At 49.0% G+C, this 57671-nt stretch carries 46 protein-coding genes and 3 pseudogenes (1 of these 49 running past the window's edge); 13 read left to right on the forward strand and 36 right to left on the reverse strand.

The window, feature by feature from the left end; all coding sequences use genetic code 11:
- Positions 1-300: pseudogene (locus ACFPYJ_RS31505) on the reverse strand (group II intron reverse transcriptase/maturase); the annotation flags it as partial.
- 263 nt (positions 301-563) lie between these two features.
- Positions 564-779 carry a small, acid-soluble spore protein, alpha/beta type gene (locus ACFPYJ_RS31510; RefSeq protein WP_379192266.1) on the reverse strand — a complete coding sequence of 72 codons (216 nt, stop codon included), beginning with the start codon at positions 777-779 and terminating at the stop codon, positions 564-566.
- Positions 780-1022: 243 nt separating this feature from the next.
- Between ACFPYJ_RS31510 and ACFPYJ_RS31515 the strand changes: the two genes are divergently transcribed.
- From ACFPYJ_RS31515 to ACFPYJ_RS31530, 4 genes are all read left to right on the forward strand, one after another.
- On the forward strand, positions 1023-1535 hold the full coding sequence (locus tag ACFPYJ_RS31515; protein WP_379192268.1) for a CBO0543 family protein: 513 nt from the start codon (positions 1023-1025) through the stop codon (positions 1533-1535).
- A 44-nt stretch (positions 1536-1579) separates the two neighbouring features.
- Entirely contained in the window at positions 1580-2107 is a 528-nt protein-coding gene (locus ACFPYJ_RS31520; RefSeq protein WP_379192270.1) for a hypothetical protein, read from the forward strand.
- A gap of 444 nt (positions 2108-2551) precedes the next feature.
- Positions 2552-4243, forward strand: coding sequence for a ribonuclease J (locus ACFPYJ_RS31525; protein WP_379192462.1), 1692 nt, complete (start codon positions 2552-2554; stop codon positions 4241-4243).
- A 199-nt stretch (positions 4244-4442) separates the two neighbouring features.
- The gene (locus ACFPYJ_RS31530; protein ID WP_379192272.1) at positions 4443-5825 is read left to right on the forward strand and encodes a glycosyltransferase; all 1383 of its coding nucleotides are present in this window, start codon (positions 4443-4445) and stop codon (positions 5823-5825) included.
- Positions 5826-6010: 185 nt separating this feature from the next.
- Here the strand turns inward: ACFPYJ_RS31530 and ACFPYJ_RS31535 are convergent, their stop codons facing one another.
- The 9 genes and pseudogenes from ACFPYJ_RS31535 to ACFPYJ_RS31575 form a co-directional block, all read right to left on the reverse strand.
- A complete protein-coding gene (locus tag ACFPYJ_RS31535) occupies positions 6011-7024 on the reverse strand; it encodes a glycoside hydrolase family 172 protein (RefSeq protein WP_379192274.1) in 1014 nt (337 codons plus the stop codon).
- Positions 7025-7123: 99 nt separating this feature from the next.
- Complete coding sequence (locus ACFPYJ_RS31540) at positions 7124-7894, reverse strand: endonuclease/exonuclease/phosphatase family protein (RefSeq protein ID WP_379192276.1); 771 nt, start codon at positions 7892-7894, stop codon at positions 7124-7126.
- A 311-nt stretch (positions 7895-8205) separates the two neighbouring features.
- Positions 8206-9222, reverse strand: coding sequence for a sialidase family protein (locus ACFPYJ_RS31545; RefSeq protein WP_379192278.1), 1017 nt, complete (start codon positions 9220-9222; stop codon positions 8206-8208).
- A gap of 36 nt (positions 9223-9258) precedes the next feature.
- Complete coding sequence (locus tag ACFPYJ_RS31550) at positions 9259-9795, reverse strand: glycosyl hydrolase-related protein (RefSeq protein WP_379192280.1); 537 nt, start codon at positions 9793-9795, stop codon at positions 9259-9261.
- A gap of 90 nt (positions 9796-9885) precedes the next feature.
- Positions 9886-11556, reverse strand: a complete 1671-nt coding sequence (locus tag ACFPYJ_RS31555) for a type 2 periplasmic-binding domain-containing protein (RefSeq protein ID WP_379192282.1) — start codon at positions 11554-11556, stop codon at positions 9886-9888.
- 103 nt (positions 11557-11659) lie between these two features.
- Positions 11660-12559 (reverse strand): carbohydrate ABC transporter permease, encoded by a 900-nt coding sequence (locus tag ACFPYJ_RS31560; RefSeq protein WP_379192284.1) that lies wholly within the window; start codon positions 12557-12559, stop codon positions 11660-11662.
- 14 nt (positions 12560-12573) lie between these two features.
- Positions 12574-13491 carry an ABC transporter permease gene (locus ACFPYJ_RS31565; RefSeq protein ID WP_379192286.1) on the reverse strand — a complete coding sequence of 306 codons (918 nt, stop codon included), beginning with the start codon at positions 13489-13491 and terminating at the stop codon, positions 12574-12576.
- Positions 13492-13799: 308 nt separating this feature from the next.
- On the reverse strand, positions 13800-16010 hold the full coding sequence (locus ACFPYJ_RS31570; protein ID WP_379192288.1) for a helix-turn-helix domain-containing protein: 2211 nt from the start codon (positions 16008-16010) through the stop codon (positions 13800-13802).
- A 187-nt stretch (positions 16011-16197) separates the two neighbouring features.
- Positions 16198-17144 (reverse strand): annotated as a pseudogene (locus ACFPYJ_RS31575) (alpha-L-fucosidase); the annotation flags it as partial.
- A 268-nt stretch (positions 17145-17412) separates the two neighbouring features.
- Between ACFPYJ_RS31575 and ACFPYJ_RS31580 the strand changes: the two are divergent.
- The 3 genes from ACFPYJ_RS31580 to ACFPYJ_RS31590 all read left to right on the forward strand — a co-directional run bounded on the left by ACFPYJ_RS31580 (position 17413) and on the right by ACFPYJ_RS31590 (position 20130).
- Positions 17413-18321, forward strand: coding sequence for an AraC family transcriptional regulator (locus tag ACFPYJ_RS31580; protein WP_379192290.1), 909 nt, complete (start codon positions 17413-17415; stop codon positions 18319-18321).
- A 138-nt stretch (positions 18322-18459) separates the two neighbouring features.
- A complete protein-coding gene (uraA, locus tag ACFPYJ_RS31585; protein WP_379192292.1) occupies positions 18460-19731 on the forward strand; it encodes a uracil permease in 1272 nt (423 codons plus the stop codon).
- Positions 19732-19893: 162 nt separating this feature from the next.
- The gene (locus tag ACFPYJ_RS31590) at positions 19894-20130 is read left to right on the forward strand and encodes a helix-turn-helix domain-containing protein (protein ID WP_379192294.1); all 237 of its coding nucleotides are present in this window, start codon (positions 19894-19896) and stop codon (positions 20128-20130) included.
- A 134-nt stretch (positions 20131-20264) separates the two neighbouring features.
- Here the strand turns inward: ACFPYJ_RS31590 and ACFPYJ_RS31595 are convergent, their stop codons facing one another.
- The 4 genes from ACFPYJ_RS31595 to ACFPYJ_RS31610 all read right to left on the reverse strand — a co-directional run bounded on the left by ACFPYJ_RS31595 (position 20265) and on the right by ACFPYJ_RS31610 (position 24126).
- Positions 20265-21572 carry an ATP-binding protein gene (locus ACFPYJ_RS31595; RefSeq protein WP_379192296.1) on the reverse strand — a complete coding sequence of 436 codons (1308 nt, stop codon included), beginning with the start codon at positions 21570-21572 and terminating at the stop codon, positions 20265-20267.
- Positions 21573-21719: 147 nt separating this feature from the next.
- Entirely contained in the window at positions 21720-22604 is an 885-nt protein-coding gene (locus ACFPYJ_RS31600) for a phosphotransferase family protein (RefSeq protein WP_379192298.1), read from the reverse strand.
- A 23-nt stretch (positions 22605-22627) separates the two neighbouring features.
- A complete protein-coding gene (locus tag ACFPYJ_RS31605) occupies positions 22628-23668 on the reverse strand; it encodes a phosphotransferase (protein ID WP_379192464.1) in 1041 nt (346 codons plus the stop codon).
- A 20-nt stretch (positions 23669-23688) separates the two neighbouring features.
- A complete protein-coding gene (locus tag ACFPYJ_RS31610) occupies positions 23689-24126 on the reverse strand; it encodes a DMP19 family protein (protein WP_379192300.1) in 438 nt (145 codons plus the stop codon).
- Between the two features lie 178 nt (positions 24127-24304).
- Here ACFPYJ_RS31610 and ACFPYJ_RS31615 point away from each other — a divergent pair.
- The 3 genes and pseudogenes from ACFPYJ_RS31615 to ACFPYJ_RS31625 all read left to right on the forward strand — a co-directional run.
- A pseudogene (locus tag ACFPYJ_RS31615) lies at positions 24305-24538 on the forward strand (IS1595 family transposase); the annotation flags it as partial.
- A 126-nt stretch (positions 24539-24664) separates the two neighbouring features.
- Entirely contained in the window at positions 24665-25150 is a 486-nt protein-coding gene (locus tag ACFPYJ_RS31620; protein ID WP_379192302.1) for a DUF2975 domain-containing protein, read from the forward strand.
- Positions 25151-25592: 442 nt separating this feature from the next.
- Positions 25593-25985, forward strand: a complete 393-nt coding sequence (locus ACFPYJ_RS31625; RefSeq protein ID WP_379192304.1) for a DoxX family protein — start codon at positions 25593-25595, stop codon at positions 25983-25985.
- Positions 25986-26073: 88 nt separating this feature from the next.
- Here ACFPYJ_RS31625 and ACFPYJ_RS31630 read toward each other — a convergent pair whose 3' ends face one another.
- Positions 26074-26496 carry a VOC family protein gene (locus tag ACFPYJ_RS31630; protein WP_379192306.1) on the reverse strand — a complete coding sequence of 141 codons (423 nt, stop codon included), beginning with the start codon at positions 26494-26496 and terminating at the stop codon, positions 26074-26076.
- 292 nt (positions 26497-26788) lie between these two features.
- Complete coding sequence (locus ACFPYJ_RS31635) at positions 26789-27334, reverse strand: class I SAM-dependent DNA methyltransferase (protein WP_379192308.1); 546 nt, start codon at positions 27332-27334, stop codon at positions 26789-26791.
- 246 nt (positions 27335-27580) lie between these two features.
- On the opposite strand from ACFPYJ_RS31635, the gene ACFPYJ_RS31640 reads away from it, so the two are divergent.
- Positions 27581-27985: a CBS domain-containing protein gene (locus ACFPYJ_RS31640; protein WP_379192310.1), complete on the forward strand. Its 405-nt coding sequence runs from the start codon at positions 27581-27583 to the stop codon at positions 27983-27985.
- A gap of 1064 nt (positions 27986-29049) precedes the next feature.
- Complete coding sequence (locus ACFPYJ_RS31645; RefSeq protein WP_379192313.1) at positions 29050-29745, forward strand: C40 family peptidase; 696 nt, start codon at positions 29050-29052, stop codon at positions 29743-29745.
- A 326-nt stretch (positions 29746-30071) separates the two neighbouring features.
- Here ACFPYJ_RS31645 and ACFPYJ_RS31650 read toward each other — a convergent pair whose 3' ends face one another.
- The 13 genes from ACFPYJ_RS31650 to ACFPYJ_RS31710 form a co-directional block, all read right to left on the reverse strand.
- A complete protein-coding gene (locus tag ACFPYJ_RS31650) occupies positions 30072-30443 on the reverse strand; it encodes a MarR family winged helix-turn-helix transcriptional regulator (RefSeq protein WP_379192315.1) in 372 nt (123 codons plus the stop codon).
- A gap of 33 nt (positions 30444-30476) precedes the next feature.
- Positions 30477-31721: an ATP-binding protein gene (locus ACFPYJ_RS31655; protein WP_379192318.1), complete on the reverse strand. Its 1245-nt coding sequence runs from the start codon at positions 31719-31721 to the stop codon at positions 30477-30479.
- A 403-nt stretch (positions 31722-32124) separates the two neighbouring features.
- Positions 32125-33819 (reverse strand): M3 family oligoendopeptidase, encoded by a 1695-nt coding sequence (locus ACFPYJ_RS31660; protein ID WP_379192321.1) that lies wholly within the window; start codon positions 33817-33819, stop codon positions 32125-32127.
- Positions 33820-33928: 109 nt separating this feature from the next.
- On the reverse strand, positions 33929-34426 hold the full coding sequence (locus ACFPYJ_RS31665) for a GNAT family N-acetyltransferase (protein ID WP_379192323.1): 498 nt from the start codon (positions 34424-34426) through the stop codon (positions 33929-33931).
- 205 nt (positions 34427-34631) lie between these two features.
- Positions 34632-36005: an MATE family efflux transporter gene (locus tag ACFPYJ_RS31670; protein ID WP_379192325.1), complete on the reverse strand. Its 1374-nt coding sequence runs from the start codon at positions 36003-36005 to the stop codon at positions 34632-34634.
- A gap of 4 nt (positions 36006-36009) precedes the next feature.
- On the reverse strand, positions 36010-36849 hold the full coding sequence (locus ACFPYJ_RS31675) for a sugar phosphate isomerase/epimerase family protein (protein WP_379192327.1): 840 nt from the start codon (positions 36847-36849) through the stop codon (positions 36010-36012).
- Between the two features lie 128 nt (positions 36850-36977).
- Positions 36978-38033: an oxidoreductase gene (locus ACFPYJ_RS31680; RefSeq protein ID WP_379192329.1), complete on the reverse strand. Its 1056-nt coding sequence runs from the start codon at positions 38031-38033 to the stop codon at positions 36978-36980.
- Positions 38034-38071: 38 nt separating this feature from the next.
- Positions 38072-38830: a sugar phosphate isomerase/epimerase family protein gene (locus ACFPYJ_RS31685; protein ID WP_379192331.1), complete on the reverse strand. Its 759-nt coding sequence runs from the start codon at positions 38828-38830 to the stop codon at positions 38072-38074.
- 78 nt (positions 38831-38908) lie between these two features.
- Entirely contained in the window at positions 38909-40021 is a 1113-nt protein-coding gene (locus tag ACFPYJ_RS31690; RefSeq protein WP_379192333.1) for a Gfo/Idh/MocA family protein, read from the reverse strand.
- A gap of 397 nt (positions 40022-40418) precedes the next feature.
- Positions 40419-41582 (reverse strand): mandelate racemase/muconate lactonizing enzyme family protein, encoded by a 1164-nt coding sequence (locus ACFPYJ_RS31695; protein WP_379192335.1) that lies wholly within the window; start codon positions 41580-41582, stop codon positions 40419-40421.
- Positions 41583-41615: 33 nt separating this feature from the next.
- A complete protein-coding gene (locus ACFPYJ_RS31700; protein ID WP_379192337.1) occupies positions 41616-43052 on the reverse strand; it encodes an aldehyde dehydrogenase family protein in 1437 nt (478 codons plus the stop codon).
- The gene (locus ACFPYJ_RS31705; RefSeq protein WP_379192339.1) at positions 43049-43975 is read right to left on the reverse strand and encodes a dihydrodipicolinate synthase family protein; all 927 of its coding nucleotides are present in this window, start codon (positions 43973-43975) and stop codon (positions 43049-43051) included. Before ACFPYJ_RS31705 ends, ACFPYJ_RS31700 begins: the two co-directional genes overlap by 4 nt.
- A gap of 32 nt (positions 43976-44007) precedes the next feature.
- A complete protein-coding gene (locus ACFPYJ_RS31710; protein WP_379192341.1) occupies positions 44008-44784 on the reverse strand; it encodes an SDR family NAD(P)-dependent oxidoreductase in 777 nt (258 codons plus the stop codon).
- 210 nt (positions 44785-44994) lie between these two features.
- On the opposite strand from ACFPYJ_RS31710, the gene ACFPYJ_RS31715 reads away from it, so the two are divergent.
- Positions 44995-45549 (forward strand): hypothetical protein, encoded by a 555-nt coding sequence (locus ACFPYJ_RS31715; protein WP_379192343.1) that lies wholly within the window; start codon positions 44995-44997, stop codon positions 45547-45549.
- A 363-nt stretch (positions 45550-45912) separates the two neighbouring features.
- On the opposite strand, the gene ACFPYJ_RS31720 is transcribed toward ACFPYJ_RS31715, so the two are convergent.
- From ACFPYJ_RS31720 to ACFPYJ_RS31745, 6 genes are all read right to left on the reverse strand, one after another.
- Positions 45913-46983, reverse strand: a complete 1071-nt coding sequence (locus tag ACFPYJ_RS31720; RefSeq protein ID WP_379192345.1) for a Gfo/Idh/MocA family protein — start codon at positions 46981-46983, stop codon at positions 45913-45915.
- Positions 46984-47012: 29 nt separating this feature from the next.
- Complete coding sequence (locus ACFPYJ_RS31725) at positions 47013-49721, reverse strand: beta-N-acetylhexosaminidase family protein (RefSeq protein WP_379192347.1); 2709 nt, start codon at positions 49719-49721, stop codon at positions 47013-47015.
- Between the two features lie 119 nt (positions 49722-49840).
- On the reverse strand, positions 49841-52534 hold the full coding sequence (locus tag ACFPYJ_RS31730; protein WP_379192349.1) for a family 78 glycoside hydrolase catalytic domain: 2694 nt from the start codon (positions 52532-52534) through the stop codon (positions 49841-49843).
- Positions 52535-52574: 40 nt separating this feature from the next.
- Positions 52575-54248 carry a hypothetical protein gene (locus tag ACFPYJ_RS31735; RefSeq protein ID WP_379192351.1) on the reverse strand — a complete coding sequence of 558 codons (1674 nt, stop codon included), beginning with the start codon at positions 54246-54248 and terminating at the stop codon, positions 52575-52577.
- Positions 54249-54263: 15 nt separating this feature from the next.
- Positions 54264-56591 (reverse strand): glycosyl hydrolase family 95 catalytic domain-containing protein, encoded by a 2328-nt coding sequence (locus ACFPYJ_RS31740; protein WP_379192353.1) that lies wholly within the window; start codon positions 56589-56591, stop codon positions 54264-54266.
- Positions 56588-57671, reverse strand: the 3' portion of a protein-coding gene (locus ACFPYJ_RS31745; RefSeq protein ID WP_379192355.1) for a YyaL domain-containing protein. It continues 998 nt past the right edge of the window; the window shows 1084 of its 2082 coding nt (coding positions 999-2082); its start codon lies beyond the right edge, outside the window; its stop codon occupies positions 56588-56590. Before ACFPYJ_RS31745 ends, ACFPYJ_RS31740 begins: the two co-directional genes overlap by 4 nt.

Raw genomic sequence — 57671 nt, forward strand, 5'->3', positions numbered from 1 at the left:
GGATGCGGCTTTCCATCGACTGGGATCGCGTTCGGTTCGTTAGTTCCCGTACCCTCTCTTTGAAACGCGAGATGGTTTGTGGCGCTAGACGTATCGTCGCTTTCTTGTCTCTTAGGAAACTGAATCCTAGGAACTTGCGGTTCCAAGGACGGTCTACCGCACTCTTTGCTCGATTCACGTCAGTTTCAGCTTTCCTTCTACGAAGCGTGTTACCAACTCCATGACGCGCTCTCCTGCACGCTTGCTAGCGACGAAAATGTTGCAATCGTCTGCATATCGGACGAATCGCAGTCCTCGCTTGTAGATGCGCTACCGTTACACTGTCCACGCCGGGGACTCCTCCGTTCTGCACCGCTCGCTTGTAAGCGAGGCGAAGGTTATCCCTTGCTCTTGGCTATGGTAGGCGCTTGCCAGCCCCCATTCCGGACTTTCACCGTATAGATGACGCCCATGCTGGGCGTACACATACAAAGAAGCATCATCGAGTTGATGATGCTTCCTTGCTGACAACATCCGGGAAACCGAAGATTGTCGAGCCCCTATAAGTAAGGGTTCAGTGGAATTTAGAAACGGCCTGCCAATTGCTGTTCAGCCATTTGTACCAGCGTGCGAGTGATGTTTCCACCAATCGTGCCTGCTTCTCTTGTAAGCAGTTGCCCGTTGTAACCATTTGGTTGAAGCTGGATTCCGAGTTGTTGTGCAACTTCATATTTCATTTGATCCAATGCTGCATTAGCTTGTGGAACGACCAGTTGATTGTTTGAAGAACTGCGGCTCATGTAAGTGACACCTCCTTTGTAAGTGAGGTTATTATGTGCTGGTAGAATGCTATTATACATTTATCTCGGATGTAATTTTTTCCAATTTTAGACTTCTCAAAAAAACCGAATTGACTGCCTCCGGACTGTGACCGCCGATCATTCACAAGTAACCCCATTCTTCCTTCGCTTTTAGTTCTTGTTGTATGAAGACTGTCAAAGATGGAACAATAGGAAAAAATTAAAGAAAAGGAGCCCGATGTCTTGGTTGCTATCCTATACACGATTTTATGGATACTTGCAGCGATTCGGTTTGCAGATCGCAATTGGGAGCGTTATTACCCCTCGCTCCTATTTGCTGCTTTATTTAATGGGGTATACGAATTGATCTGCTATCGATATCCACTGTGGCAATTGGAACCCAACGGCCTTCCTGCCGCGATGATTCCCATTCTGCTGCTTACACTGCTTGGTATGCCTTTATCAACTTGGGTGTTTTTATCCAATTATCCGAAACAAGCGCGAATTCTTCCCCAAATTTATTACATTGGTTTTTTTACAGCCATTTTTGTGCTGCTTGAGTTTGTGTCGGTCAAGTGCGGTTCGATTACCTACCATAATGGATGGAACCTGCTTTGGTCATTATTATTTGATATGGTCATGTTCACCATGCTGCGTGTTCATTTCCGTAAACCGTTAATTGGTTTGCTCTTGTCAATTCCATACGCCGGTTTACTTATGATTATTTTTAAAGTCACCTTCGATAAGATGAAATAAATGAAGAATCCGGGGAAATTTATGTTATTGGATTGGAGATATTCATGGACAACAACATGGACAAGCTCATTATGCAAGCATATGCCACTCCGCCGGTTAGAGCGAATATTGTAAATAAAGGTATGATTTCTCTTTATTGCGATTATTCCGGCTGCACGGATCAAAATGCACACGGTGTCGCTTGCTGCTTTGTCTATAACCGGACCATTCTTGTTAGAGCCAAGAATTTAAATCAGCATTATGACGGCGGTTCAGATTTCGGTGAATTACAGGCTATTGTTTTCAGCCTTCAAATACTTACGGAAGCACTGATCGCCCATCAAATGAGCACCGTTCCGAAATTCGCTGTTGTCTTTACCGATTGTCATGGTATAACCAAAATTTTAGCAAAAACAATCTTTCATAATCCGTATTATGAAGAGGTAAGAAATGAAATATTAGCATCACTTAGCGGCCTTCAAGCTATGTTCCCAGAAATTCAGGTCAGGGTAACGTACATTAGCAACCACAAGAAAAATAATCCGCTGCATAAAATGGCTCATAACGCCGCTAGGAAATCAATTGGGAAGTAAGAACCTGCCGCTAATTGATAAATGCCGATGGGCTATCGTTGAATTCATCATATCAAAGCAAAAATGACCGAATGGCAGCCCATTTGGTCATTTTTGTTGGAACACATTATAAACTTGGTGGTTGAATTGGTGGTAGAATTGGCGGTTGAACGCCTCCCCCGTTTCGCTCAAAGATTGGAATCCTCTCGAGCGAAGGCTGGATTCCGGGAATGCCCCTTCCCTGTGCGTCTCTGGCAGTAACGGTGACAGAGACCTTATATCCCGGCCCCGATTCTCAATGGCTCCGGTGGTGAGAATAGCCATTTTCATCACCTCTTTCATGCAATCTCGTTTTTAAGTTATGAATCTATCTTTCTTTTCGCTTGGACGGCATGTAGATGTAGAGACTTCCGTCAATCAGGCATAAATATGCATCAAATGGGAATCACTAAACCAAACATTCCAATGGGAGGAAATATAATAGTGAGCAGCACAAAACAGGCATTGTCCATATACGCCTTAGGTGGAATTAATGAGATCGGGAAAAATATGTATGCCATACAATTTGCAGATGATATCGTTGTCATCGATTGCGGCTCTAAATTCCCGGATGAAAGTTTATTAGGAATCGATTTGATTATCCCGGATATCACTTACTTAAAAGAAAATCAGGATAAGGTTCGAGCGCTGATTGTAACCCATGGTCACGAAGATCATATTGGTGCGATTCCCTATATATTGAAACAAATGGACCTCCCCATCTATGCTACACGCTTAACCTTAGGCTTAATCGAAGTAAAATTAAAGGAACACCGGCTCCTCAGGCAAACAAAACTTGTGGAAATCGACTCCAATACGAATATTGAGTTTGGAACGATACGCCTGACCTTCTTCAAAACCAACCACAGCATCCCCGATTGTCTGGGCATTGCCTTTCACACACCTGAGGGAACAGTGGTTCATACCGGTGACTTTAAGTTCGATTTAACCCCTGTAAATGATCAATATCCGGATATTCATAAGATGGCCGACATCGGTAAGAATGGTGTCGTGGCCCTGTTATCGGAAAGTACAAATGCGGAGCGTCCTGGATTCACGCCGTCCGAACGATTTGTTGGTGAACATATTGAAGAAGCGTTTAACAAAGCCAAACGCAAAGTATTTATCTCTACCTTCGCTTCGAATGTCCATCGTGTACAGCAGGTTATCGATGCCGCATTCAAAACAAACCGCAAGCTTGCCCTGCTCGGCCGAAGCATGGTAAACGTCGTTGCGGTTGCATCGGAGCTTGGCTATCTGAATGTCCCTGAAGGCATGTTGGTTGAAGCAAGCGAAGTGGGCCGGATGGCTCCCGATAAAGTTGCTGTTCTCTGTACTGGAAGTCAAGGGGAACCTATGGCAGCACTATCCCGTCTGGCCAGTTCGAATCACCGATTGGTCGAAGTCCTCCCTGAAGATACGATTATTATTGCAGCATCGCCTATACCGGGCAATGAACGGAATGTTGCTCACATTGTTGATAACCTGTTTCTTCTTGGCGCTAAGGTCATCTACGGATCAGGGAGTGTAACTGGGATGCATGTCTCCGGTCATGCGAGCCAGGAAGAGCTTAAACTGATGCTAACGCTAATGAAACCCAAATATTTTATCCCTATTCACGGGGAATACAGAATGCTGCACCAGCACCGGATACTAGCGGAATCAGTCGGGGTTGAGAAGGAAAACATATTTGTGATTAACAATGGTGATGTTGTGGAGATTCGCGATTCCGCTGCAAGGGTGAGCCGAAAAATAACAGCAGGGAATATTTTTGTAGACGGCTTGGGTATAGGCGACGTCGGTAATATTGTTCTACGTGACCGCAGACAGCTTTCTGAGGATGGCATGCTCGTTATTGTGCTTACATTAAGCAAAACAGAAGGAACCATTATTTCCGGCCCTGATACGATTTCGCGCGGGTTCGTATATGTCCGCGGCTCAGAGGATCTCATGAATGAAGTCAACCAGCTGGTCATCGCCTCCATTAATAACTCGCAGCAGGCACATGTACATAAATGGGATGTGATGAAACAAGATATCAAAGAAACGGTGGGACAATTTTTATATGCCCAAACCAAGAGACGGCCAATGATTCTGCCAATCATCATTGAGGTTTAACGGGAACTTTCGAGCTCGCCCGAATTGAAAAAAGCACAAATACGGCCCTTTCGCTTCGATGCGGACAGAGGCCGTTTTTGATGTTTATATCATCTGCAGGCAACTAGGAATAATCACCCACGAATTTGATCTCCCCCTGACATATGATGCATAACTTATGCCTTCATCGTTGTGACGCTTTGTTAGAGGAGGAAGACCTGTGTCCATTAAGAAAAAACGGAAATCTCCGAAAAAAATTAAAACCAGGCGGATCCGCAAGAAAAAGACCATGCCTAGAAGAAAAAGAAAGAAAAAAGTTCAGTCTCGCAAACGGTTGCTTCGGAAAAAGAGGAAGCCCCGGTTAAGACCGGACAATCCGGCTGAGCGCAGGCGGCTTCATATTCTGTTTATCGTCCATTCCTTTTATCCAGAAACGTATACCGGGACTGAAAAATTCGTTTTTAACATGGCCAGATCAATGCTAAGCAGAGGTCATCGCGTTAAAGTCGTCACGTATAGCAATGCCGCTCTCGAAAGTTACCCGCAAGTCTTTGGTGAAGTTGTTTACAGGGAATATGAATATGAAGGTGTTCCAGTTCTTGCATATCGGCATACTTTTATCAACGTTGACCAGACCTTTGAAATCGGCAATAAGGATTTAACTCTTTTTGCGGAAGAAGTAATCAATAAGGAGAAGCCTGACCTCCTTCATATCGGACATCCAATGAGAGGAATGGAGTTTATTCAGACAAGTTTGCTGCTCGGGATCAAGTACATCATCACCTTAACCGACTTCTGGTTTATTTGCCCTAAGAGTACACTGCTTCAAACGAATCAGGCTCTTTGCTCCGGACCTGCAATGGGCGAGAACTGCCGCATCCACTGCCAGCTTGATCATGTTCATCAGCGTCTTCACACGTACATCCCTCTTCTGAAATCGGCAAGCAGAATTCTTTCCCCATCCTTATCCTTGGCCAATCTGTTTAGAAGCAGCTTGCCCGGCCTTCATGTGGAAGTTTTAAATCACGGAATGAACTATGATACCATTCGTATCAATGAAAAAGGTTATCAGCCAGGCGACTCTCTAACTCTTTTTTACGGCGGTTCGCTTAATTCCCATAAAGGTGTTCACCTGATTCTGGAGGCAATGTCCATGATTTCGACTGACCGGCTTCAATTGAAGATCTACGGCTCAGGACCTGCAGATTATACCGACTTATTGAATCAGGGCGCTTTGTTAGACAGCCGCATTACCTTATGCGGTCTCTATTCGGAACATGATATCCCTCACATTTATCAGAATGTGGATGTCGCCGTAGTACCATCTATTTGGTATGAAAATTATCCGTTAACTCTTCATGAAGCTCTTGCCAGTCAGGTTCCGGCGCTGGTCTCCAACATTGGAGGAATGGCTGAGAAAGTTATCGACGGTTTCAACGGCTTCACCTTCCGCGTAGGCGATGCCCGGCATCTCGCTGAGCGAATCACCCAATTACTGGATAACCCCTCGATATTAAACGGATTTAAAGCTAATTTGAAACAGCTTCATATTCCTACGACCGAACAAGAAGCAGATGCTTACGAGAACATCTATTATCAATGAGGAGCTCCTCAGGCTCGCTCCCGCCAACTAGAATTCATCATGATGTCAACGGCAATCTTTCGTTTCAATGGATGCAGAATTCGTTTCGGGAATCCGCGCCAGGCGCGGATTCCCATGTCCCATAAGTTGAACGACCGTTTGAAGGAACGGATATACTTGTAAAATACATTTATATATTCGAGTTATTATGGCATAGATTGATGGTCTGTATCACGCAGCCTGTACATACTCATGAGACCGCCTTCAGACAGCTTGCAAGGTAGTGCCGATGCGTGATCTTGATACCAGTATGCTGTCGAAGCATACCAATAAGGCTTCAAGTGTTTGGCCTCCCATGGATTGACGAATGCGATGCGAAGATTATTGTCAAAAATAATGGCGTCGCGCTCATGGAAACGATACATGCTGATCATGGAACGAAGCGTATCTTTAAGCGGTACACCATGGAGCTCTCCGTGAAATTCCCCTTCCCGGAAATACCAGCCCCCATTGAAATAATCTTCCAGCCCGGTGCCTACAATAGTCGGATTCTCATGATCATCTGTATCGATATAGATGTACTCCGGTGCTTCCAAATACGACAAATAGTTGAGATCCTGCCCCTGCATAGATAGACAGCATCCGACGTAATGTCCCCGTCCCTTGATATCCAGAAGGGGGAGCGGATCCGCCCCATCCAAACGGCTTGTTTGAAAAAGGCAATGAAAGCGGCCGGAGTTTTCGGGCAGAACATCATATTCCTCGTAATTCGCATTGAAGAAGACATCAATTGGAATACGATCATGCAAGTTTTCCAGTTCAATTCGTACTTTGTTGTACGGCATCGGAAAATAACAATAGAAGCCTCCGCTTGACATCCCCAGATATCTGGATAAGAAATGCCGATACTCGCAGTGGCCGATCCCGAAGAAATCACCAACTGGAGCTTCGACGGATGGATATAGTTCCCCATCCCAATAGATGCGGATAATCAGTTTCTTCAATGTTGACGGATCGTTCTCGGCTTCAACATCCCAATGCCTCCAAAACCATCCCGGAAACGTCAGCCACAACCTGCTGATAATTCCCGGCTTGTCGCTCTCGATAAGCGTGCTAGCCGGAGCTCCGGGCATGATCCGTTTTGTTTTGCTTTTCGTTTCAGGATCAAAGGTCGTAAACTGTCTTGTCTTCGCACTCCGCAATTCCGATATATTGGTCAACAAATAAACCGCTCCAATCTAATGAATTGAAATAACAGCGCTTTCATGAAAAGAAGACGAATAAACTGACGATATTCGATTCGGTTGATGGATGATTTCTTAAGTAAAACTCAACTCTGCAGTTACTGGATAATGATCGGAAGGATAACGGCCATTGTACTTCCTGCGATTAATATGCACGGATGCGATCTGTACCCCGCCCGTGACATAAATATAGTCGATCGGCTCCCCTTCTTCGCCGCCCTCAAAACCATGATAAGTGCTGCCAACCATCATTCCGCTCAAGGCGGTATATACATTGATGAGATCCGATTCTTTCAAGGTCGAGATGACATCGCTTTCAGGATTGCTGTTAAAATCGCCTGCCAGGACGGCCTGGATACCACTCTCGCTGCATAAGCGGCTGATTCGCTCCATAACGAGCCGGATTCCTTTCGTTCTCGCCTCTGAGCTCATATGATCTAAGTGAGTGTTGAATATGTAAAAGTGCTGTCCGTCTGAATTTCGCAGCTGGGCCCAAGTGCAGATCCGCGGGCATGCTGTATTCCAGCTCATATATCCAAGCTGCTCAGGGTACTCCGACAATCCGAATGTACCGCTCTGAACAGCTTCCAGGCGTTTACGAAGATAGAAGATCGCGCAGTGCTCGTCTTCCTGCCCGCCTTGCCGCCCTTCCCCGATCCAAGCATACTCTGGCAGAAGCCCCTCTAGTTCCTTCAGCATCATGTAGGATCCTTCTTGCGTGCAGATAATTGAAGCACCGGATTCTTTAATCACTTCGGCTGCTTCCTTAACACGGTTTGGCCATGCGTTTGCACCGTCCTGTTTGACGTTAATGCGAAGATTGAATGTCATGACTTTTAATTCCATCGATAGGCCTCCTAATCTTGAATAGATTGCAGTCGCTTACTCCCATATTCAATCCACCTGCTCTCCGCACTATATATTCTCTCGTTAACTGCGCAATCCTGCCCGCTGATCCAATAATTTGGAGATTCCGGGAAGCTGATGCTGCTGTTTCAAACGATAAGAGGAGCTGACCGTTTGAACTGCACCCCAATTGTTAGACACAGTCTAACAATTGGAGATACAGTTTTTTGGCTAGCTCCTCCTTTTTTCTTTCCTGATCACTTAACGCTCTTAAGTATCCAAGCGAATCATCTACAATTTGGTTAAGCTGCCTATGGCGTAACCGCAAGCTTCCAAAATGCAATGCTTTCGCGCTTCCAGGTATACGTGATATAAAGCACGTCACCCGCTGCAACGATAGCAGGGTACGAATATTCTCCCGCTTGATCTTCCAAAACAAACTCATTTCCCCAGGTAATGCCGTTATCCGAAGAAAAAGCGACGATTAGCGGTGTGCGCGGGCTCTCTGTTGAATAACCGCTTACTGGATTGAAGACCAGCGCCAGAAGTCCATTGTTCATAAGAACGGCATCAATTCCGCTGTTATTGTTCGGCAGCTGCGTTGGATAAGCCCTGCACCATGTTCTTCCGTAGTCCTCTGAGTCGCTGCGGTAGATGCGGCCTTCTGTGCTGCGCAGCAGCATGTATACCCGCTCATTGCCGGAGGTCCATAAGGTGGGTTGAATGAGTCCTTTCGCAAACCAATGCTCTGTCCCTACAAAACCCGCAGCATCCATCGGAACGATTTCACTTCTCTTCCACGTTCTCCCGTTATCGACGGTTATATCCACAAAGGACTCCCAAATTTGCTTCCCTGGAGCATCCGCATCATTCTTTTCAACGGAAGCCGGAGCCGCTAATGTACCATTGGATAGCAAAATGGGCTTGTTGCGGACGGGTCCCCTGCCTCCTATATCGCCTTTTACAAGCTCAATCGGATCCGTCCATGTCCTCCCGCCATCTCCAGAGCGCATGATGCGCGTGAACCAGTCGGTTATTTCATGGCCGACTTTATAGAAGAGGAGGATGGAATCACCTTCCGCATACAGCACTGGATTCCAATGAGCAATCCCAGCTTCATCAGCGATTTTAACTGGGGCAGCCCAGCCATCACCGGAACGGCGGGCCATCCAGATGGCCACATCGCTGGATTTCTCATGTTTTCCCGCGAACCATGCTGCCAGCACTTCGCCACTTGGCAGAGCAGCAAGTGTGGAAGCGTGACTGCTGCGGAATGTCTGCTGGTCACCTTCGAATACATATTCTTTCTCAGCGGTGATTTGAATCATCTCGTCTTCTTTACCTCCTTCTTGCTTCTTGGTTTCTCACACGCACTTCACACTGATAATTTGATAGGGCCTGAAATCCAATACGATTTTGCCGTCAATTACTGGAATCTCCTCCAGCTCCTCCTCCAATAAATTAACGAAGCAGGCTTTAACCGTAGGATTCGGCAGGTCCAGCATCACTTTCTCCCTCCCGCCGGCAGATTCGTATAAACGCAGAATCGTTCCTTCACCACACTGAGCGGCTTTCATTGTATCCAGCACCACATGGGAATGCTCAATCGTGTAACGCTGAATTTCATTAATCGCCCTTGCTCCTTCTTCGGGGGATAATCCGTTCTCAAGCGTAACCTCCGTCCAAGGATCGGCACGAAGCATGCCATAGAGCGATCCGACACCGCCGCTCATCACTGCATTCTTGAAGGATTCGTCCAGCTCGATGGCCCCGTTTTGCTTATGATAGGTTTTCCAGCCAAAGGGCTGAAGCAGCTGTCCGATCTTCTCCTCTACAGTCATCAAGCTGAGCAGGTTTGCCGCCCTTTGCTCCGCGGACAGGGATGAATCGTTCCCGTTCATTACTTTCACTCCTTATGTACTGACCTAAACAAGCAGAGCAGGAAGTAAACCCGAGGGGTTATCCTTCCTGCTCGGCAGGTTAAGCAGCAATTATTGTTTTTGAATCGCGTTTTGATAGATCTCAATGTATTTGATCAGATTCAAGCCATCGAAGCCCTTGACATACGCATCCCAGTCTTTGTCCACGTCCTTATTGCCGATAATGAACTGAGCCATATTCGATTGAACGTAGTCCTTAATGGATGTCGTCAGCTGCGCTGCCGAGTCTGTGTCTTCCGGACGGATAAACACGCCTGTCGGATAAACCTCTGCCGGTGCGTACCGCTTATATTCGTTCGTCGCTTGCGCCAGACGCGTATCATATCCGTCGCCGGCCAGCGGATCCTGCCCTGCAGCGAACAAATCACGGAATTCCTTGGACAAGTCCTTCGGTCCAAGCAAGGACCAGCTGTCGTTTCTTACTTTGTTCGGATCTTGCTCAGGCAGGTTGTAGTAGCTGTACTTTGCCGGTTTACCATCGATATTCTTCTCGTCAGCTCCAGCTTTTTTCCAGCCGATGCCTTCGCTCGGTCCGTATTCGCTATTCAATGCGCCTTCTTCACTGAACGCATAATCCGCGATTTTGATAGCGGCGATCTGCTGCGCTTCACTTGCTTTGTTCGTAATCGCAAAGGCAAAATCACTGACGCCTTGGGTTGTGCCTGCAAGCTGAACGCCGCCCGGCCCTTTGAGCGGAGGCACGATAACCCAGTGCTGGTGGCGGGTGATTTTGGCATCATACGTATTAACCAAATAGCTGAGCAAAGCCGTTGTGATCGAGCCTACGATCTCGTCTCCTTCGCGGTTGCCAAGCTGGCCGACCGCTTGATCGTTCTGCGTAAACGATGCCGGATCGATCAGACCTTCCTTATACAGCTTATGCATGTAAGTAAGGCCGTCCTTCCACTCCGGCTTATTGGCAGCGAAGTCCACTTTGCCATCCTTTAAAGTCAAATATTTATCGTTGTCGTTGTAAATAAATGAGTTCATGAGGTAAGCATCGATATTCCCGTTCCAAACGGATTTGTTCGGCGCCCCGGTCAGAGGAATTTCATCCGCTTTTCCGTTGCCATTCGGATCCTTCTCCTTAAAGGCCTTTAGTACGGTGTACAACTCATCCGTAGTCGTCGGCACCTTCAAGCCAACCTTGTCCAGCCATTCTTTATTGATCCAGAATTTCTGGGAATAGGTGCAGTGATAACATTCATTCAGACGCGGGATGGCATAAATATTGCCGTCGGGAGCCGTCATCGCTTCTTTAAAATACGGCTTCTTCTCCATCATCGCCTTAATATTGGGCGCGTATTTATCAATCAAATCGTTGAGCGGAACGAACACGCCTTGCTTGCTGTAAGTCAGCAAATCGGTATTGCTGAATTTCCCTTCGAGGAACACCTCCGGGTAATCGCCGCTTGCCAGCAGCAGCTGCCTGCGGTCGGTCAATGCGTCCGAGGGAGCCAGGTCCCATTTGATAGTCACGTTGAATTTCTTCTCAATCAGCTTTGTATAATCATTTTCTTCGAGAGGGGCTTTCCCTTGAGGCGCGAAGAATGTCATCGTTACGGGCTCTGACGCTGTATTCCCGCCGGCATCGCTTGCTGTCTCTTTATCGCTGCCTGTGTTATTGCTTGCTGCGTCGTCGTTTTTACTGCTGGAGCATGCGGCAAGTACCACACTAAAAATCAAAACAAGCACAAGCGTTGACCACATCGACTTTTTCAAAACAGACTCCTCCTTATAATTGCTAGCTTGTTTCCAGTAAACTCATTCTAATTCGGGTCTTTTTGGCCCTCACCCCCTTCATGCGTGAACCTGTTCCTATGAATTAGCCTTTTAAGGAACCGATCATGACTCCCTTAACGAAATGCTTTTGTACAAAAGGGTACATGATCAGGACAGGGACGCAGGCAACCACGATCAGCGCATATTTCAGTGCCTGCTCAAATCCTTGATCGCGAAGCTTCTGTGCAGTGTTCGCCAGCATTTCCGGATCGGCCGCGTTCAGAATAAGCAAGTTGCGAAGCACATACTGCAGAGGAAATAGACTTTCCGATCTTAAATAAATCAGTGCATCGAAGTATGCATTCCAATGTCCGACCGCATACATGAGCGTCATAACCGCAAGGATTGGCTTGGATAAGGGCAGCACGATACTAAGCAAGTACCGCGTATCTCTGCATCCGTCTATCCGTGCTGCTTCCGAGAGCTCCTCAGGAATAGAGGTTTGGAAGAACGTCCGCGCCACGATGACCTGGAAGACGGACAACGCTCCTGGCAGCCATAGCGCCCAGCGGGTATCCAGCATGTGAAGATTCTTAACCAGCAGGTAAGTCGGAATAAGGCCGCCGTCGAAGAACACCGTAACCATCATCATAATCATGATGAACTTGCGCCCGAAAAAGGTGGTCTTGGACAGCGGATAGGCAAGCAGCACCGTAAATACGATATTAATGAACGTCCCGACTACGGTATAAATGATGGTGTTGAAGTATCCATGCATCAGCTGTGTGCTTTTAAAAATCGATTGGTAAGCCTTGAAGGACAGCTCGACCGGAAACAGCCACACCCTGCCGGAAACGACCGCATTGGGAGAACTGAGCGAAGAGCTGAAGATGTACACCAGCGGATAGAGCACAGCCAGCATCAACACCGTCAATACGAGATAAATGACTGCGAGCAATACACGATCGCTGAACGGCTCTTTAATTTTGTTTTTCATAAACATGGCGTGCCTCCTTTCTACCACAAGCTGGTTTGTGAAACTTTGCGGGCTATGGAGTTGACAATTAACAGCAGAACAAGATTAATCATCGAATTAAACAATCCAACCGCTGACGAGAAACTGAAGTTTGCTCCAAGTAAGCCGACCTTGTACACATAAGTGGAAATGACTTCCGACGAGCTTAAATTAAGCGAATTTTGCATCAAATATATCTTCTCAAACCCGACGCCCATTATGCTTCCCAAGCTTAAGATCAGCATGATGATTGTAATTGGCAATAATGAAGGAAGATCGATGTGGATGATTTTCTTCCAGCGTGATGCTCCATCGATCCGTGCCGCTTCATATAAAGAAGGATCTACGCCCGACAACGCGGCGATATAGATGATTGAGGCGTATCCCATCTCCTGCCAGACACCTGACCATACATAAATGGATTTGAAATATTCAGGGACCCCCATGAAATTGGTTGTCGGCAAGCCAAGAAAGGTAAATAATCGATCGACGACTCCTACATGCGGCGACAACATCAGCATCACAATCGAAACCATGACAACCGTCGAAATAAAGTGCGGCGCATAGGTGATCATTTGAACCGATTTCTTAAAAATGCCCGTTCGAAGCTCATTAAGCGCCAGCGCCAATATAATCGGAATCGGGAAGCCGGCGATTAAGGAATAAAAACTGATTGTGATCGTATTCTTGATCAGCAGTTTAAAGTTAGGCGAATCGAAAAATAATTGAAAATGTTTGATCCCCACCCAAGGGCTGCCCCAAATTCCCTTTATGATATTAAAATCCTTAAATGCGATCTGAACGCCGACCATCGGGATATATTTGAAAATAATCAGATACATGACCGGCAGTAGAACAAGCAGATACAATTCCCAATGATGTTTTATTTTCGTCATCGTTTTTGTGTTCCCTGAGCTCATCCGCATTCCCCTCTTATCTTGATAATGTGCCTGAGCCTTATCGTCGGTCGCTCCGGCCGTAAACCCATACTAAGTCAGAGCCGTTTATTCATCAATTTGTAAGATTCCAGCACCTCACTATTTTCTCACGGGGACTAATAGTTAGAGAAAAACCCGCTCTGCATAAGGCTTTGCAAAAACTTCGCATAATTCGGGATTATCACTATTTTCTCAAAACAAAAAAATCCTTGATCCGCAGCTGCTTAGCGGATTACAAGGATTATTAATCAGTCGGATCTTGGAGAGATACGAACTATATAGGCGAGGTCTTATCCTTGTTTGCGGTAATCTCTTGGGGACAGCCCGACTATATTTTTGAAAGCGCGGTTAAAAGAATTATAATTAAAGTAGCCCACCTCGAGGCTGATTTCCTGCATCGATTTATGCGTTTCTGCAAGCATCTTTTTGGCGTACTGCATACGGATGCCGATCAGAAAATCAACGAAGTTCTCTCCGAATTCCTCTTTAAACATCTTGCTGACGTTTTTGGCATTCATCTGGAATTTCTCGCTTAAATAATCAAGGGATAGTTCAGGATTGGTATAATGCTCGATAATATAGTTCCTGATCTCGGTAATGACGGATCTGGAGCTGTCGGATTCCTTAACGGCATTCATTTGGCCATTCATCATCTCGAAGATGCGGATGCAGCCGCTCTCCAGCTCCTCCAGCGTTTCCCAGCGCTTGCCGAGGTCAAATAGCTGTACTTGGGTTGTTTTCCATATCAGGCGGTATTCCTTGGACATCTCTAGAAACTCCCGATCCAAATGCTGCTGCAGAAATTGAATCAGGCTCTCTATTTCTTTCCGGGAAGACAGGGAACCCTGAATTTGCTTAAACAGAAGAGCCAAGTGCTCTGTCCAGATATGATCAGTTAACCGCAGAGCTTGCGAAAGTGAATAGATCGTATAGAAGTACTCCTGTATTTCACTTTGCGGAGGCCTGATAATCTGTTCCGGATGAATGATCCGGTTGGCGCCAAGTACCGCTTTGTACTGCAGCAGACTGCCTGCCTTTTCATAGCATTGCCGTATTTCTTCAAGCGATGAAGCGGGGCCCGAACATCCAATTGTCACCGTAAAGCTGAGATACTGCTCCACCCATTCCCGGACCGTCTGGACGATGATCTCCCGAACCGATTTCTGTTCCGCGCCGCCAGGCTCCCAAATGATCGATGATATGCGATTGTCCGCCGTCCACTCCGCCCAGACGGAGGCTCCATGATTTTGGGTGGTTTCATGAATCACGACATATAAGGTGAATTTCAGCAGTGTTTGATCATGCAGGCTGTAGTCATTGATAAAATCGAGATATCCGTCCATTTCAAACACTTGAACAAAAGAAGCTTGTCCCTCCACATCGAGACCATGCTTTTTTAATTCCGTTTTCCAATCCGCTTCCTTCATGGTTGAATTTGCTTCCATCGCCTCTTGAAAGAGATATTTCTTATGCAAAAACAAGCTTTTCTGATGCTGCTCTCTGAAATGCTCGGTCTCTTCCATCAAATGCTCCAGGGTATGCTGAATGAAGCCGAATTCACTATCTCCAATCTTGCCGCCGCTCTGGTTTTTGAGGGAATTCGTTTGAATAAGCGATACGATCTGCTGCACTGGCCGATAGTTTCGTTTGGTCACATGCACAAACCATACCACACCGAGCAGAACCGAAGCCAAAGCCAATACCGTCCAAATGTTATATAAATAAATCGTAAACGTCAGCGCGCTTTGGTTGTTCAGGCCGCTCTCCACCTGCCAACCGGTATAAGGCGAGGTGAACGTTGAAAAAACTTGGTTTTTCCCCGTCTCTCCGCCATCTGCCCCAAGCAGATTATGACTTTTATCGTCTATCAACCGTACAAAGCTGATATCGGAATTATACATTTGATTAATCGCGCTTTTTAATTTATCCAAGCTTACATTAACGACAAAGAAGCCCTGCTTGTGATCGGTGGAATAAGGAGCAGCCTTGACCAGAGAAATGACATTCTTGGAGGTGGTTGCGCTCTTATACGTTTTGAAAACACGCTCTCCCGTCCATTTGGCGGTTATTTTCCCATTCCGATAGGGCGCAAGGAAATCCAAATCGGGGAAATCCGTAATCATTCGCGGAGCGTCCCCAAGCGCATACTCGTCCTTCAAGCGAAAGAAATAAATCGAATCGATCATCGGATAATTAAACTTCAAATCGTCCATCACTTTGATGGCCTGTATATTTGTAAAAACATCATTGAGTTCAAGGCTGAAAAACTTCGATACAACCGGATCGGTAAGGATTTCTCTCACGACCTTATAGTCAATCGATTTTAGGGCGTTGTCCGAAAACCTTATGACCTGCTGGGACAAAAACTCATTCGCTTTGACCGCTTCATTGCGGTTCTGTTCATTCAGCGATTTAAAAAACAAAAAGAATAAAATCATAGTGATGCCAAAAAAAGCCGGAAGGTAGGATAATAGCAATTTGCGAAACCAATTTTTATTCATTTGCAAATACCCCCTTCTAGTTTTGTTACATTCCATCGCTCTCTATGTCATCTATTTGTTTAACTATATTAACTCATTCCACAATTTCCAACAAGAAAACTGACGACAATTTAATTCGCCGTCAGCTCTTAAGATAATCTATTGCTTGTGGAATCAGGTATCGCTTCAAGGGGAAATCAGCTGGATATTAATTCTTGATTCTAAATACATGCGCAGTGGGGGCTTCTCCAGCTATAGCCGAATTAGGCAAACGAACTGCCAATCCCTCATCCTTGCGTGAAAACTCCAGTTGCTCATCCGTTCCTACCATTTCGACCGATGCTGCAGGTCCGGTATAAGGAATGGTCAGATATTCCGGGACAGGCGTGTCTGCTGATTTGTATAGATAAGAGGCATAGACATGATCATTCTTCTGTGTAAACGCAAAGTGATTCGTAATAAAATAGGGCGCGCATATTCTGGTGCCGTATACAGCCTCCCCGTATGTCCTCATCCAGCCGCCCAGTTCTTTGATCCTTCGAATGGCTCCTTCAGGCAGTCGCCCATCCGGCTGCGGTCCCACATTCAGCGCCAAATTCCCGCCTTTTGCAACGATCTCAAGCAGGAGATGGACGAGTTGACGGGTCGGCTTATAGCTGTCTTCATAACGGAAGGAGAACGATGTCCCCATCGTAATGCAGCTTTCCCAAGGAACACTCATCGGCCCTTCAGGAATGGTCTGCTCAGGTGTCACGTAGTTCTCATATGGGCCGCCTACCGTGCGATCGGCTGAGAGCAGCCAAGGCTGCTGCTCGCGTGCTTTCTCAACCGCTTCGCCCAGAGACGGATATCCTGGCCGCCTCTTCCCTCTTTAACCCACCCTGCGTCCAGCCAAAGCACGTCGATACGGCCATACTTCGTCAGCAGTTCATTAATCTGCTCATGCGTGAACTTGACGAACCGTTCCCACAGCCAAGGATACTCCTTCGGATCGTAAGAAGGTCCGCGCCACATATGGCGTCCGCGCTCCATGCCCTTAGCCCAGTAATACGGCGTATGCCAATCCGCTTTAGAGAAATAAGCTGCAATGGCTAATCCCCGCTCCCGGAAGGAATCAAACAGATGTTTGCACAAATCAGCGTATTTATGAGTGTGGGCTTCACCCATTCCGATTCGCTGCTGAAATTGTGAACACCCTGATGTATTTCCTGAACTTCGTCTTGTTTGCTCATGTAAGTGTACCTCTCCAATCTTTTCAGTTCATGTTTGCTTGATGAAGCCGCCGTCAATAAACGAACTACCTTTAAGCATAGAAAAGAATCAAAGAGGTTTCCATTCACGAATCGTCCGAGTTCTTGACGTTTTTTGCCGGGCTCTGGCGTGTGCTATACTTGTGCAAAAGGATCCGCAAGGCGGTGTTTAAGTGAATTTGGACATTATTTTTCCCGATATAACAAGCACGCTCCAAATTACGGGGTGTCATTTCGGTGTGAAGCCGGCAAAGTGGAACTATCCGAAACATCACCATCATTTATACGAACTGCTGTATTGTCAGGATGGGGAAGCCGAACAAATCATCAACGGAAACAGCATCCGGATGCAAACCGGAGATTGGCTGTTCATGAAAGCAGGCGTCCGGCATCAAACGGATAACCGCTCCGAGAATCATTTTTCATTTTTCAACATGCATTTCGATCTCGATAACCACGAAATGAGAATGCGGCTCAGCACACTCGAATATGCGCTGTATCCCAAAGTACTGGCCGACTCTACGAAGCTTCCGCTGTACATACAAGAGATCGAACAGATCATGCACAATTGCATGCTTCATCAAACTCATAACACTTCAGTAACTGAAAGACGGCTAAGCCTAACCTATGAGGATAAATTAGCCCTTCAGTCCTTCATTCTGTTAATCATCCGCGAAATCATCCTGCTGCAAAAGCCAGAGGCTGAAGAATCGGCTTTATTCCGCCCGGGTACAACCATGCATGAAGCGGATACGGCTCATGCCATTGAAGAGCAGCTGCAGCTCTCTGCATTGTCTGAAGTCTCGATCTCGCAAATTGCCAGTGAGCTGAACTTAAGCCGAAGCCAATGCACCAAAATTTTCAATAAAATTTACGGCATTTCTCCGCGTCAATACGTCACTCAATTAAAACTGACAAGAGCCAAACATCTCTTAGTCAGCACCAACTGGACGATAGAGGAAATTTCCATCGCGCTCGGCTTCAATTCCGCCAGCCATTTCTCCAGGCAATTCCGGCAGGGAACGGGTGTATCCCCTGCTCAGTTTCGGCCCAAACATAGAATGGGTAAAGCAGAATCTTAACATCACCGTTAACACAAAAAGCCTTGATCAGACAATCAAGGCTTTTTGCAGGCTTCAGGAGGCTCAATAACTTCTTTCTTTACATAATGCTGATTATGTTAAGATATCGTATGGGTAGTTAAATAAGGAGGTTTCACCGTGTCTCGCATCATTCAAGTTGAAGAACGCCCATCCATCGGCGAAAGTATTCCGCTCAGTCTGCAGCATTTATTTGCGATGTTTGGCTCCACCGTTCTGGTACCTATTTTATTTAAGGTAGATCCAGCCACCATTTTGTTAATGAACGGGATTGGCACACTGATTTATATTTTCATTACAAAAGGAAAAATCCCGGCTTTTTTGGGTTCGAGCTTTGCCTTCCTCTCCCCGGTTTTCATCGTCATTGACACCAATGGCTATCGCTTCGCTCTTGGCGGATTTTTGGTTGTCGGCTTGATCTTCACCATCGTAGCACTACTGATCCGGGCTGTGGGAACACGATGGATCGACGTCGTATTTCCACCTGCAGCCATGGGGGCAATTGTAGCCGTTATCGGTCTGGAATTGGTTCCGACAGCAGCCGAAATGGCCGGATTTATCGCTCCAACCGGTTCGCCAGCCGATTGGTCGCCTGATCCAACTATTGTGTGCATATCTATTTCAACTTTTGTAGTCGGGGTGTTGGGTTCCGTTGTCTTTCGCGGATTATTGAAGGTCATACCGATATTGGTCGCCATTGTTGTCGGCTATGTGATTGCATCCTTACTCGGATTGGTACATATCGCAGACACATTACGAACAGCGGAATGGTTCAGGCTCCCCACCTTCTACAAGCCAGCTTTCGATTGGTCGAGCATTCTGATCATCGCACCGGCATCTCTTGTTGTGATTGCGGAGCATATCGGCCATTTGATCGTAACCGGTAATATGGTAGGGAAGGATTTATCTAAAGAGCCCGGCCTCAGCAGATCCCTGCTCGGTAATGGGATCTCCACTATGTTATCCTCGTTAACCGGATCAACGCCGAATACGACCTACGGAGAAAACATCGGCGTCATGGCGATCAGCCGGGTATATTCCGTCTGGGTGATCGGAGGAGCAGCCATCTTTGCCGTTGTATTGTCCTTTGTGGGCAAAATATCAGCACTGATTCAAACCATTCCAACTCCCGTCATGGGCGGAGTTTCCCTGCTTCTGTTTGGTGTCATCGCTGCTTCAGGGATTCGGATGCTCGTGGAAACCAAAGTCGATTATTCCAAACCGGTGAATCTGATTCTAACGACCGTTGTTCTTGTTATCGGCCTCAGCGGAGCAGCATTGAAATGGGGACATATTGAACTAAAGGGAATGGCACTTGCTACCGTTGTTTCAATCCTGCTCAGTTTGTTTTTCAAGCTGCTGGAGACCTTCAAGCTTTCCAATGATAAATAGGTAAAGCTCTATCGAAGAAGGCCGTTCTACTGCATGTAGAACGGCCTTCTTCGATATCAGGTGTAGGAAATCATCAAATACTTTGAACTTGAGTCCTCTATTTCTTCCTAATTATGGATAAGATGTAGGTAGTACAATGCAATTTAGGGGGCTGCTGTAAAAATGAAAATTGAACTCGGCCGGTGTTTACTTCATCAGCGCCTGCACGAAGCCGGCATGTCGATCGAGGAGCTGGCCCAATCTTTGTTCTATAAACCAGAGCGCATAGCCGACTATATGGACAATAAGAGGGTCATGCCCTTAAAGACGGCTATTTCGATTGCCGATTCGATTGGTTGCCGGGTGAATGATCTGTATGAATTAATTCAATCCGAGTCTTCTCCGAAAACGATAATATAACCATTGCAGTCCTCGATCTCGAATTCTGCTGCTCCCTAGAATTGTTTTCGGAGCGGCTTCACGATTTTCACTGATACCACTCTATTGTCTGTTTAACATTGTTGACCCCAAAACCGGAGAAACGGATGCCATTTTCAATTGGAATCACTCCTCTTTTTTCGCTCCGTTATTGGACTTTGCGCAGCAGAGTCAGGGAATGCGATGTCAAATGTCGTTCCCTTCCCCGGCTCGCTCACCGTTACGATATCCCCGTTCATGTTGCGAATAATCGAGAACGTAACCATCGTACCAAGACCAGTCCCCTTCTCTTTCGTGGAGTAAAACGGCGTTCCAAGTCTGTTGATTTGCTCTTTTGTCATACCGATGCCGTTATCCTTGATCCTAAGAATGAAGCCTGATTTATCGAGCCGTGTTTCCAAAGTCAAAGTTCCGCCGTCAGGCATCGCCTCGATGCTGTTCTTGCATAAATTAATAATCGCCTGTCGAAACTTCGACTGGTCACCGATTAATTGAAGGTCCTCCACACATAATTCCATGGTTATTTCTACATTCTGCATATTGGCATAAGAGGACAATACTTTGGCTGCATACTGGATTTCCTCATGGATATGGACGGATTCGATCTTCTCGGGATCGGGTTTGGCCAATGTCAAGTAGTCCGAGATAATTTGCTGAGCCCGGTCCAGCTCTTCCAGGCATATTTTCCGATAGTACTCTCTATTATGCTGGTTCAACTCCGCTTTGCCGAGAAGCTGAATAAATCCCCTTACGGCTGTTAACGGATTTCGGACTTCGTGAGCGACCGAGGCTGCAATGCCGGTTACTAATTTGAGCTTCTCCGTCATCCTGATCTCCTCTTGTAATAGCTGGACCTTCACAATAAATTCCAGAATATAAATAAATAAACACGCAACTAAACTCTGGAATAGGATCAAAGTCATCGTCCCAGCAAACTCGGGCTTGAAGAAGGAAGCAGCTTTGCCCGTAAGAATTTGATAGGTAATCAGAGTAAGCAATCGAACGGTAAGATAAGCTCCAAAGGAAGCCATCAATTTTCGCCCGAAGGACAACGTTGGGAATATGGTCACGAACCAGCTTAGTATCAAAAAAGTCGGGACAATGGCAATGATATATTCGAGCTGATTCGGATCTCCCATAATGAAGCGGTAACCGATTAGAATGAGGTACAAGAGGATCGCTACCGGTATCCCTCCGTATAGAGAGCCGATCGTTAGCGGAATGGCGCGAAAATCGTAGGTCAAATCCATGATTGTAACCGGAACGGACATACTCGAAACGAGCGAGAGGGAAAAAACAAGAAAGATTAATATACGGTAAGTCCATATATGGTCTTTTTTTCTGTGGATAAGAGCAAATAACACCGTTGGTATAAATAAAATATAAAATAAATTCAAGGTGAAATCCTTATAAAGGATGAACATTGTTGTCCTCGCTTTATCGGTTCATACTTTACTATGCAGAACGCTTGCTGTCATGTGAACCTTGTTCAACCATGATCACTTCTCTATTCTATCAGATTAAGCTGAGAACGGTGTAGTACTGTTTATTAGAAGATATATCAATAACGATCAGGAGGAAAATGCTGCCGCTAACTGATTCAACAAGAGCTGCCGAGGCGCGTCCGACCGTCCTGCCAAACTTTCACCCAAATGAATTAATGTACTGCACCGCGCATAAAAGACAGCCCGAGCCAGAAAATGATCGTCCACCTGAGGCTGATAATAATCCAGTATATCCTTGGCAAAACCGGGACCGAGCCAGATTACAAATCCGCTGAAATCGACGATCGGATCTGCCAAACAAATATCAGCCCAATCTACGATTCCAGTTATCTCGAATGCATACCGGCTTACAAGAATATGCTCCCCCTTCACATCGCCATGACTTAAGACGGGAGCCAGCCGGGACGCTGAGGGTAAGCCTGCTGTACCGTTCAAATACGGCTGAATCGCATCATTTGGATCGTTTACATGTTGGAGCAGCTTTTTATAAAGAATGACCTGATTTAGTTTGTCTAACGGCGATTCCAACGATAGCTGCGGTAAATTCTGAAACGCCAATTCACCTGCATGGCTTATGTGAAGCTGAGAGAAGATATTCCCCGCTGTTTTCGCCATTTCTGCCCAATCTTGCGGACATGCTCTGCGTTTCTCTCCAGACTCACCCCCTAGTTTCTGCTGCCCCGTAAATGAATAAGGAAACAAGGATGAGGGTTCGCCGTAATAGATCGGTTTGGCAACATATCCCGGAAGTTTTTGAGATAAATAGAGAAGGCTATGATACTCGTTCAACAGACGTTTCTCTGATTCGGAGGATATAGGAAATTTAAAAATGATATTGCCGTTAATATCAAATGTGTACGAGTCGCCTCCTTCCGGAATTAATGCAGTATTTACTATAACTAACTCCGGGAATTGATTGGCGATAATCGTGTTTACAAGATGAATATCCATATGAACCCCCTCAATCCGATAAATTACTGTGAGACCGGCCGCTTGTTCAAAAATTCACCGGCAGCTTTAACTTTTGGCTCAATTTGATCCCAACGATTCATGCAATGGTGCAGAATCATTTCCAAATCATTCTCATTTTGTGCTTGTTCGATGTTCCGGTAGAGAATATTCATCAACCAGTTGGTGAGATTTCGAAGATGATGACGATAAGCGTAAAACCGGATAACGTCTAGATTTACTGTGACAAATTGACCGAAATGTTCTTCGTATGCTGGGAGGAAAACTTCAAATTCTTCCCCAATATAACCAATCATATCAAATTCACGCGGTGCGATTATGGCCGATTCCCAATCGATGAAATACAGATCGTTTGCATGACGAATTAAATTGCCTCCCCAGATATCACCATGACACAGAACTTTTTCATTCGAAGCACGTATGGCAACCTGCCGAAGTTCCCGAACGAGATGGAGTAAGGAGAAGATATGCTCCTTTTTAGATAGAATATGTCCCCTTAATGACTGTTTGATCTGATTGTCAAAGATGACATTGTGTTCAAGCACGTTTATGCATTGTACAAGGTCGGATTCAAAGGAAATGTCAAAGGTTTCGTTCATGACTGTTGAAGGGTCTATGTGAGGTGTGATCAGGTGAATACCCGCTGCTGATTGGGCAATGTCTTGAACAATTTGACTGGAGAACGGATAGGCTTCCGCCAAAGTCTCTCCTTCGATGAAATTAAACAGTACCGTGGTTACGCCGTTGAACGACGCTTTAAATTCACCCTTTAGGTTTTTCAGGGGATAAGTAACCGTTGGAAAAAGATTTTGATGATACATCTTCCAAGTTAAGGGCAGATAGTTATCGAGACGCTGAATACTTGTCCGATGCCTTTCATTTTGCTGGTCAAATAATTTCAAATAATATTTTTGCCCGTTCCGGCCGTTCACTTGATAAGAATAAGCTGAGTCCCCCATCGGTATAAATTGAAGGCTCTCGGCATGGATTCCGTAGGATTGATTAAGATGATCCATGAGCAGGCTATCTTCGATATGAAATTTCACTTCCAAATCTATTCACTCCTTCAATTTACGGAATAAATTTCAAAATATTCACCTAACAAATCTGTTACTGTCGGTTCACTATTGTAATACTCATTGTCATATTCTTCAAACTCTCCACATCTTGCTTCGTTAACAAAAGCAAAAATGTCATTTAGTTTCTTTCTGTTTTTCGAAGAATATGTGGCACTGGCTTGGTTTAAAATATTCGCTTGTTTTGCCGCACCTATTACCTTCAAAGCATCGATGGTTTCATCCATTTTTTCTATACCTTTATTTTCAAAGTATTGAAGATGTCCTCCATTCTGAACTTCTGTATCATACCAGAAGCATAAATGAGCGGTCCTTTGTGTCTGATTTAAGTCTTTATATTCTTCCATAGCTATTAAATCAATAAAAGCGTTCCACGCTTCATAAGGTTTCTTGTCCAGCAATTCTTTGTTTATCTTTCTTATAACCATCGCCGTCACCTCCCTTTTCAACTTATAACGTTAATAAGCCCGGAGCGTGATCTACTCATGCTCCGGGCTGCCGTCATGCCGGGTAACTCTATCCTAAGACTGTTTCGATGAAATTCTCTAATGCCGCGCGTTCTTGGGCGTGGGCGTATTCGGACTACAAAATTGGATGAAGCGATTTGTTTATCACATTCAGAACGTGAACAACTATCATAGCCGACTGAAACGCTGGCTTGACCGCTTTAACGGCGTTGCAACGAAGTATCTGCAAAATTATTTAGCATGGTTTCGTTATTTAGACAGCAAGGAATACGAGAACACAACGTCAAATAAGAAAAATATGTTGGTCGCCTCGTGCCTATTTACTGTGACCGACACGAATACCAAACTTCGGCTCTCTGCTTATTCTTGTTAAGCTAAACGGGCAGTTTTGTTGAACAAGTTAACAATAATAATATAATAAAAAACAATGAAAATTTATTGTAAAACGATAAATCATATGATAAAATCATGTTGTCATTAAATAAGTGAGGTGTTTTAAATGAATGTTAAACGAGGTTCAACCACTTTCATAAAGCTAATTATTTTTCTGGCTGGAATTGCAGTGCTTGCTTTGTGTATCTGGTTGCCTGAGATAGCCGTTAGAGATGCAAGGGTACATCCAGATACGGCTTACTTCCTAATCCCCTTTTTAGTATGCGCATACGGATTCTGTATTGCGTTTTCTGTTGCGTTGTATCAAGCATATAAACTATTAACCTACATCGAAAAGAACAATGCTTTCTCTGAATTATCCCTTAAATCTTTGAAGATTATAAAGAAATGTGCTTTTACAGTCATTTTCCTCATTTTGTTAGGAATAGTAAGCTTAAGGGTGCTTGCTAAAGTTACAGGTAGTGATGATGCAGCGGGTCCTACATCATTATGTCTAATGGGTATTTTAGCAACAAGTATCATCGCAGCCATTGTGGACGCACTTCAAAAGCCATTAAAAAATGCCCCAGATATAAAGTCAAAAAATGAATGATTAACGGATATGTAAGACTTTGGATTGTCAGCCAGGTGATTTTTGGAGTACAAAAGCGACGAAGACACTCAATAAAAACAGACACAACTAATTTATTTAACTACGGGGACGATAGCTCATTGAACCGCCTTTTCACCAAGGTGGTTTTCTTATGGTCAAATATCAAGATTCAGTGTGGCGATAGGGTTATTCATGATCGCGCCTCACGCAAAGTATCGCCTCCGTACCAGGCTTTGCATGAGTTATGCCAATCCGACAATCTCTGATTGCCATGCCTACCACCTCCCTCTCTTTCGAAGATGTGAATAGTATAAAAGAAACTCAACGCCATTTCAAATATTTTCAAATACGTACGGCTGAAGTTTAGCAATTTAGAAGAACCCTTCTGCACTTGTTTATGCTAATATAAATTTATCCAAAATTTGAGAAAGGTGGATGAACCATGACTGCTAACATTTCAAAAGGACGGCTTTGGACGGCGCGGATCATGAGCGGGATAATTATATTATTTATGCTGTTTGACAGCATACTTAAATTAATCAAACCTGTTCAAGTAGTAGAAGGGACAATCTCTCTTGGGTATGAAGAACATCATATTATGGTAATTGGGATACTGGGGCTGATCTCTACAATTTTATACGCATTTCCCCGCACCTCTTTCATAGGTGCTTTGCTGCTGACCGGGTATTTTGGCGGAGTTCTTGCCACTCAAATCCGAGTGGATGCCCCGCTTTTTTCGACGATATTATTTCCTGTCTACCTTGCTGTACTTACTTGGGGAGGAATTTGGCTCAGAAATGAAAAAGTGCGTAAACTCTTCTCATTAGATAGCTGAGAACTTGGATGGCAATCCGATAATTGTCGATCCACTTCAGAGGAGCTGCAGCTTAGCAGCTCCTCTATTTTCGCTGCTCATTCGTAAGTTACTCCGTTATCTCCCACTGCGGATTCCAGACCACTTCCCATAAATGGCCATCCGGGTCTTGGAAGTACCCTGAATATCCGCCCCAAAAGGTGTCGTGTGCCGGGACGGTTATAACCGCACCCGCCTTCTTTACCTCCTCCATAATGGTATCTACTTCTTCTTTACTTCCTACATTGTGCCCAATCGTAAACTCCGTTGGACTCGGCAGACTCTGATTTAGCTTTGTATCATGAGCGATATCCATGCGTTTCCAAATGGCCAATTTAAAGCCTGCTTGCAAGTCGAAAAATGCAACGGCGCCATGCTCAAATTCTGTACCGATAATACCTTCTGTAGGTAGTCCTAGTCCATCCCGATAAAATTGCAGTGATTGTTCCAAATCATCAACGCCTAATGTAAGTACTGTAATCCTTGGTTTCATACTAAACCCTCCCTCATACAGCAGATAATCTATTTTCAACAAATGGCCTAAGCTCAATCTGCAGCCTTCTTTCTCACCAGGAACAACGCAACCGCCTGCGGTTTAATGATGGTTCCTCCGTTTTCATCGATTATATGTTTGATATTTTCAAATAACTTGGCTCTTACATCGCTTGGAAGTACTCGATGCCTGGAGTTCGTGTTTAATATTGATATGTATTCATCGGCTGTATAGCTGTCTTCCCATCTGTACTGCTTTACAATTAAGTCCTCAAACAACCCGTCCTTTATAGTTAAATCAGACCTTTCGTCAATGACCTGCTCAACTGTTGGTGCATTAGAGTCATCAAGATGAGGTGCATAGGTAAGATAACTTCCCCTAATTTGATTAAAAACATGGTTGAATGTTGGAATGTGAATCGTCCAGAACAATGCAATTGATCCTTGGTCACGGAGCAAGTCAAATGCCTTCCGATACCCGAGCTGCTGGGTTGAATGAAATGAAACGCTGTTGCGGATATTATTAAATCGAATTGCTTCTTTGCGCTTTGCCACTCTTCAAACGATGAATTTATAATGTTGACATTCGTGTTAGCTTTAAACTTCTCCCGGGTAAATTCAGCAAGCTTTTGTCCTAATTCGATGCAAGTCACATGATCATACCCTAAATCCACAAATCCCTTTGTGGCCTGGCCCGTGCCGCAGCCGATTTCAAGGATCGGATGGGATGGCGTTATTGACGCATATTCCAAAATATCGAGAAACAGCTGCGTTGGATAGTTCGGTCTGTACTTGTCATATTCCGGTGCAACTTCGTTAAATGTATTTTTCAGCTCCATCCGCTATTCCTCCCATGTTATGTTTGATTACGTATCTTATCTAAGGAACAATCGATCGATAATACTCCATGTTTCAACCCTTGCTCATCCATCCTCAGCGCACGGAAGTAACAATTTTGACCCATTATTAGGAAAAATTAACCTCTTTTAGCACTGCTTTTGGTCATTTCACATTACATTCATTCCTGAAGTATGTTTTAATAAAAGGTATGCCAATCTAAATCCACAGTAAAGGAGCTACGTATAGTGCAAATATCTTCATTCTTGTATCCCAAAGATAAGGTTGCTTATATCACCTCCTCCATGTCTTTACGGGAAGCTATGGAAAAGTTGGAACATCACCAATACTCGGCAATTCCCATCATTGACGGAGAAGGTAAATATATAGGCACCCTATCGGAAGGTGATCTATTATGGAAGTTAAAAAATACCCCTGGCCTCAATTTTGACAATATGAACCAAGTCCCCGTTACTGAAATCAAAAAACGCTCCCGTAGCGAATGTGTTTCGATTAATGCACAAATGGAAGACATGCTGATACTGGCCGCTGATCAAAATTTCGTACCCGTAGTTGACGATTATCGAATTTTCCTCGGAATTATACGCCGGAAAGATATTATTGAATACTACACCCGAAATATAACAGATTGAACATCATTTCATTCAATTGAGAGCTCCGTTAATTTCCTTGAGATAAGATTTGACGAATACAATAAATAAGGCATCGGCAGCCTGGGAAAGATCATTAAAATCCTAGACTGCCGATGCCAATCATATTCCATGCACACACCTCATAAGGATTGTAAAATCCAGCCTCTTACTCTTTCTGTAATTCATTGCATAATCCTGCCCCTTTGATTCAGAAAAGGGGTAGTTTTCACTTATGAACAAAGTGACTTTGGGCAAACCCGTAATCCACATGTGCGAATGACACATGTGCGAATGACTTGTCGAGTATTCAGTATTCGAGGCGACATGCGCATCTATACTGGATTAATACAGCTATTTAGGGCTTTTGATGTTTAAACGGACGCTATAATGGAAATTTCCAGTTCCAATTGCCTAATCGAACTCCATAAGGCTCATTTTGGGCGATTTAACTGTACGGATTACAGTATAGAGGCAGCCTCGAGCGGTTGGCACTCTTTTTAACTGTACCAATTCCAGTATAGGCCAATGGTGTAACAGGTATTTGATTGACACTTATAGGAAGGAAAGAGATATAATTGCGGGGTTGTTCCATATGAAGGTACCAGCCTGCCATTACCAAAGGAGAGGTTTCTTTTGTACACCATGGACCAGCCTACCCCGCCATTGGAAGGACTGCCGGTTTATTAGCTGCCTTCACATCAATGCTGCCCCTCATACTCGTTTACTTTGGCAAAAGCATGATCGGCGGATACATAAAAACCAGATACAAGAAGCGCAGCAGCCAGCATCAGAGTGATCGTAACTTTTTGAGCTGCTTCGGGCTCTTTCAGTTGGAAGCATATAACAAAAATTTCTATTCATTCACTTTTATGTCATTAAGCATTCGATTTAGCTGTCAAGGAATTATTTCTTATTTTTTCTAATGAAGTTCTAATAATGTGCTATTCTACTAGGCCAGCCTTAACTTTCCGTTCTAATCGGTAAATTTAGGCTTTTTTAACTGTGTTAAAGTAAGTAGAGGTAAGGCATCAAGTATCGCATCCATAAGGAGGAATTCAACGAAAATGCAACTGAAGAAGAAATACTTTGGAAAAAAGACAATCGTTTCGTTAGGACTAGCCCTATCGATGTTTGCTGGATTAACGGCCACAGCTTTGGCTTCACCATCAGCAACAGCTACCGTGAATAAAGGGGTGAACTTCCGAGCTGATCAAAGTACGAGCGCCCCGGTGATAGGATTTGTTAAAGCAGGAACCGTCCTTCCTGTCGAAGCAGCTAATAATTACTGGGTATTGGTCGATTACAACGGCAAAACCGGCTATGTCTCACGCTCTTATGTGACTGTCCATAGTAATGGTTCGTCATCAACTCCTAATTCAGGTACAGTCTCGTCAAGCAAAATCATCAATACTGCGAAGTCTTTCCAAGGCCGGGTAAAATACGTATTTGGTGCCCGGGATCAGAAGCGCCTTATTTTTGACTGCTCGTCTTTCACGCAATACATATTTCAACTCAATGGTAAATCCATCCCTTGGGGATCGAAAGCACAGGCAAAAGTGGGTTCTTATATCCCAAAAAGCAAACTTCAGCCTGGCGACTTAGTCTTTTTTAGCGTAAGCACTCCAGGTCAGATCAACCATGTCGGTATCTACATGGGTAATGGTCAATTTATTAATAATCTACCGAAAAAAGGCGTCATCATCTCGAGCTTAAACAGCTCCCATTGGACAAGCCATTATATTACCGCCCGTCGTGTCTAAACGATAACGCCATCCACGCAGAAACAACCCTTTTTGGCAAACTTGTATGTCATCGAAAGTTCATCTTCTGACAACATGCATGCCGATCAGGTTGTTTCTGCGTGGTTATTTATATAACTGATCTTATTTCCCCTAACTTTATTAATTGCCCCATCCATTAATTCTCCAAACCGTACAACTCCTCCATGAATGAAACACAGTTTACCCTTTTATCTTCGATGAAAGCAGCCTCTAACAATCATTCCAGCCTATTTAAAATTCGAGTTATTTTACTAATCGCGAAGTCAAGATCGGTTCGATCTTCCTCGCTCAGACGTACCATTTGTTCACGCAGCTCTCGATGAAACCCTTTCCCAGCGCTGGCTTACGATTGTATTTCCTTTTTCAGTTAGTCGTAATCGGACTATCCGTTTATCGTTGAGACCGGTTTCCTTTATTACATAGCTTTTTTCTTCCAGTATTGAGATGAGCGGTGTTAATTGTTGTTTGGAAACACGGATCATTTTAGCCAACTGAGACATTGAAATCCCTTCCTGTTGATGTTGAAACAGCTCTTCCAGGATGTGGGTCTGTAAGTGGGTTAACTCGGATGATGCTTTACGCCCTGTAGTATTCGAATTGGGCTTATCCAGTTTTCGGTAAAGCAGCGGTATTAGGCGGATGTAGTCCTCCGCGATACGGTCAATTTTCTGATCCATTAGATTTGATCAAGCTCCGCCAAGTTGTGTTGATTATTTTTCGAGCGCTGATGGAATAACAACACTAAATTTAGTGCCAAGCCCCTTCGTGCTTTCAGCTTGAATTTTTCCATTTAGGGCCTCAACAATGCGGAAACATACCATTAAGCCGAGCCCTGTTCCTTTATCTTTTGTTGAATAAAAGGGGACACCTAACCGGGATATTTGATCTTTTGTCATACCGACACCGGTATCAATAATATCAATCACAACTTGGTTATTACTGGCATATACATTTATCGTCAGTTGACCATCCTGCTCCATTGCTTCTACAGCATTTTTAATTAAATTAATCATGACTTGTGTGAATTTCTTTGCATCCGCATGGATATATAAGTCATCTTCGTTATTATGAATTACGGTATGGCCATGTGAAATAATGTAAGACTCGATAATCTTCAAGACGGCATTCAGGTGCTCTTTCACATTCACCTTTTCGATTTTGTCGGCCTGCGGCTTCGCATACATCAGGTATTCGGAAATAATGGATTCCGCTCTATCTATTTCTTCCAATGCCAGCGTTGAATATTTGAGATCTATATCGTTGTTCGAACGCGACTTTATCAATTGGATAAAACCTTTGGACACGGTCAACGGATTGCGTATCTCATGAGCAATCGTAGCAGCCAATTCCCCTAATACATTCAGCTTCTCGGAGCGATGAATCTCATCCCGCATCGTTACGTTATCCTTCATTGTCTCAATCATATAAAGAGTTATCCACGCACATGTCGCAAGCAGCAAACTATAATAAACAAAAAAAGTAAGGTGCTGAAGTATGATGGCTTTCAATGATATAATGCTGCCGACTGTAATAAACAAAGCTGAACACAATGCTAAAACGGTTCCTACTGCAATTGTTTTTTTCTTTGATAAATTTTTGTGATATTCCATAAAAATGGCAGCAAAAATAAAGATAGGTATGTAGGACGAACACGTTACGATAAAACCGTCCCCTCCAAGCAAAAACCTGTACAACAAAATAGTAAGGGCAACTGTTAGACCAGAGCGAAATCCACTATACAAAATGGTTATGATAAAAGGAAGTATTCTCAGGTCATATATATATCCGTGGAATACGGTAAAAGGAAACGACATACAAAGCACAACGGTAATACATCCGATGATTCCAACAAGAATTCCATGATATTTGGCTTTGTAAAGCCCTAGTGAAAAATAACTGAGGATACCCACCATTATGAAGAGGAAATTTAATAATAAGTAATCTACTCCAAGCAAATTAATCCCCTTTTCTTTTCGCTGCCTTAGAATACAAATTCTTAATATAAATATATCTGGAATTGTGCTGCTTGTCAGCAAAGGATTAGATAACATTGCCGTTGATTGTTCAATAGACCTCCTAACATGGGAAGATCCGTCGCTTATTAATCAATGTAGCGCTTTACCCCATGCTGCTCGAAAAAAGCAGTGAAATGCTTTTGCATGAAATTGCAATCATGCCCGTTAGCAACTCCCGTGCGATTACACCTTTGATCGCAGATCTTGTCAACAAACAAAGCAGCCTTACTCCGGCTGAATACCGGAATAAGGCTGCTTTAATATTGAACAGAACACAAACATGCAGACTCAACCGCAATTGCAATAGAGGTGTATGTCTGCATGCTTGTTATGCTCTATGTTCTTAGAGAACTGAATCGTCAACGGAGTCAAGCCAGTTCTCTATGCTGCCGATGACCGATGAAACACAGCCGTCCTCAAAAGGCGATATGAGCCCTGCGACCCTCACCAGCTCCGTAAAGGACAAGCTTCCGCCCTGGCGGCAAAGGTTCAAATACTCTGTCCATGCACCGGCGCGCTCTTCATGCATCTTTTTCCAGAATTGAAAAGCACAGATCTGCGCAAGCGTGTAATCAATATAGTAGAATGGCGAGTTGAAGATATGCCCCTGTTTATGCCAAAAGCCGCCCTGCTCCAGATATAGATTATCCGCATAGTTGCGATGAGGCAAATATTTGTGCTCAATCTCGCGCCATGCTTTCTTACGCTCAGCAGGCGTCGCATCGGGATTCTCATAGACATAATGCTGGAACTCATCCACCGTTACGCCGTACGGAATGAAGATTAAGCCGCTGGACAGATGATCGAACCTGTATTTGTCCGCATCCTCCTCGAAGAATAGATCCATCCACGGCCAAGTGAAGAATTCCATGCTCATGGAATGGATTTCACATGCCTCATAGGTTGGGAAGCTGTATTCCGGCACAGCGAAGCTCCTGCTCTCATAAACCTGGAAGGCATGGCCCGCTTCATGCGTCAGGACGTCGATATCGCCTGAGGTCCCATTGAAGTTTGAGAAAATAAACGGAGCGCCGTATTCGCTCATATACGTACAATAACCGCCGCTTTGCTTGCCCTTCTTGCTTACCAGATCCATCAGATCGTTATCCTGCATATAGCGGAAAAATTCATTCGTTTCCGGTGACAATTCGGCATACATCTTCGCTCCGTTGCTCACGATCCATTCCGGCTTGCCCTTGGGCACCGCATTCCCTGACTTGAAGATGAAGTTCTCGTCATAGTACAACAGCTCGTCGACTTCGATTCGACTTTGCTGGCGCTCCTTCAGCTTCGTCGCAACCGGTACGATATATTCGAGCACTTGGTTCCTGAAATTCGCCACCATCTCAGCACTATAATCGGTACGGTTCATGCGTGCGTAGCCAAGCTCGACATAGTTGCTGAATCCGAGCTTCCTTGCAATTTTGGTCCGCACTTTAACGAGATCATCATAGATGCGATCGAAATTCTCCTCGTTAGCTGCCATGAAGCCGGATGATGCCTCCATGGCGCGTTTTCGCATATTGCGGTCGGTTGACTGCTGGAAGGGTCCAAGCTGCGATAAGGTCCTCTCTTCGCCCTCGAACATAATTTTTGCCGATGCAATCAGCTTAGCGTATTCCGTCGTCAGCTTATTCTCCTGCTGAAGGTCTTCAATGACCTCCGGACTGAACGTCTTCAGTGCAAGCTCCGCGAGCTGGAACAGCTGCCGCCCCCATTTATTCTCGAGCTCCATCCTGAATGTTGAATTTACAAGTGAACGGTAATAGTCCGTTATGTATTCCTGTACCACCGGTCCGGTTTCGTCGAAGAAGTCCTGTTCCGCTTTATAGAATTCATCATTCGTATCGATGGAATGGCGTATGCTCGCAATTTGCTGCAGGGTATCAAATTCGCTTCGCAGTTTGTTAATTGCACTCATTGCGCGATCCTGCTCCTCGTAGCTTCCAGCCGAATTAAACGTTTCCAAAAGCGCTTTAAACTTTTGTTCGAAATCCTTTACATCAGGACGCTCATAACGATACTCGCTGAATTTCATAACAGCACCTGCCCTCTCCCGGATAATAAAATGAAAATAAATAGCTCCCGTGATTTCCCCATTATATCCCAAGCCATACGGGTACAGCCAACATTTTGAAGATAAAAAGCTAAACAAATAACATCATAAGCTCGTCATCCAAATATCTATTGCCTACCTTTAATGCTCTTTGATCTGTCCCGTAGGTCTCAAACCCAAGAGAAGAGTAGAGCTGTCTGGCAGGTTCATTATTTGAAATAACGGATAAATATATCTGTTCCACACCTTTACTTTCTTTGGCCTTCTTTATCGCCTCCAGCATTAATTGCTTGCCGATTCCTGATCTGCGTTTGGCAGGTTCAACATACATCCCGACTATTTTCGCTCTATGCTGCAGTTTGAGCCTATTTTCAAGTACCAATGTAACGATCCCCATCAGCTGCCCATTATCAAACATGCCAAAAGTGAAAGAATGATCATCATTTAACCGGCGCTCAAAACTTTCTAATGAAAATTCTTTTTCCTCTTCATAGCTTGAACTGAATGCCTCGGGGTGGTTTAGCAATGCTTCTAACCTAAAATTTCTATACGTTTCTGCATCAGTTGGTTCAAGGATCTTTTTTTCCATCATAACCCTCCCGTGCTTAGAAATAATTACCTTCATCATACTTGGATATATGGTTATTTATGTCTAAAACCTCTTGCAGACCGGACCCGCTCCAAACTAAAAAGACACTTTTACAAAAAAACTAAGGATCTTGTAAAAGTGTCTTCTATGTAGTTCAAGCCTATCAGGTTAAATAGCGTTGAGTATTGTTCTTAATACGTACATCTTATCTAACGACCGCCGCTTCTTCCTTCCGCTGCACAAGCACTTTCCTCTGCCAAGCCTTGCTGCGCCAGCGCATAAACAAGATCAGCCCGCGGAACCACTCGTCCATGATATACGCGGCCCAGATACCAAGCAGGCCATATCCCATATGAATGCCTAGCAGATAGATCATAGGAACACTGAACAGCCAACTGACGGACACGGATCCGATCATGGCGAACCGTGCATCTCCCGCCGCGGCTAGCGATCTTTCGATAATGATGTTGAAGTTGCGGCCAGGCTCGAGCAGCAGCCCAAGCACCAGCAGCGTCGCGCCCATCTTGATGATGGATGCGTCACTTGTGAACATCCCAAGCAGCGGGACTCTGAACAACGCGATGACTGATGCCGCAGCCAGCGTTATCAGCATGCTTGCCCGCAGATAGCGGTAAACGGTCCGGTAGGCCAACTCCCGATCTCCTGCGCCAATCATTTGACCGATAATAATCTGTCCGCCCCGTCCGATGGAAATGGCCAGAATCATGACCAGAAAAACAAGATTCATCGTATAGATCCGAGTCGTAAGTGCCGCCGTACCCAGCGTCGCGATGAACGCAGTGGTGACAAACTGACTAGCCGAATACGAACAATTGTTAATGGATGATGGTAAGCCGACGCGCAGCACTTTATCTACATGCTCCTTCTTCCAATTCGTCAGGTGCGCCCATGTAAGCTGGACACCGGCCACCTTGCGGAGGATTACCAGATTAACTGCCAAGCCGATTAGCTGTGCGGTTGCCGTGGATACCGCGACACCTGTAACACCGAACTTCGGAAAACCGAACGGGCCGTAGATAACCAGATAATTTCCGCACAGATTCAGAACGTTCATCCCAATCGTGACCATCATGGTATGCCGTGTAAACCCGTGGGACTGGATGATTGCCGTTACGCCTGTCAGTACACCCTGTATGACGAGCGCGGCACCGGCAATATGAAGGAAATCCTGTGATAGATTGAAAACCGCCGGATCAAGATCAAATATGCGCAGCAGCGGAACGTTAAAGCTTACGACAAGCACACTTACCAACACGCCGAATAAGAAATTAATGGCTATGGAAGAAGAGGCCAGACGTCCTATCTCGTTATGGCGGCGCGCACCTATATATTGAGTAATGACGACAGCCGAACCGACGGCAATGACATTGAACATGAGCACAACGAAAATGAGAATTTGGTTAGCAACGCCAACGGCAGCCACCGCATTATCCGATACCTTGCTCAGCATGAACGTATCTGAGATGCGGAGGAACATCTGCAGAGCCGATTCTACAAAGATTGGCCAAGTCAGCGAAAAGAGCGACAGTTTGACGGCAGCCCTGCCTCCTTCATGCAATGGCTTAACCGGCAGACGTCACGGAGTAGGCCGCCTTTACCTTCTCCAGCCCATGCTTTGCAATGTCAAGTGCCGAGCGCCCGTTAAAATCATCAATGAACAGCTCCAGCGACAAATAGCCGTCATAGCCGGATCTGTGCAGCTGCTGTGCGATGAGAGCGGAAGGTGCAATTCCATCGCCTGGGAATACGCGGTGATTGTCGGCAATTACGGCACGCGCCGGTTCAGATGGATAATCGTTGACGTGTACGATACCGATCTGATCCCCCTTAAGCAGACTGATACCTTCAAAGTCACTGCCGCCGGTGTACATATGGAAAGGATCGAGCAGCAGCTTGGCATCTTTGACACCGCTCTGCTTAGCGACGTAAACCGCATCATTTAGGCAGTTCAGCTTGCTCGCACGGCCCCAGAACTCGAGATAAGGTTCAACACCGATACCTCTGGACAGCTCCGTAAGCTTGGCGAATTGTTCGGCCATATCTTCAAGAGACACAGAGGCAACGCTGCCGAACGGCGGAGCGGCAGCGGCTGTACAGTTAAGCTCAGCAAGCAGCTCCAATTCGCGTTTTGCGAGCTCGAAGCCTTGGCGGCGGGCAGCCTCATCCGAATCAGCCCAGGTCCAGAAAGCGATCGCGTTCACTACATTAATGCCTGCATCCTCGATTCGGCGCCGCAATTCCGGCAGCTTGCCGCCAGCTTCCAAATAGGCGTCAATATCCCGAACCCACAGCTCAATGCCGGCGTATCCGGCTTCCGCCGCGACAGCGATTTGTTCTTCGACGCCTAGTTTATATGGAAACAGCGTCGAGGTGTTTAGAGAAAGCTTGAATGGAAATGTCAAATAAATCCCTTCTTTCTTCGATTAATTTGTAGTCGGATCATACGATTAAATGCTCTTAAGATGCCAGCTCCGCTTTTCCCGAAATTCGAAAAAGCCCGAAAAATGGGCTCTTTCACTGAATTAAGGCGTTAAGGTGTCACCTCAACCGTGCGCTGCTCCCTCGCGCTTTGCAAGCCGAGCTCGATAAGACGTACGGCCATACGCGCTTCCTCCGGCCTCACGGCAAGCTCCGCTGTTCCGAAGATCGCTCCTGCTACATTACGGAAATAATCTTGATAGTTGCCGGGAATTGTCTGAATCCGGCCGCTGATGCGCAGGCTGCCCAGTGTCGTTTCAATTGCAGCCCATCGGCTTTCCGGTTCGGTACCCCAACCCGGCGTCCCCGGCGTAAGCCCGGCTTTAAGCGCATTTTCCTGCGGGTCTTCACCATATTTCACAAACGTACCTTCGGAACCGTGAAGCGTATAGCGCGGGCCCGGCTGCCTTGCCAGCAGCATCGATCGAAGAGCCAACCTAAATCCGTGCTCATAATTTAGCGTCACATCAAACGCGTCATCAGAAACTGCTCCGTCGCGAATCGTGCGAATATCAGCCGCAATTGAACGGGGCACTCCAAACAATGACAGCGCCTGGTCAAGGAGATGCACACCGAGATCATAAAATACGCCCGTGCCCGGTCCGCCGCCATCGCGCCAGCGTCCCGGGTTTGCCACAGGGCTGAACCGCTCCCAACGGAATTCAGCATCCGTTAGACGTCCCAGAATCCCCTGCTTTACTACTTGGCTCAGCGTGAGAAAATCGCCGTCCCAGCGGCGGTTGTGAAAAACACTGAGCACAAGCCCTTTTTCACGGGCAAGCTCAATAAGCTCATCTGCTTCAGCGGTCGTCGTCGTGAACGGCTTCTCGACAACGACGTGTTTGCCAGCCAGCAGCGCAGCCTTGGTGAATGAATAATGGTCCGTGCTCGGCGTCGTAACGACGACCAAGTCGATCGACGGGTCGGCATTCAGCTCCCCTGCATCCCGGACAATCTGTACCCAAGGGTAAATTTCCTTTGCGGTATTACCACTTCGCTGCACGACAGCGGCAAGCTTCAGTTCAGGAACCGAAGAGATGACGGGTGCGTGGAATGTCCGTCCCGCAAAGCCATACCCAATCAGCCCGACGTTGATTACTTTGTTCATGACTTACAAGCCTCCTGCACTTCTTGTTACAGCTTCAATTACTTCTGCATGATGCCGAGTTTCGTCAGATTCTCGTAACTGATACGCAGGCTTTCGAAAGGATCCCGCCGGCTTTGATCCTGCTCCACGACGAGCCACTGTACGCCGATCTCTTCCGCTGTGTTTGCGATTTCCTTAAAATCAAGCACGCCTTCGCCGATCTCAGCAAAAAACTGCTCTTCTCCCTGCTCCACATCCTTGATGTGCAGCATCGGTGCACGGCCCTTAAGCTTACGAAGGTATGATGACGGATCCTCGCCGCCTTTCTTGATCCAATAGGTATCGAGCTCGGTCTGCACCAAAGCCGGATCTGTTTCGCGCAGAAGAATATCAAGCGCATATTCGCCGCCGAATTTCTCGAATTCCCAATCGTGATTATGGTACAGGAACGTAATATCGCGTTTACGGAACGCCTCGCCAGCCTTATTCATTTTCTTCGCCTTCTCGAGGACATCCTCGAGCGATGAGAAGCGCAGCGAAATGGCAACAAATCGGCCGCCGTCCACCTCGTCAAGATAATCAGCGATTTCTTCCGCGTTGAAGTCAAACGTATCGAATCCGGCATGAGTGCCGACAACCTTCATACCCAGCCCGTCCAGCAGCGTTTTCTGCCTGGCAACCGATATGCCTTGCGGTGGACGGCCGAGTTCAATACCTTTGTAGCCGATTGCGGCTACCTTCTCCAAAGCACCTTCATAATCCTGTGACAGCGCCTCACGAATCGTATAGGGCTGAACGGCAACCGGGAATTGTTTCATGGATAGATTCACCTAAACCTTTCAATTTATATCGTACTACATTTCGCAGTTTAATAGGCGTGCAAGATACGTATTCGGTTATGCGTCAAGCATATTGTATTTGAGGCCAAGCGGCAGCGGCTTCGGCCGGTCGATTGAGCTTTGAAGATGAACATGCTTCCCTGTCTCGGATGCTTCAAAGATGCCGAGCGAAATATCGAGCACGTGACTGGCAAGACGTCCATTCGCCCGGTTCTCGCGTCCGGATTGGATCGCATATGCCATATCGGCAACCCCCATACCACGGCCTTCCTCAGCATAAGGATGCGAATGCGGAATTTCTTTCGTCTCTCCGTTTGCAAACTTAATCGAAATTGTGCCGCCGAAGAAGTTCGGATCAGGCACGATCAGATTGCCTTCGGTGCCGTACACCTCAAGACGGGGCGCATAGCCGAAACTTTCTTTGGCTGCCTGCAGACTGGCAATGGCGCCATTTGCGAAGTCCAACACAGCCGTAACATTCGTCGGAGCTTCAACCGGAACGATCTGACCGTATGCATGCGATTTGGGATTATTGATTTTGATCTCCTTCTTCAGCTGCTGAGCGGAGCCGGTAACGCGGCTAACCGGTCCAAGAAGGGCGATCAGTGCGGTGAGGTAATAAGGCCCCATGTCCATAATAGGATCTCCGCCAAGCTTTAAGAAGTTTTGGAAGTTCGGATGCATGCCGCCAGATGCATTACCCATGATGATCGTACCGCTGGCCGAATAAGGCGTACCGATCCAACCGTCGTCAATCAGCTTAATGCATGTCTGAATGCCTGCGCCGAGGAACGTATCCGGGGCGCAGCCCACAAGCAGACCTTTTTGCTCGGCAAGGGCAAGCACCTCCGCTGCGTCAGCACGGTTCAGGGCAAACGGCTTCTCCGTATAAACATGCTTGCCTGCATGAAGCGCTTTCAAGTTAAGCGGCGCATGTGCCGCCGGTGCTGTCAAATTAAGAACGATTTCAATTTCCGGATCATTAAGAAGTTCATCCACCGTATACACGTTTGGGATGTTATATTCCTCAGCACGTTTCCGTGCGAGCTCAGGCATCAGGTCAGCGATAGCCTTGACCTCCAGAATATTATCGAACATTCCGGTACAGTTCTTCAAGTAAATGCCGCTGATCATGCCAGCTCCGATAACACCGATCTTGATTTTGCGCATGTGTAACTTCCTCTCTTCCAAATTGGGCTTGGACTTGCCTGCTCTTATTATGGAGCACGGGCGAGCCGTTCTCAATGGATAAGTCCTAATAAAAACTGGACTAATTTGATATCCGCATTAGATAAGCAGCCGAAAAATCCCAACCTCTCCGTGGAACAACTGGAGAAATTGGGATTTAATCGACCATACCATTATACTTTTAGCATGTATGAATACGGTTTCCCTGATCCATTAACCCGTTCTAGCAGGTTCTGCTCATACTCCATGCATTTGGGCATGTCAGCTCAAACCCATTTCTATGAAACCCGCATCACGTATCATAAATGGAAGATTTCACCTTCGAACTACTCCGCGGAAATATCCGCCTGGAGCGTCATAAGTATCCTCTCCCCCATTATTAAACGCTGCTTGTTCTATCCTGCAAATTCGCTGTCTTCTGATCCCCCCAGCTAAAGCCGTCGACGCGGAGCCGCTCGACCTTGCTCCAGTCGATATCGATGCCGAGCCCCGGCTTCGAGGCATCCGGCACGAGCAGATAACCGTTCTCGTACCGAACCGGTTCTGCAGCAACGTCGTTCACGTACAGCTCCGGCCCGGTCGGATCGGAAATCGCGGTCAAATTCGTGAGCCCCGCTCCAAAAATCGCCTGTGCCGCCGTTCCGAGCGACAGCTCCTGGGTCGTGCCGATCAGCACGCCCTTGCCGGCTGCCTCGGCCGCCGACGCCGCCTTGCGGGCCGCACCGAAACCGCCGATGAAAATTAGCGCAATATTGAAAATATCGACAGCGTCATAGCGGATCATATCATGCTGCTGCTTAAAGCTCCATACATGCTCGCTGACTGGCAGGTCGACCGCCATGCGGAAGTTTCGCAATCCCTCGAAATCATTCCGCGTCGCCGGACTTTCCACCAGCTGCACGCCGTAAGGCGCTAAACGCTTCGTAACTCGCAGCGCGCTTTTCCAGTCGAGCAGGTGGCTGAAATCGAGCGACTTAATCGTGACGCGGCTGCCGAATTCCCGCGTAACCGCGTCCAGGAACGCTTCGTCGGCGTCGGGGTTGACGCCGGCATAGAGCCGGAACACGTCGAAGCCCTGGGCAAGCCGGGCGCGGACGACATTGACATTCGCTTCAACCTCCATCATCGTACGAGCCCGGAATATCGGGTAGCATACCTTCAGCTTATCTCGGACGCGGCCGCCTAGCAGCGAGCTGATATTCACCCCGAGCGCCTTGCCGGCCAGATCGTGCAATGCGATATCGACGCCGCAGCGGATGAAGGTTCCTTTCTCATAGTAATACATCGTTTCGGGAAACATGTCCCCCATATCCCGGTTGACCGCGACGATATCGAACGGATCGCGTCCGACGAGCTGCAATTTGAGCGTATGTTCCAAATCTCGGACATCAACCGAATACTTGGGCAAATGGGAAAAGTCGGACATTTCGCCGAGCCCGGTCACCCCTTCATCCGTCATAATCCTTACAATTGCATGCTGACAGACAAAACCGGTATGACGGGGAATGCTTACGACGTCCAATTTCAGATCAGTTATTTTCATTATCGATAGCTCCTTCTGTTATTTAAGCGCTCCCTAAATGGACAAAGAAACGGTCTGCGTGTGTGTGAAAAACTCCATCGCGGCCCTTCCCTGCTCGCGCGAATTGGAACTGGACTGCTTCAGACCGCCAAACGGAGCTTGATATTCCACCCCGGCGGTTTCGGCGTTGACCTTTACCATCCCGGCCTCGATATGGTTAATAAATGTCATTGCAGATTCAAGGCTTTTTGTGAAAATGGCCGCACTAAGACCATAATCGGTATCGTTCGCCATCCGGATCGCCAGCTCCAGCGTGTCCGCTTCCATCAGCGCGAGCACCGGCCCGAATATTTCTTCCCGGGCGAGCGCCATGGAAGGCGTCACCCCTGCAAACAGTGTCGGCTCGACGAAATAACCGCCGCGCTCCGGAACTCCGCCGCCGAACAAAAGCCGGGCGCCTTCCTCTATACCCCGGCGGATATGCGATAAAACCGACTGTTGGGCGCTGTGTGAGGCAACAGGGCCAAAGTAGGTATCCGGCTGCATGCCGTCCCCGGCCTTAATGGCGCTAAGCCGAGCGAGCAGCTTACGGGTGAAAGGCTCGACAGCGTCCTTCATGACGATCACTTTGCTGGTCGCCGTGCATTTCTGCCCGGTGCTTTTCATCGAGCCGGATACGACCAAATCTGCGGCCTGATCCAAATCGGCGTCTTCCATTATGATGACGGAATTCTTGCCGCCCATTTCCAGCTGGTATTTCAAGCCGCGGCCGGACGCTGTACCTGCGATGAGTTTGCCAACCGTATTCGACCCGGTGAAGCTGATCCCCGCCAGCCGAGGATGCGCGAGCATCGCATCGCCGACAACCTGTCCAGAGCCGTGCACCAGATTGATAACGCCCGGGGGAAATCCGGCTTCGACAAGCGCTTCGACAAGCGCGCATCCCGTTAAGGAGGTGTTTCCAGCCGGCTTCAGGACGACGGTATTGCCGTAAATGAGCGCCGGCGCCAGCTTCCAGACCGGGATCGCGACCGGAAAGTTCCACGGCGTGATCAGGCCGACCGCACCGAGCGGGATCCGTCTCGTGTAGAGCAGCGACTTGCCGTCGCCCGCCGGAATATGCTCGCCGCTTGCGCGCTCGCCTTCTCCCGCATAATAGTGCAATATCGCCGCTCCCCTCAGCACCTCGCCCCGCGCCTCCGGCAGCGTCTTCCCCATTTCCCGCGTCATCGTCTCGGCGATCGCATCTGCCCTCTCCTCGAGCAGTCGTCCGGCTGCCGCGAGCAGCCTGCCCCGCTTTGCGCCCGGCCACTCCTTCCAGGAAGCGAATGCCGCATCCGCGGCTTCTACCGCCCGATTCACGTCTGTCTGCGTCGAGCGGGCAATCCGGCCCAGCTTCTCCTCCGGATAGGCCGGATTTACGTTCACCGACCACTCGTCCGTTTCCGGCAAGCGCCATTGACCTTCAATATAGTTCAAACAGCTTTTCATGACCCTTCTCCCCCTTTTTCTCGCTGCAATAAGCCCCAGCCGACGAGAATACGGCGGACCTGTTCCTTCTCTTCCGGCAGCAGCTCCGCGATCGGCGGGCGGACCTTGCCGCTGCAGCGGCCAAGCTGCGCCATTGCCTCCTTCACGACGCTGACATTGTTGCCGCTCCGGCTTGCTTCCCGCAGCTCCTCGAAAGGGCGCACCTCGTCCCAAATAAGCATGGCCTCGCCGAAGCGGCCTGCACGAAGCGCTTCGAGCATCCGAAGCGGACGCACAGTGTCTACGTTGACCATGCCGGACGTGAAGCCGACAGCGCCCGCCGCGAAGAAAAACGGTGCCCACAGCTCGGCTGTGCCGCATATCCAAACGAGTTCATCGCCGATTAAACGGACCGCCTTGGCAAACGAAGGCAAATGGTTAACCGCATATTTGACTGCGACGATATTCGGCTCGGCTGCAGCTTCACGCAGCGTTTCGGCGGTCGCTTGCTCACTGCGCACGTACAGCACAAGCGGCAGTCCGGTCGACCGGGCGACCCTTTGATAATAGGCAGCCAGGCCGCGGTCCAGCATGAACGGATTGACCGGCTGATGCACCATCACCCCGTCTGCACCCGCAAGCTCCGCATGCACAGCCATCGAAGCGGCTGTTTGCGCGTCGTAACCGACGCCCGCAACCACCTTCGCTCTCCCTGCGATGCGGCGCACGGCGAACGATATGATCTCGTTTGCCTCAGAAATCGTCAATGAATAAAATTCGCCCGTATTGCCGCATGGATAGATGGTTTCCATTCCGCTCTCAATCAAATGATCGAGTACGGCTGCAAACGCTTGATAATCAATCCGTCCCTCTTCGTCGAACGGGGTAACCGGTATCGCATTAATGCCTTTAATCCGTTCGGCAAATGCTTCAAATAATCGCACTATTATTCCTCCCTTGTCAGGCTTTCGCTTATTTAAGCCTTTTGCTGCGCTGAACGCCCGCCGTCGACGACAAGCGTCGTTCCCGAAATGAACGCCGCATCGTCCGACGCCAGGAAAACCGCGGCCGCCGCCACATCCTCCGGCTTCCCGAACCTTCCAAGCGGATAAGTCGCCAGCATGGTCTTCGTCTTCTCTTCCCGGTTAGGAAACTGCCGCATATGCGCTTCCGCAAGCGGCGTCTCGATAAAGCCCGGACAAATGCTGTTCGCACGGATGCCCTGTCTGCCGAAGTCGACGCATATTCCGTATGCCATCGCAATCATGCCGGATTTTGAAGAATGGTACGGAAAATGATTCTCCTGCGTGCGATACGCATGCGTGGATGCCATGTTAACGATGTTCCCGCCACCGCTTTCGATCATGAGCGGAATCGCGTATTTGCAGCAGTACCAGGCCCCCCTCAAGTTAATATCCATGATGCGGTCCCAGTCCTCGTCCTCGGCCGCGACGACCGATTTGCCGCCTGACACTCCGGCGTTGTTGACGAGAATATGCAGCGAACCGAAACGATCGTATGCCGCTTCCATTAATAATTCCGCTTCGTTCTTCCGTCGCAGGTCCGCCTTGATGAATACCGCACTGCCGCCCGAATCGATGATTTCGGCTGCAACGTCTTGACCGGCTTCGGACATATCGTTCACAACGACGCTTGCTCCTTCCGCGGCAAAGCGGACGGCGACCGCTCTTCCTATGCCGGAAGCCGCGCCGGTAACGACGGCCGTTCTCCGCTCCAATTTTCTGCTGGTCACATGCTTCTCTCCTTCTCCGGGAACAGGCATCCGCCCCGCTTGGGATGGATGCCGACCCGCATTTTACGTATCACTTCATCGCTTGCTCATAAATGGCCATCGCTTTATCAAGCCCGACCTTGTTCAGATCGGACAGGTATCCCTTCATCGCTGCGCTTGGCCGCTTCTTTCATCCAGTACTGAAAGGGCTTGCCTTCGATCCGAATATAGTTGTCAGCCAGATCGAATGACGTTAAGCAATTTTACAATCTGGATAACGTTACCTTCGGTGGCGACTCGTCCGAACAGCTGATTGCCTACGTCAGCCCGCTGCCGATCGGCTTCAAAGGGAAAGCCGAAGGGTCCGTTATCGTATTTATCGACCTCGTTTTTGCCCCGGCAACCGATAAGCAGCGCGCGCTGCTTGCTTATTTGGCGAAGCTCTACAAGGCGGGCCTGATTCAGAAAGATTTCGCGACGGCGACCGAGGACCAATTCAACCAAAACCGTCAAAACGGCAAAGACGTAATCGACTTCCAATGGGTCAGCCAAATCATTAATCTGGAGAAGCAGGACGCGAAGGCCGACTGGAATTATTCGTCTTATTTCGTTGAAGATCCGGCAAGCGGGAAGAAGCCCGTTATGTTCAAAGGTCCGGATTTCGCGCTGTTCAGTTCGATTTTCAGCAGCAAGCTGGAGAAAGAGCCGAATGTCGACGGACAGGGCCGATACGAGATCGTCTGTTTCCAGGAGAAGCCGGTCCACGGAATCCTGGCTCATTCTTAATACCTCGAGGTTAAGGTCCGCGGCGTCTTCGACTAATAACCGCTGTGTCTCGTAATAGTGATCCGCCCCGATCGCGATGGGGATAAACAAGATCAGTAAATAAGAAAGCGCGAATTTAACGAACACCGATTGATTCTTCACCCTCTTCGTCAAGCCCGGCCAGCTCCGCATCCAGATCGACTCTCCTTTTTCAAGGGCCCCGACTAAACCGCTTTCAAACTAGAACGAAAGAATGGGAATGCCGCCGCTGTACAGGGGAATGTTCTTCCGATCGCTGCTGTTTGTTCCCCCAAAGGAGAATGCTGTCGCTTCTACAGAATCATTCTTCCTGCTTCGCTTACTTTCCCATTTCTTAACATTCCTTTATAACGAATAATGGTTCAAGATGTCTTTCACTTTCACCGGGGCTCCGGTTTCCATGCTCCGTTCCATCGCCGCCATAATGGCCAGCGTGCGGATACCTTCATACAGGCCGGGCTTCGGCGCCTCTCCCTTATCCAGACACTCGGCAAAATATTCAATATAATTCTGATACTCGCCCGCATGGTGGCTTTCGCCTTCGAAGCGGAAATAGTACGGATGCTTGTCTTCGAATGAATGCGTTACCGCCTGCTCAGGCGCAAAATGAGTATGATAAAGCAGCTTGGAATAGACGGCCCGGCTGCTCCCCTTCGTTCCCCGCAGCGTACAGCTAATTCCCGGGTCGACGCTGCGAAGCGCCGGCTTTGTATAAGAACCGCTTACCTGGGCGATGCGTCCCGCGGCATCCTTCATGAGGAATCTCATCGTGTCTGGCGCTGTCAGGCCGTATTCTTTGTTGGTCGAGCTGGAGTGGCCGTAGCCGAATACTTCCTCAATGTCAGGCAGATACCATGCCGCCAGGTCTACCGCATGGATCATGAAATTATACATCCAGCTGAATCCGTTTTGCCGACTCCAGCCCTTCTTTAGAAACCAGCGTGAATCCGAAATATAATACGTTTCGACCGTATCGATTTCACCGTGACGGCCTGCAAGGAAATCGTTACGCTGATGGATCATCGGTTCGAAGAACCTGCTGCTCTGACCGACGAACAGATGTTTCCCCGATGCTTCGGCGGCCTTAAGCAGCTCATGCGCCTCATCCAGCGAAGTCAGCATCGGCTTCGTCACAATTACATGCTTGCCCGCGTCGAGAGCCTGCTTGATGTGGAGGCCATGCAGCTGGTCGGGCGTGTAAATCGCAATGATATCGATTTCCGGATCCTTCAGCATATCCTCATAGTTAAGCGTATACCGGGTCAATCCGAATTCGGCAGCGCGGGTTTTACAGGCTTCTTCACTAATATCGCAAACGTTGGCGAGCTCAAAGCGGTCGCTTTGAATCGCTGCCGAAATGATGCTTCGCCCTTCTCCAAGTCCGATTACGCCCAGCCGGTATTTTGTATGTGTCATATCCGCTCATCTCCAATACAGTAGTAGGTTCAGCTGTACAGCCAATCGAGCGATCGGGCGCTTTCGCTAAGCGGCGATACGTCCCGCTCCTCAATGTTCTGATCCGCCGGGATTAGCCCGAGAATCGTAAAAGCGCCTTTGCCCAGATTAAGCGTGTGCCGTCCGGCTTCATACAGGAAAGCATGTACGTTGACACTAGGGTAAAAGGAAGGCTTTACGCCTTTGCGCAGTATCGGGGAAAGACCGCCGCGGTCGTCGGCATGCGTATTTTCGTCCAAAATCGGCACCTGAAGCCACCCAGGCTCTGCAGAGTTGAAATAACCGACTAGCACGCGGGCCGGTTCGGATATTTCAAATTCAACAGCAGCGCCATTATTGGCTGCTTCCTCTCGGCTGAACCGGATGCCGGTCAACCCTTCAAGCTCCTCCGCATAGCTTTGCGCAAACACTTCCCCGTCGGTAAACAGGCAGCTGTTTTTGCAGACCGTATACGTCTGTGCATCCGGCGACAGAAGCTTAAAGGGGGACTGCCGGTAAGGCTCATTGTTCTCCTCGCCCTGCACCTTGAGCGGAAGCTTACCTGCCTTTAAATCTTCAATACGGGCGGCAAAATTGCGGAATTCCGTCTCGTAGACCGGGAGACAGTCGGTCCAGTGCTTATACTTCAGCCCATCCGGAATCGGGACTTTGCGGTGCGGCGTCAACATGCTGTTCGCGTACATGTACGTCCTCTCGGTCAAGTCGGTCAGCTTCCTGTACCATTCCAGGCTTTCCTTCAAATACGGCACGGCCTCTTCCAATATGTCCACGCGATCCAGATAGCTGCCTTTGACGACGTTCTTATACAGAAGAACCCGGATAGCGGCTCTGACCTTTGCTCCGTAAGAGTAAACCATATAACGGATCGCCTCGATGTCCGACGCGATGCGCTCGAATTCCTCTTCGTTCCGGGTTACATAAGGCCGGGCTTGCCCGATCGCTTTCCAAGCGATATCCGCAAACCTCTCGGCCGCTTCGACAACGTCAAGCGGCGTTTCCCCGATGTGCGGCTCACCCTTCGTTTCCCTTAGTGCGTATTCTTCCAGCCGTTCGCCCTGCGGTGCGTGATCTTCCCACAGCGCCCTGTAAGGCGAGTACTTGTCCGGATTGGTTAGCTGGCTCATCGTCATGCCGAGCGACATCGTCTGGCGGTTGCCTTCCGTGATGCCGAACCGCCGCAAAATCCGAGGCGCGCATTCGCCGAAAGAATCGTACGCTTCGAGCAGCGCTGCCCCCGCTTCCTGCGAGCCGAACCGGCCGGCCAGCTCATCCGTCCAATAATACCGCTCGGTTTCCGCATCGCGGTCCGGATTCCAGGCATACCTCGCCCAAGCGGCGTACCAAATCCAATCCCGGTCCATCTGCTTCAGTCTAGGCGTTACCTTATCGGCACTATACGGCCAGTCCCAATAGAACAGCGGGTATACGTGCAGACCGTTCGCCTTTTGCCTGTGTTTGGATGCCTGCATGCTCTTCTGAATAAAGGATGGCGCTCCGTAACGGAACGGCTCGAGGTTAGCCAATATGTGAACGTTGACGATATGGACCGACTGCATGGCGCTCAAATTGTTGTGCGTCTGCACCCAGCCGCCTCTCGGCGTCCATGTCGTGAGCGATTCCCCGTTGTATTTCGCTTCGGTGTACAGATTCGAATAAAGCGGCAGCGCCTTCTCGACAATCGGCTCGGCCTTGACCGCGTGCGCCCGAAGAATGATCGGCGGATTTTCTTTGACGTTCAGATCCTTGAGCCCATCCTTCACGCCCGCAATGATCGTTTCCGTAAACCATTCCGATCCGTAAACGCTGCCGTGAAGCGCTTCCCCAAGGCAAAGCATAATGCCGACGTTCGGGTACGAACGGACAAATTCAGCGATCGACTTCCGCGTATAATCCGCAGTGATCGGCAGCGGCTTCGGCTGGTGAAGCTCGAGTCCGTGCTTTTGCGCAAACGGCAGCGGGATATGAATATTGTAAAAGTTCAGCACGACCCAAATGCCGCGTTTGTCGGCCTCCGCCGTCAGCCAGTGGAACGTTTCGACGTTCAGCCGATACTCCTCTTCGGTAACCTCCAGCGCCTCCGGATAATCCTTCAGCTTCACCAGCGAGGCGAACGGGTGACCCGACCAAATGTACACGACATTGCTCCGCTGCCCGCACAGCATATCCAAATAGTCCAGCCACATGTCTTTGTCATAAAACCACGGAAACCTCTCCGGCGTTATCGGGTATTCATAGGTTCTGCGAGGCGGCTCGATTTGCGTCTTCTGCAGGCCGAGCACCGGTCCGCGCAGCGTGAATTCGGGTGTCTCGCCTTGCGCGGCCAGCTCCGGAACGCGTCCTGTCTTGCGAATTTGCCGAGCCAGCTCTTGGGCGCCGTATAAAGCTCCGGTGTCGCCGCTGCCCGATACGACAATGAGGTTGCCCGGAAGCGTCGCCAAATAAAATCCTTCTTTGCCCGGCGCCTTCGAATGATAAATCAATACTTCCTGTTCCTCCAGCGTGCGGATGAACGCGGACTCTTCCCGGTTGCCTACATAAATTTTTATCCCCTGCTGCTCCCGGTACGTGTATGCCGTCCAAGCCGCACCAGCCGGTTCTGGCGAATAGCCGCTTTCTTGCAGTCCTTCCGTTAACAGCTTCAAACCGTGCATTAGTCTCGGCGAAGCGTTCTCTTGTACCCCCAGATAAACGTTTTGCATACTCAACCTCCAAACGGTATGTTTGATGACCTTTACCTGCCGGTTCATTCTCTCGCCGAATCGATCGACGCGATCATTTGCCCGGCTTCCCCATGACCATATTCGTCAACATCACAACTTTAGGCATTAGCCGTTTGTACCGGCATCCATGTGCTCGTGAATGCATATTTTCCGGAGCCGGCCCGGAATACACAGCCTTCTGCACTCTCCTGCAGTAGGGTGCAGCCTGCTCCGGCATTCCCGCCTGGATTAACGTCCGCAAGGACGTTCCGGCCCGGAACGTGAACGGTTGCGGCCGTATTCGCAGGAACCTCGATTTCAAGCCGCAGCTCTCCCTGCTCGGACAGGTTCCATTCCACAGAAATGACGCCGTAAAGCGATTCATAGGCGGCTCTCACGCGGCTCAGGCTTCCACCCGGCCTCGGCCGGATGACCGCATGCCCGAAGCCCGGTTCCGCCGGGTCAGCCTCAATGCCGGCCATGTAGCGGAACATCCACTCCCCGACCGAGCCGAGCGAGTAGTGATTGAATGAGTTCATCGATGGCGTCTGGAAGCCCTTCTCCTGCGTCCAGCCGTCCCACCGCTCCCAGATCGTCGTCGCGCCGTGCTTGATCGAATACATCCAGGACGGGAATGCTTCCTGGGTAAGCAGCGTATACGCGGCATCGAGCTCGCCGCTGTCGGTCAAAGCCGGCAGCAGGTAGCCTACGCCGAGGAAGCCTGTGGACAAGCGGTCTCCGCGCTCCCGGATATTGCCTGTCAGCCGGCGGATCGCCGCTTTCTTCAGTTCGTCCGTCAGCAGCCCGAACTGGAGCGCCAGCACGTACACGGTTTGCGTATCGCCATGAATACGGCCGTCGCTTCCGACAAATTCGGAGCGGAACGCTCCGGCTATATCGTCAAACAGCGCTTCGTAACGGTTCATATCCGCGGTCTTACCGATCGCCCCGGCAATTTGCGCCAGCACCTTCGCGCTGTAAGCAAAGTAAGCCGTTGCCAGCACCTCGCTCGGGGTATCCGCCCCGATCGACAGCCAATCGCCGTAGTTGGCGTAATTCGGACGAATCAGCCCTTCGCTGTTATCCGTCAAGTAGTTCACCCACCGAACCATGGCGTCATAGTGGGTTTCAAGAATCTGCTTATCCCCGTACATCAGATACAGCGTCCACGGGATAATGACGCCGGCATCTCCCCAACCGGCATTATCCGGCGCAAACCAGTTCAAATTCGTGTTCCACATTTTGTGGCGGATCCAGCCGGCATCCGGCGCTACGTCCGTAAATGCGCCGGAAGGCTGCTGGCAATCGATGATGTCCCACATATACTTCGTGAAAAATCGCGATACGTCCATATTGTAGGAAGCTGTACGGGCAAAGATTTGCGCGTCCCCGGTCCAGCCGAGCCGTTCGTCGCGCTGCGGGCAATCGGTGGGGACGGACAGGAAATTTCCCCGTTGTCCCCATGTAATATTGGCATACAGTCTGTTGACCATCGGGTCGGACGTTTCGAGGCTTCCCGTCACCGGCGTATCGGAATGAATCACTTTTCCGGCAATCGTCGTCAGTTCAGGCTCACCAGGGTACCCAATCAGCTCAACGTAACGAAAGCCGTGGAACGTAAAATGAGGCTCGTACCGCTCATCGCCCGCGCCCTTCAGCACGTAATGATCCTGCTGCACCGCTTCCCGCAAATTGTCCACATACAGCGTGCCGTCCGGACTCAGCATTTCCGCATGACTAAGCGTGATCTGCGTTCCCGGCTCGCCCTTGACGGTTACTTCGGTCCAGCCGACCATGTTCTGTCCCATATCGAAAATGTATGTCCCGGCCGCGGTTTTTCTGATATCAACCGGCTTCAGCGTCTCGGTGATGCAGATCTGCGGCTCCACCGCTGCAACGAGCAGGCCGTTATAGCCGGACCGGACGTCCGGCGACTCCCAGCCGGAAGCGTCGTAGCCCGGACGGTCCCAGCCCGTCAGCTCAAGCCGCGCATCGTACGTTTCGCCCTTAATCATGTCCGAATAACGGATCGGCCCTTCGGCCGCTCGCCACGAACCGTCCGAAACGACGAGCTCCGAGCTGCCGTCCTCATACTCGATGCTTGCCTGCATGAGGAAGAACGGACGCTCTCCATATACGTGCTTGCTGATAAATCCGACCGTCCCCGCATACCAGCCGTCACCGAGAATAACGCCGAACGAATTCTCTCCCTGCTTCATTTTGTCCGTGATGTCATAAGCGTGCACTTGAACGCGCTTGTCATAGTCCGTCCAACCCGGAGCGAACAGATGGCCGACCGCTTCCCCGTTCACACTCAGCTTAAACAGTCCAAGCGCGGTGGCGTATACGACAGCGCGCCGGACGTTCGTTTTGACGGCGAACGATTTGCGCATATAAGGAGAAGGCTGCATCGCAAGTCCCGGGCTCGACCTTCTGCCGATCCATTTCCCCTTCCACTCTCCGCGCGACAAAATCCCCATCGTCCAATATGCGGTCTCACTCCACTGCGACACTTGATCCCGGCCATCCCAGACGCGAACCTTCCAGAAATATTCACCTTCCGATCGAAGCGGCGCACCGGCGTATGCGATTTGGATCGACTGGCCGGAAGCCGTTTTACCGCTGTCCCACATATCGGCTTCGTCCTGGTTCATCTTCTCAAGGGACGAAGCGACGACAATTTGGTATGCCGTTTGCCGTACGTCACGCTCGTCCGACTCGAGCCGCCAGAACAGGCGGGGATGCATCGAATCGATGCCGACCGGGTTAACGGCGTATTCGGTTTTGCATGCAGTTATTCGTATCGTTGTCATTTGAATTCCTCCGAATAAAGAGTAAGAAACGAGTCGGATGCTAGTTTGAGCTGTGTATTTCCGCATGAAGCGTACGGCCGGCCGGATCCGCTTTGTAGAAACGGATCTCGGTATTGCCGAACCGCTGGCGCCAGCAGTCGCCGGACCCGAGAAAAGGGGCGGCGGCTTCGCGCGCGTCGTCGCTAAGAAAGTCGCCAGTGACGATCCACGCTCCGCCGTTTCCGAAGCGCCGGCTTTCTTTCCAGCCCGCCGGTACGAGCCATTCAGCCACAATGACGACCGCGCCGTCCTCCGACCGGCGCCTGACCGCGGAGAGCGTCCCGGCCGAGAGTCTGGAGCCGGCGGCGATGATCAGCTTCGGGCTTCCAAGCTGATCGTCACGAACATGCTCATCAAATGCGAGCGCGTTGTTCACCGGTTCAAATAATGTGTGAACCGCCGTTTGCGGCAGATCCGCACAGCCCGACAGCAGCGGATATCCTTCCGGCGGCACCCGCTTCCTAAGCACATGCCTTGGAAAATCGTAACCGGGAATATGCATGCAGCTGCCGTGTGACGGAATTTTCCCATGGCTGAGCAGATGCCAAACCGGGAAGATGCTTTTCGAAGACTCCGGCACCTGCAATTCCCGGTTTCCGTACAACCTTGCATTCTGTCCGTAGTTGCTGTCTTCCGAATGGATGACGGCGATATCCGCACTGGCCTGATCATGCCGCCAGACAAGCGGATGGCGGGGCACGTAATCATTCACGAACCGATGCCACGCCTCTCCGAATTCCGTCCGCACAAGCCGGTTCTCCCGGTGATGGAGCAATACGTCGATATTTTCCGCAAACAGATGCGTCGGACCCATCAAGTACCCCATCCGCAGCGCCGATTCAAACTCCTCCGGCGAATGGCCGGGAAAGCCCGAGATCCGGGTAAACCAATGTCCGATGTCCGGTCCCCACAAATCGGCGCAAATCCACATCGGCCTCCCGTATTGCTTAGCGGCGCCAAGCGCGGTCCCGAGCTGCAGCGCCTGAAACGATTCCTTCATGATTTTCGGGCAAACAGCCATGCCGGCGCGCGCCTTCGCGTGAAACATCACCGGAAACACATGCTCCGAAACGAGCGGAGCCGCTGCCGCGTCCAGCCCATGGCCGGCCAATAAATGCCTTACATGCTCGACACGGCCGCGGACCGCATTCACCATGCCGGCATACGCAGGTTCAAGTCCGAACCCGTCGGTCGCTCCCCAATGCGGGAACCACCCGTCCTTCCGATATTGGCCCGCATTGATTTGCAAATGCTCCGGTTCGTCATACAACAAGCCGATGAGGCGGCCGCTCCGGGCTGCTTCCAAAATCGCTTCGTCCGGCACATCCCAGCGGTTCGTGCCTTCCACCCAGGGTCCGTTGATATTGCCGTATTCATTGCCGAGGCAGACGTCTATCCCATGCAGAACCATATCGCGGATCATTTCCGATTGGCCCTCAAGTCCCGGCAGCATGTGGTGTACATAGAAGTCCGCATCCAAGCTCTGAAGCGCTTCCACAAACTGCTCTGCCGAAGGCGCAGGATCCTGCGACAAGTAAATTCTACCGGTTCCCGTACGCATAATCCGGTCGGAGGCTTCCCCCGCCCACGGGTCCTGACAAGCCAGTACGGGTCCCTGGATGCCGAGCTCCGGCCGATGGCCGATTTGGCTTGACTGCGGCTGTTCCTGCTCCATATTCGATATCCTCCTTCATGTTCGATCGGCATTCTCGAAGACGACGCTTTCCCCGGCGCGAAGCTCAAGCGAGATCAACCTCTCCGACGTCTCCATCATGCTGTCGCCCCGGTGGATGCGCGCCTTCCCTTCGAACGGATTCCCAATCCGCAGCGTCTCGTCCCGTTCACTGAATACCGTAACTAAGCGGACTTTGCCGTCCCGCTTAAGTCCCGACAGCAGGAACGCGCCTTCCGCGCGGATGCCCGAGAACGAAGCATCCTTGAAGCGAGCCGCGAGACCCGTGAATACACGAATCGAGCCCCGGACGCACTGCACGTACATTTCAAGCACGCCAGCGGCAGCGGCGATCGAAGCTTCCACCTGCATCGTGTCACCGCCTGTAAATTGGCAGAAACCGCCATAGTTAGCGTTATGCCTCGTCGCATAGCTCGGCATCATGTATACATCCTTCAGCAGGCGGAGCGACAGCAGCGCCATATCCGCCCGGCCCATCCGGTTATGCAGGATCGAGGCCCAAGGCATCGACCAGCCGGCCCAGCGTCCCATCCCTTTGTCGACCCAAGACTTGTAGGAATTCGATACCATTTCGCGCTGCTCCGGATCCGACATATCCATCGTATCGAACGGGTAAATGCCGGCAAGGTGCGAATGATGCCGGTGTGAGTCGGACAGCGGCTGCCCTTCCCACAAATACAGCTCGAGGCCCGGCTTTGTGCCGAACTCCTGGTATTGTCTCGGTCCGGCCGTATAGGGGGGCAGCTTGGCTTGAACGTCTGCGACGACCGCCGCGAAGTCCGAGTCCAGACGGTATTTCCCTTCAAGCTCAAGCAGCTTCTCGCACAGAAAATGAACGTTGACAAGGAAAAAGGTTGAATTCCTGCCGAGCCCATCTGGAGACGAGCCGCCGTATTCCGGAGAAACCGACACCGGAAGCGCGTATTCATTCTCTTCTTTATCCATCATCGCATAAAAGACATTAAGCGCTTTCCGCATAAACGGATATACTTCGCCCACGAGGTATTCCGTATCGCCGGCGTAACGGGCGTACTGCCACATCATCTGGGCGACCCATGAGGTGTTCGCCTGGTCGATCGTACCCGTCCACATGCCCCCGACAGGGCGTCCGCGGTCATCGACGGAATGTCCGAGCATATAACCGTCGTCGATGCCGACGAATCGTTTCGCATTGCGCGCAAGAATCGGTTTCCAGCCGTCGATCATCGTAAAGAGCGGCTTCAGGCTGTCCAGCAAATTGGCGCCGTATGCGGGCCACAAGCATTCCTGGACATTAATGTTAAAATGGTAATCGCAGCTCCAGGGAGGATTGCGGTACTCCTCAGCCCATGGGCCTTGGAGCGTTGGAGCGATTTTACCCGGCATCGAGTTGCCCAGCATCCGGTAGATGCCCAAATAGTACATGTTCTCGATCTCGCGGTCCGGAAGCGAAATGTCCGCCGCCTGCTCCCATAAGGCGCGCCAGCGGTTCTTCGTTTCATGCAGCGCCCCTTCGTATCCGAGCAGCTCTGCCTCGTTCAGCCGTTCAAGCGCCGCCTGAACCGCGTGCTCCGCCGTGTCGCCGTATTCCGCCGCAATGGCGATTCCTCTCTCCGACAGCGCAGGCAGCACTGCGCACGCCGGATCCTCCGGCAGCTCCTGCACCCAGCCTTTCCTGCCTGGCAGCTGAACTGCCCTTGGAGCTGAAATGCCGAAATCGTCAAAGTAGGCCTTCACCTTCTCGAAAGAGTAGGCAGGCTTCGCCTCCATGCCTTCAATCAGCTCCGCATCGGCGGAAAGCAGCAGCATCGGATGCTCGATCGCCACGCTGACTCGGATCAGCCGCTCCTGTCCGTCCATGCGGCAGCAAATGACGGCCTCCCCCTCGTCAAGACGGAGCGAAGCGCCTTCGATCGTGACGCCCGGCTTCAGCTTGACATCGAAGCGGCCCATCGCAAGCCGGGTCGGCCGTTTTTCTTTGCCGTTCATCGTCATCGTCGGATAGAGCCGGCGGGCACCTTCGAAATCACCGCTTTGCAGCAGCGACTTCAGATGTTCATAGGTACAGTTTTCAAGCCACTCGGTACCTCCCCGGTGATCCCAGTAATCCGCTCTGTTGATCGTGAGCATCACCGTTTGCTCTTGAAACCAGACCAAAGCGCCAAACACGCCGTTCGACAGCGGCATGCCGTCGTGACAGTATCTCGTTTCCAGCGTCCATGGTATTTCATAAGCCGGTTTTATCGGTACAGCCTTCACAAGCTCCAGCTCCTTTCCTTTCCATTCATTCGGTACGCACGAAGTCCCCGTATCCCGTATTGCCAAAGCGGTCTCCACCCGTGTCATCGATATTCCTTCTCGCCTTGCAAACGCAGCGCGTTAGACAGGACGAGCGCGATTACCCAGGAAGGGTTCCATACATTGCTGTTCCCGCGCTCGTGATAATGCGTTTGGTAAAATCCTTCTCCTTGTTCCCCGACGACGGTAAATCCCCATTCCCCGGGACCTGCGCATATTCCTTGTCCCATGGCCTCGGCCATGAGCTTAGCGATCGATGCATATTCCGTTTTCCCGGTCATTTGACCGAACCGCCAAAATTCATAGCATGGAAAGAAAACGTCCAAATGATGATTTTGGACGCTGACGCCCGGCCAGCCGACGGCATTGAAATGACGGCGGCGGAGCGGAGCATCCCTGTCGTATTCGGGATTCCATACGAACACATACGTAAGCAGCCAATCCGCCGCAACCTCCGCCCATTCCTCGTACCTGCTGTCTCCGGTCAGAACGAACAGTTCATAAGCAGCCAAAAAATAATACATGCCGGCTTCTTTGTCCTCGCATCTGGCATCCAGCGTCGAACGCGCGAAAGGGCGTTCGAACGTCCGGGCATGCAGATCGTAATAACGCTCCATAACCGCCTCGGCATGCTTCAGATACTTCCGGTCTCCGGTCACCTTGTACGCCTTGGCCGCCGCGATGACACATGGAATGCCGGCACCGGTCACCATCTCGTCGTTCGGCGCTCCGTCCTTCAGCCAGCCCATCGGATAAATGCCGGATGGAAGTGTTGCGCCCATGAAGAAATCGGCGGCTTCGCGAAGCGCATTCAGCCATTGCACTGGAACCTCCCGGCCCTGCTCCCGAAACAGCTCGACAATATCAGCCAGATCCGAAATCGTCTCTCCATATGCGCGGCTGGAGACGACCGGCTTTCCTTTCATCGTAAAATATCCCCAAGTACGGCTTTCCAGTTCATAAGAACAGCTGCGCAGTCCCGGAACGCCGGTAGCGCTTCCATGCAAATAAAAGGAGGCGGCCTGTTCGCACCGGGAAATGCGTTCCTCGTCCTGCAGATGAAACCCGATCCGCGCATCGCACCAGGCCAGCTTCAAACACTGCCCCGTCCAGCCGTACAGAAAATGG

Origin of the sequence: Paenibacillus solisilvae (assembly GCF_042656405.1) — a bacterium.
Taxonomy (GTDB): Bacteria; Bacillota; Bacilli; order Paenibacillales; family Paenibacillaceae; genus Paenibacillus_Z; species Paenibacillus_Z solisilvae.

What these genes read in the sequence shown, in the direction of transcription:
- ACFPYJ_RS31685 (WP_379192331.1), bottom strand. Translation starts at nt 38,830, where the DNA reads ATGAAACAATTCCCGGTTGCCGTTCAGCCCTATACGATTCGTGAGGCG.
- ACFPYJ_RS31665 (WP_379192323.1), bottom strand. Translation starts at nt 34,426, where the DNA reads ATGGAAAAAAAGATCCTTGAACCAACTGATGCAGAAACGTATAGAAAT.
- ACFPYJ_RS31610 (WP_379192300.1), bottom strand. Translation starts at nt 24,126, where the DNA reads ATGGTTATAAGAAAGATAAACAAAGAATTGCTGGACAAGAAACCTTAT.
- ACFPYJ_RS31690 (WP_379192333.1), bottom strand. Translation starts at nt 40,021, where the DNA reads ATGCGCAAAATCAAGATCGGTGTTATCGGAGCTGGCATGATCAGCGGC.
- ACFPYJ_RS31625 (WP_379192304.1), top strand. Translation starts at nt 25,593, where the DNA reads ATGACTGCTAACATTTCAAAAGGACGGCTTTGGACGGCGCGGATCATG.
- ACFPYJ_RS31720 (WP_379192345.1), bottom strand. Translation starts at nt 46,983, where the DNA reads ATGACACATACAAAATACCGGCTGGGCGTAATCGGACTTGGAGAAGGG.
- ACFPYJ_RS31695 (WP_379192335.1), bottom strand. Translation starts at nt 41,582, where the DNA reads ATGAAAATAACTGATCTGAAATTGGACGTCGTAAGCATTCCCCGTCAT.
- ACFPYJ_RS31545 (WP_379192278.1), bottom strand. Translation starts at nt 9,222, where the DNA reads ATGATTCAAATCACCGCTGAGAAAGAATATGTATTCGAAGGTGACCAG.
- ACFPYJ_RS31565 (WP_379192286.1), bottom strand. Translation starts at nt 13,491, where the DNA reads ATGAGCTCAGGGAACACAAAAACGATGACGAAAATAAAACATCATTGG.
- ACFPYJ_RS31590 (WP_379192294.1), top strand. Translation starts at nt 19,894, where the DNA reads ATGAAAATTGAACTCGGCCGGTGTTTACTTCATCAGCGCCTGCACGAA.
- ACFPYJ_RS31540 (WP_379192276.1), bottom strand. Translation starts at nt 7,894, where the DNA reads ATGGAATTAAAAGTCATGACATTCAATCTTCGCATTAACGTCAAACAG.
- ACFPYJ_RS31570 (WP_379192288.1), bottom strand. Translation starts at nt 16,010, where the DNA reads ATGAATAAAAATTGGTTTCGCAAATTGCTATTATCCTACCTTCCGGCT.
- ACFPYJ_RS31650 (WP_379192315.1), bottom strand. Translation starts at nt 30,443, where the DNA reads ATGGATCAGAAAATTGACCGTATCGCGGAGGACTACATCCGCCTAATA.
- ACFPYJ_RS31725 (WP_379192347.1), bottom strand. Translation starts at nt 49,721, where the DNA reads ATGCAAAACGTTTATCTGGGGGTACAAGAGAACGCTTCGCCGAGACTA.
- ACFPYJ_RS31520 (WP_379192270.1), top strand. Translation starts at nt 1,580, where the DNA reads ATGGACAACAACATGGACAAGCTCATTATGCAAGCATATGCCACTCCG.
- ACFPYJ_RS31660 (WP_379192321.1), bottom strand. Translation starts at nt 33,819, where the DNA reads ATGAAATTCAGCGAGTATCGTTATGAGCGTCCTGATGTAAAGGATTTC.
- ACFPYJ_RS31680 (WP_379192329.1), bottom strand. Translation starts at nt 38,033, where the DNA reads ATGAACAAAGTAATCAACGTCGGGCTGATTGGGTATGGCTTTGCGGGA.
- ACFPYJ_RS31620 (WP_379192302.1), top strand. Translation starts at nt 24,665, where the DNA reads ATGAATGTTAAACGAGGTTCAACCACTTTCATAAAGCTAATTATTTTT.
- ACFPYJ_RS31645 (WP_379192313.1), top strand. Translation starts at nt 29,050, where the DNA reads ATGCAACTGAAGAAGAAATACTTTGGAAAAAAGACAATCGTTTCGTTA.
- ACFPYJ_RS31525 (WP_379192462.1), top strand. Translation starts at nt 2,552, where the DNA reads ATGGGAGGAAATATAATAGTGAGCAGCACAAAACAGGCATTGTCCATA.
- ACFPYJ_RS31740 (WP_379192353.1), bottom strand. Translation starts at nt 56,591, where the DNA reads ATGACACGGGTGGAGACCGCTTTGGCAATACGGGATACGGGGACTTCG.
- ACFPYJ_RS31730 (WP_379192349.1), bottom strand. Translation starts at nt 52,534, where the DNA reads ATGACAACGATACGAATAACTGCATGCAAAACCGAATACGCCGTTAAC.
- ACFPYJ_RS31635 (WP_379192308.1), bottom strand. Translation starts at nt 27,334, where the DNA reads ATGGAGCTGAAAAATACATTTAACGAAGTTGCACCGGAATATGACAAG.
- ACFPYJ_RS31510 (WP_379192266.1), bottom strand. Translation starts at nt 779, where the DNA reads ATGAGCCGCAGTTCTTCAAACAATCAACTGGTCGTTCCACAAGCTAAT.
- ACFPYJ_RS31735 (WP_379192351.1), bottom strand. Translation starts at nt 54,248, where the DNA reads ATGGAGCAGGAACAGCCGCAGTCAAGCCAAATCGGCCATCGGCCGGAG.
- ACFPYJ_RS31550 (WP_379192280.1), bottom strand. Translation starts at nt 9,795, where the DNA reads ATGAACGGGAACGATTCATCCCTGTCCGCGGAGCAAAGGGCGGCAAAC.
- ACFPYJ_RS31700 (WP_379192337.1), bottom strand. Translation starts at nt 43,052, where the DNA reads ATGAAAAGCTGTTTGAACTATATTGAAGGTCAATGGCGCTTGCCGGAA.
- ACFPYJ_RS31560 (WP_379192284.1), bottom strand. Translation starts at nt 12,559, where the DNA reads ATGTTTATGAAAAACAAAATTAAAGAGCCGTTCAGCGATCGTGTATTG.
- ACFPYJ_RS31630 (WP_379192306.1), bottom strand. Translation starts at nt 26,496, where the DNA reads ATGAAACCAAGGATTACAGTACTTACATTAGGCGTTGATGATTTGGAA.
- ACFPYJ_RS31595 (WP_379192296.1), bottom strand. Translation starts at nt 21,572, where the DNA reads ATGTTCATCCTTTATAAGGATTTCACCTTGAATTTATTTTATATTTTA.
- ACFPYJ_RS31600 (WP_379192298.1), bottom strand. Translation starts at nt 22,604, where the DNA reads ATGGATATTCATCTTGTAAACACGATTATCGCCAATCAATTCCCGGAG.